Annotated in this window: 43 protein-coding genes and 2 pseudogenes; 22 read left to right on the plus strand and 23 right to left on the minus strand. The window is 59.4% G+C overall.

The genetic code is table 11. From position 1 onward, the window contains the following. Nucleotides 1-170 precede the first annotated feature (170 nt). On the minus strand, nt 171-1,370 hold the full coding sequence (gene tyrS, locus ACM6IK_RS13945; protein ID WP_414874834.1) for a tyrosine--tRNA ligase: 1,200 nt from the start codon (nt 1,368-1,370) through the stop codon (nt 171-173). A gap of 211 nt (nt 1,371-1,581) precedes the next feature. On the opposite strand from tyrS, the gene ACM6IK_RS13950 reads away from it, so the two are divergent. Together ACM6IK_RS13950 and ACM6IK_RS13955 are read left to right on the plus strand one after the other, a co-directional pair. Next, nucleotides 1,582-3,006: a peptidoglycan DD-metalloendopeptidase family protein gene (locus tag ACM6IK_RS13950; RefSeq protein WP_414874810.1), complete on the plus strand. Its 1,425-nt coding sequence runs from the start codon at nt 1,582-1,584 to the stop codon at nt 3,004-3,006. A 3-nt stretch (nt 3,007-3,009) separates the two neighbouring features. Next, nucleotides 3,010-4,101 carry an anhydro-N-acetylmuramic acid kinase gene (locus ACM6IK_RS13955; RefSeq protein WP_414874811.1) on the plus strand — a complete coding sequence of 364 codons (1,092 nt, stop codon included), beginning with the start codon at nt 3,010-3,012 and terminating at the stop codon, nt 4,099-4,101. A 68-nt stretch (nt 4,102-4,169) separates the two neighbouring features. Here the strand turns inward: ACM6IK_RS13955 and erpA are convergent, their stop codons facing one another. Together erpA and argC are read right to left on the minus strand one after the other, a co-directional pair. After that, nucleotides 4,170-4,520: an iron-sulfur cluster insertion protein ErpA gene (erpA, locus tag ACM6IK_RS13960; protein WP_007906865.1), complete on the minus strand. Its 351-nt coding sequence runs from the start codon at nt 4,518-4,520 to the stop codon at nt 4,170-4,172. 166 nt (nt 4,521-4,686) lie between these two features. Continuing rightward, entirely contained in the window at nt 4,687-5,721 is a 1,035-nt protein-coding gene (gene argC / locus ACM6IK_RS13965) for an N-acetyl-gamma-glutamyl-phosphate reductase (RefSeq protein WP_108216878.1), read from the minus strand. A gap of 134 nt (nt 5,722-5,855) precedes the next feature. Between argC and hemJ the strand changes: the two genes are divergently transcribed. From hemJ to coq7, 6 genes are all read left to right on the plus strand, one after another. Continuing rightward, on the plus strand, nt 5,856-6,287 hold the full coding sequence (hemJ, locus tag ACM6IK_RS13970; RefSeq protein WP_108216879.1) for a protoporphyrinogen oxidase HemJ: 432 nt from the start codon (nt 5,856-5,858) through the stop codon (nt 6,285-6,287). Between the two features lie 33 nt (nt 6,288-6,320). Then, nucleotides 6,321-7,289: an NAD(P)H-dependent flavin oxidoreductase gene (locus ACM6IK_RS13975; protein ID WP_414874812.1), complete on the plus strand. Its 969-nt coding sequence runs from the start codon at nt 6,321-6,323 to the stop codon at nt 7,287-7,289. Between the two features lie 93 nt (nt 7,290-7,382). Continuing rightward, nucleotides 7,383-8,348 (plus strand): DUF805 domain-containing protein, encoded by a 966-nt coding sequence (locus ACM6IK_RS13980; protein ID WP_414874813.1) that lies wholly within the window; start codon nt 7,383-7,385, stop codon nt 8,346-8,348. 61 nt (nt 8,349-8,409) lie between these two features. Then, a complete protein-coding gene (locus tag ACM6IK_RS13985) occupies nt 8,410-9,198 on the plus strand; it encodes an SDR family NAD(P)-dependent oxidoreductase (protein WP_414874814.1) in 789 nt (262 codons plus the stop codon). A gap of 80 nt (nt 9,199-9,278) precedes the next feature. Further along, complete coding sequence (locus tag ACM6IK_RS13990; RefSeq protein WP_414874815.1) at nt 9,279-9,617, plus strand: histidine triad nucleotide-binding protein; 339 nt, start codon at nt 9,279-9,281, stop codon at nt 9,615-9,617. Between the two features lie 179 nt (nt 9,618-9,796). Further along, the gene (gene coq7, locus ACM6IK_RS13995; protein ID WP_414874816.1) at nt 9,797-10,444 is read left to right on the plus strand and encodes a 2-polyprenyl-3-methyl-6-methoxy-1,4-benzoquinone monooxygenase; all 648 of its coding nucleotides are present in this window, start codon (nt 9,797-9,799) and stop codon (nt 10,442-10,444) included. 116 nt (nt 10,445-10,560) lie between these two features. On the opposite strand, the gene speD is transcribed toward coq7, so the two are convergent. Both speD and ACM6IK_RS14005 read right to left on the minus strand, forming a co-directional pair. Next, entirely contained in the window at nt 10,561-11,352 is a 792-nt protein-coding gene (gene speD, locus ACM6IK_RS14000) for an adenosylmethionine decarboxylase (protein WP_057396317.1), read from the minus strand. 239 nt (nt 11,353-11,591) lie between these two features. After that, entirely contained in the window at nt 11,592-12,014 is a 423-nt protein-coding gene (locus ACM6IK_RS14005) for an OsmC family protein (protein WP_007994936.1), read from the minus strand. Between the two features lie 229 nt (nt 12,015-12,243). Between ACM6IK_RS14005 and crp the strand changes: the two genes are divergently transcribed. Beyond that, nucleotides 12,244-12,888: a cAMP-activated global transcriptional regulator CRP gene (gene crp / locus ACM6IK_RS14010; protein WP_414874817.1), complete on the plus strand. Its 645-nt coding sequence runs from the start codon at nt 12,244-12,246 to the stop codon at nt 12,886-12,888. Between the two features lie 10 nt (nt 12,889-12,898). On the opposite strand, the gene ACM6IK_RS14015 is transcribed toward crp, so the two are convergent. The 4 genes from ACM6IK_RS14015 to ACM6IK_RS14030 all read right to left on the minus strand — a co-directional run bounded on the left by ACM6IK_RS14015 (nt 12,899) and on the right by ACM6IK_RS14030 (nt 16,228). After that, entirely contained in the window at nt 12,899-13,600 is a 702-nt protein-coding gene (locus ACM6IK_RS14015) for a biotin/lipoate A/B protein ligase family protein (RefSeq protein ID WP_414874818.1), read from the minus strand. 142 nt (nt 13,601-13,742) lie between these two features. Continuing rightward, nucleotides 13,743-14,579, minus strand: coding sequence for an indole-3-glycerol phosphate synthase TrpC (gene trpC / locus ACM6IK_RS14020; protein WP_218431063.1), 837 nt, complete (start codon nt 14,577-14,579; stop codon nt 13,743-13,745). Beyond that, complete coding sequence (gene trpD / locus ACM6IK_RS14025; protein ID WP_218431064.1) at nt 14,576-15,625, minus strand: anthranilate phosphoribosyltransferase; 1,050 nt, start codon at nt 15,623-15,625, stop codon at nt 14,576-14,578. The genes trpC and trpD overlap by 4 nt, the downstream gene beginning before the upstream one ends. Nucleotides 15,626-15,634: 9 nt before the next feature. Next, entirely contained in the window at nt 15,635-16,228 is a 594-nt protein-coding gene (locus tag ACM6IK_RS14030; protein ID WP_007980194.1) for an aminodeoxychorismate/anthranilate synthase component II, read from the minus strand. A 408-nt stretch (nt 16,229-16,636) separates the two neighbouring features. On the opposite strand from ACM6IK_RS14030, the gene estP reads away from it, so the two are divergent. Then, on the plus strand, nt 16,637-18,547 hold the full coding sequence (estP, locus tag ACM6IK_RS14035; RefSeq protein ID WP_414874819.1) for an esterase EstP: 1,911 nt from the start codon (nt 16,637-16,639) through the stop codon (nt 18,545-18,547). 83 nt (nt 18,548-18,630) lie between these two features. On the opposite strand, the gene trpE is transcribed toward estP, so the two are convergent. The 11 genes and pseudogenes from trpE to ACM6IK_RS14090 form a co-directional block, all read right to left on the minus strand. Further along, on the minus strand, nt 18,631-20,112 hold the full coding sequence (gene trpE / locus ACM6IK_RS14040; protein ID WP_414874820.1) for an anthranilate synthase component I: 1,482 nt from the start codon (nt 20,110-20,112) through the stop codon (nt 18,631-18,633). Between the two features lie 70 nt (nt 20,113-20,182). Next, nucleotides 20,183-21,001: a phosphoglycolate phosphatase gene (locus ACM6IK_RS14045; protein WP_414874821.1), complete on the minus strand. Its 819-nt coding sequence runs from the start codon at nt 20,999-21,001 to the stop codon at nt 20,183-20,185. Beyond that, complete coding sequence (gene rpe, locus ACM6IK_RS14050; protein WP_108216891.1) at nt 20,998-21,672, minus strand: ribulose-phosphate 3-epimerase; 675 nt, start codon at nt 21,670-21,672, stop codon at nt 20,998-21,000. Before rpe ends, ACM6IK_RS14045 begins: the two co-directional genes overlap by 4 nt. Before the next feature lie 195 nt (nt 21,673-21,867). Next, a pseudogene (locus ACM6IK_RS14055) lies at nt 21,868-22,041 on the minus strand (alcohol dehydrogenase); the annotation flags it as partial. Between the two features lie 91 nt (nt 22,042-22,132). Continuing rightward, nucleotides 22,133-22,231: pseudogene (locus ACM6IK_RS14060) on the minus strand (outer membrane lipoprotein carrier protein LolA); the annotation flags it as partial. Between the two features lie 40 nt (nt 22,232-22,271). Then, nucleotides 22,272-23,096: an ABC transporter permease gene (locus ACM6IK_RS14065; RefSeq protein ID WP_007986034.1), complete on the minus strand. Its 825-nt coding sequence runs from the start codon at nt 23,094-23,096 to the stop codon at nt 22,272-22,274. A gap of 12 nt (nt 23,097-23,108) precedes the next feature. Next, entirely contained in the window at nt 23,109-24,356 is a 1,248-nt protein-coding gene (locus tag ACM6IK_RS14070; RefSeq protein WP_108216892.1) for an ABC transporter permease, read from the minus strand. 182 nt (nt 24,357-24,538) lie between these two features. Continuing rightward, nucleotides 24,539-25,582 carry an ABC transporter substrate-binding protein gene (locus ACM6IK_RS14075; RefSeq protein ID WP_218431071.1) on the minus strand — a complete coding sequence of 348 codons (1,044 nt, stop codon included), beginning with the start codon at nt 25,580-25,582 and terminating at the stop codon, nt 24,539-24,541. 48 nt (nt 25,583-25,630) lie between these two features. Then, nucleotides 25,631-26,755 (minus strand): ABC transporter ATP-binding protein, encoded by a 1,125-nt coding sequence (locus ACM6IK_RS14080; protein WP_046039490.1) that lies wholly within the window; start codon nt 26,753-26,755, stop codon nt 25,631-25,633. Between the two features lie 350 nt (nt 26,756-27,105). Then, nucleotides 27,106-27,735: a response regulator transcription factor gene (locus ACM6IK_RS14085; protein WP_008051638.1), complete on the minus strand. Its 630-nt coding sequence runs from the start codon at nt 27,733-27,735 to the stop codon at nt 27,106-27,108. 125 nt (nt 27,736-27,860) lie between these two features. Beyond that, nucleotides 27,861-30,257, minus strand: coding sequence for a PAS domain S-box protein (locus ACM6IK_RS14090; RefSeq protein ID WP_414874822.1), 2,397 nt, complete (start codon nt 30,255-30,257; stop codon nt 27,861-27,863). Between the two features lie 73 nt (nt 30,258-30,330). On the opposite strand from ACM6IK_RS14090, the gene ACM6IK_RS14095 reads away from it, so the two are divergent. Further along, nucleotides 30,331-31,320: an alpha/beta hydrolase family protein gene (locus tag ACM6IK_RS14095; protein WP_414874823.1), complete on the plus strand. Its 990-nt coding sequence runs from the start codon at nt 30,331-30,333 to the stop codon at nt 31,318-31,320. 138 nt (nt 31,321-31,458) lie between these two features. Here the strand turns inward: ACM6IK_RS14095 and ACM6IK_RS14100 are convergent, their stop codons facing one another. From ACM6IK_RS14100 to ACM6IK_RS14110, 3 genes are read right to left on the minus strand one after another with little or no spacing between them, the layout of a single operon-like run. After that, entirely contained in the window at nt 31,459-32,226 is a 768-nt protein-coding gene (locus ACM6IK_RS14100) for a TerB family tellurite resistance protein (protein WP_414874824.1), read from the minus strand. Between the two features lies 1 nt (nt 32,227). After that, the gene (gene murU / locus ACM6IK_RS14105) at nt 32,228-32,899 is read right to left on the minus strand and encodes an N-acetylmuramate alpha-1-phosphate uridylyltransferase MurU (protein ID WP_414874825.1); all 672 of its coding nucleotides are present in this window, start codon (nt 32,897-32,899) and stop codon (nt 32,228-32,230) included. Further along, the gene (locus ACM6IK_RS14110; protein ID WP_414874826.1) at nt 32,896-33,915 is read right to left on the minus strand and encodes an aminoglycoside phosphotransferase family protein; all 1,020 of its coding nucleotides are present in this window, start codon (nt 33,913-33,915) and stop codon (nt 32,896-32,898) included. The genes murU and ACM6IK_RS14110 overlap by 4 nt, the downstream gene beginning before the upstream one ends. 130 nt (nt 33,916-34,045) lie before the next feature. On the opposite strand from ACM6IK_RS14110, the gene ACM6IK_RS14115 reads away from it, so the two are divergent. The 11 genes from ACM6IK_RS14115 to ACM6IK_RS14165 all read left to right on the plus strand — a co-directional run bounded on the left by ACM6IK_RS14115 (nt 34,046) and on the right by ACM6IK_RS14165 (nt 48,229). Further along, nucleotides 34,046-36,844, plus strand: a complete 2,799-nt coding sequence (locus ACM6IK_RS14115; protein ID WP_414874827.1) for an LPS-assembly protein LptD — start codon at nt 34,046-34,048, stop codon at nt 36,842-36,844. Next, the gene (gene surA, locus ACM6IK_RS14120) at nt 36,825-38,141 is read left to right on the plus strand and encodes a peptidylprolyl isomerase SurA (RefSeq protein WP_414874828.1); all 1,317 of its coding nucleotides are present in this window, start codon (nt 36,825-36,827) and stop codon (nt 38,139-38,141) included. The genes ACM6IK_RS14115 and surA overlap by 20 nt, the downstream gene beginning before the upstream one ends. Further along, complete coding sequence (gene pdxA / locus ACM6IK_RS14125; protein WP_108216901.1) at nt 38,138-39,127, plus strand: 4-hydroxythreonine-4-phosphate dehydrogenase PdxA; 990 nt, start codon at nt 38,138-38,140, stop codon at nt 39,125-39,127. Before surA ends, pdxA begins: the two co-directional genes overlap by 4 nt. Further along, nucleotides 39,124-39,942 carry a 16S rRNA (adenine(1518)-N(6)/adenine(1519)-N(6))-dimethyltransferase RsmA gene (gene rsmA / locus ACM6IK_RS14130; RefSeq protein WP_414874829.1) on the plus strand — a complete coding sequence of 273 codons (819 nt, stop codon included), beginning with the start codon at nt 39,124-39,126 and terminating at the stop codon, nt 39,940-39,942. Before pdxA ends, rsmA begins: the two co-directional genes overlap by 4 nt. Nucleotides 39,943-40,057: 115 nt before the next feature. Further along, nucleotides 40,058-40,438 (plus strand): Co2+/Mg2+ efflux protein ApaG, encoded by a 381-nt coding sequence (gene apaG, locus ACM6IK_RS14135; RefSeq protein WP_223456948.1) that lies wholly within the window; start codon nt 40,058-40,060, stop codon nt 40,436-40,438. Next, nucleotides 40,438-41,319: a symmetrical bis(5'-nucleosyl)-tetraphosphatase gene (locus ACM6IK_RS14140; protein ID WP_414874830.1), complete on the plus strand. Its 882-nt coding sequence runs from the start codon at nt 40,438-40,440 to the stop codon at nt 41,317-41,319. Before apaG ends, ACM6IK_RS14140 begins: the two co-directional genes overlap by 1 nt. Before the next feature lie 33 nt (nt 41,320-41,352). After that, entirely contained in the window at nt 41,353-41,682 is a 330-nt protein-coding gene (gene glpE / locus ACM6IK_RS14145; protein ID WP_414874831.1) for a thiosulfate sulfurtransferase GlpE, read from the plus strand. Nucleotides 41,683-41,979: 297 nt separating this feature from the next. Continuing rightward, nucleotides 41,980-43,902, plus strand: coding sequence for a PrkA family serine protein kinase (locus ACM6IK_RS14150; RefSeq protein ID WP_108216905.1), 1,923 nt, complete (start codon nt 41,980-41,982; stop codon nt 43,900-43,902). 203 nt (nt 43,903-44,105) lie between these two features. Further along, nucleotides 44,106-45,377, plus strand: a complete 1,272-nt coding sequence (locus tag ACM6IK_RS14155) for a YeaH/YhbH family protein (protein WP_277532370.1) — start codon at nt 44,106-44,108, stop codon at nt 45,375-45,377. Beyond that, nucleotides 45,374-46,936: a SpoVR family protein gene (locus ACM6IK_RS14160; RefSeq protein WP_414874832.1), complete on the plus strand. Its 1,563-nt coding sequence runs from the start codon at nt 45,374-45,376 to the stop codon at nt 46,934-46,936. Before ACM6IK_RS14155 ends, ACM6IK_RS14160 begins: the two co-directional genes overlap by 4 nt. A gap of 63 nt (nt 46,937-46,999) precedes the next feature. Further along, on the plus strand, nt 47,000-48,229 hold the full coding sequence (locus ACM6IK_RS14165) for a multifunctional CCA addition/repair protein (RefSeq protein ID WP_414874833.1): 1,230 nt from the start codon (nt 47,000-47,002) through the stop codon (nt 48,227-48,229). Nucleotides 48,230-48,286 lie beyond the last annotated feature (57 nt).

Raw genomic sequence — 48,286 nt, forward strand, 5'->3', positions numbered from 1 at the left:
TGCTGTCAACACCTCTTTTTCAACTTCCTTTTGGCTTCGATGACCTGAAGCAACCCGCTGCCGAAAACTGCGTAACTCATTGGTTACCAAGGAGTTTTCCGTTTCGACTGCGCCGGAAGTGGGGCGAATTATAGGCTTCTAAAATTCGCCGTCAACCCTTTATTTCAGCCTTATTCGGATTTGAGCGTAATACGCGCAAATGCCTTCTTCCCGGCCTGACAAACATGGGTCGCGCCCAGCGCATATATAAAGGTGCGATCGACAACCTCACCATCTATACGCACACCACCGGAACCCAGGAGATCCCGCGCCACCGCCGAGTTCTTAACCAGCCCTGCTTTATTAAGGACAGCAGCGATCGGCATATCCTCGGCAGCGGCCAACTCGATCTCCGGCAGATCATCCGGCAGCTCGCCATCCTTCATACGGTTACCGGCAGCACGATGAGCATTGGCCGCAGCTTCCTCGCCATGGAAACGCGCAACGATCTCTTCAGCCAGCTTGATCTTGATATCGCGCGGATTGGCACCCGCCTCCACATCGGCACGGAACGCATTGATCTCATCCATGGAGCGGAAGCTGAGCAACTCGAAGTAGCGCCACATCAACGCATCCGGAATGGAGACCAGCTTGCCGTACATCACACCCGGCGCTTCCTGGATACCGACGTAGTTGCCCAGAGACTTGGACATCTTCTTCACGCCATCCAGACCTTCAAGCAGCGGCATGGTCAAAATACACTGGGCCTCCTGACCATAACCACGCTGCAGCTCACGCCCCATCAGCAAGTTGAACTTCTGATCGGTGCCGCCGAGCTCGACATCTGCGCGCAGAGCTACCGAGTCGTAACCCTGAACCAGCGGATAAAGGAACTCATGGATGGCGATTGGCTGATTGGTTGTGTAGCGCTTGTCGAAATCATCGCGCTCGAGCATGCGAGCCACGGTGTACTGCGAAGTCAGGCGAATGAAGTCGGCCGGCCCCATCTGATCCATCCAGGTGGAGTTGAATGCCACTTCGGTCTTTGCCGGGTCCAGAATCTTGAAGACCTGAGTCTTGTAGGTCTCGGCATTTTCGAGGACCTGCTCGCGAGTGAGGGGCGGGCGCGTGGCGCTCTTGCCGCTCGGATCGCCGATCATCCCGGTGAAGTCACCTATGAGGAAGATCACCTGATGCCCCAGCTCCTGGAACTGGCGCAGCTTATTGATAAGCACGGTGTGACCCAAGTGCAGATCCGGAGCCGTTGGATCGAAGCCCGCCTTAATCCGTAGCGGCTGGCCACGCTTGAGCTTTTCAATCAGCTCGGACTCGACCAACAGTTCTTCGGCACCACGTTTGATCAGCGCTAGCTGCTCTTCAACCGACTTCATAACCAACCTGCAAGGCTCAGATTCAAAGGGAACCAACCATACAAGATCGCGCGTCAAATACAAGGTTTGCCCGGCGCACGGACGCCAATCCGCAGACAGAGTGCCCGCGGACTTGCTTCAGAGATGATTTGGTTATATTTTATACAGTTATTTCATCTTCATCATGTCATTCATCTTTTCCAATTCATCTTTTTCAAAGTCAAAACCACTTATGACCACAGAATCGTCTAAAGCGCCGCCGCTTTACCCGAAGACCCACTTGCTTGCCGCAAGTGGCATCGCCGCCCTTCTCAGCCTGGCGCTCCTGGTATTTCCTTCCAGCGATGTTGAAGCCAAAAAGACAACCCTGAGTCTTGAACTGGAAAGTCCTGCTGAACAACTGACACAAGATCAAGACGCTGCTGACGCCGTTCAAGCCACAAATGAACCAGCAACCTCCCCCTTCGCGCAGATCGACAACAGCGCCGAAGCCCCCCAGGAAACCGCTCAAGCCGAACCTGCACCAGTGCCGGTCGTCGAAGAAAAAAAGCCGGCAAGCCACAGGGAAGTGATCGTCACCAAGGGTGACACCCTCTCTACACTGTTCGAGAAGGTCGGCCTCCCAGCCACCTCGGTGCGTGAAATACTGGCCAGCGACAGGCAGGCCAAGCAGTTCAGCCAGCTCAAGCACGGGCAAAAACTCGAATTCGAACTGAGCCCGGACGGCCAGTTGAGCAACTTGCACAGCAAGCTCAACGACCTCGAAAGCATCAGCCTGACCAGGAACGACAAGGGCTACACCTTCAACCGCATTACCGCCAAACCGACCGTGCGCTCGGCTTACGTTCATGGCGTGATCAACAGTTCGCTGTCACAGTCCGCAGCCCGAGCAGGCCTGTCTCACAGCCTGACCATGGACATGGCCAGTGTGTTTGGCTATGACGTGGACTTCGCCCAGGATATTCGCCAGGGCGACGAGTTCGACGTGATCTACGAGCAAAAGGTGGTCAACGGCAAGGCCGTCGGCACTGGCCCGATCCTCTCGGCGCGCTTCACCAACCGCGGCAAGACCTACACCGCCGTTCGCTACACCAACAAACAGGGCAACAGCAGCTACTACACCGCTGACGGCAACAGCATGCGCAAGGCGTTCATCCGCACACCGGTGGACTTCGCCCGCATCAGCTCGAAATTTTCCATGGGCCGCAAACACCCGATCCTGAACAAGATCCGCGCCCACAAAGGCGTCGACTACGCAGCACCGCGCGGCACGCCGATCAAGGCAGCCGGTGATGGCAAGGTCTTGCTGGCCGGTCGCCGCGGCGGCTACGGCAATACCGTGGTCCTCCAGCACGGCAATACCTACACTACGCTCTATGGCCACATGCAAGGCTTCGCCAAAGGCGTGAAGACTGGCGGCACGGTGAAACAGGGCCAGGTGATTGGCTATATCGGCACCACCGGTCTCTCCACCGGGCCGCACCTGCACTACGAGTTCCAGGTCAATGGTGTGCACGTTGACCCGCTGGGCCAGAAACTGCCAATGGCCGATCCGATTGCCAAGGCGGAACGCCCACGCTTCCTCGCCCAAAGCCAGCCACTGATGGCGCGCATGGAACAGGAAAAAGCCACTCTGCTGGCTTCGAGCAAGCGCTAAGTCATGGCGATCTATATAGGTGTGATGTCCGGAACCAGCCTTGATGGCCTGGACATCGCACTGGTCGAGCAAGCCCCGGCGATCCGACTGATCGCCTCCCATTACATCCCGATGCCCGATACCCTGCGCGCCGAGCTGCTCGGCTTGTGCGCCAGCGGCCCGGACGAAATCGCCCGCTCCGCCATCGCCCAGCAGAACTGGGTGAAACTGGCAGCCCAAGGGATTCATGCCCTTCTCGCTCAGCAGCAACTGAAGCCTGACGACATTCGTGCGATTGGCAGCCATGGCCAGACCATCCGCCACGAACCGGCACGCGGTTTTACCGTGCAGATTGGCAACCCGGCCCTTCTGACAGAGCTGACCGGCATCACCGTGGTCAGCGACTTCCGCAGCCGCGACGTCGCTGCCGGCGGACAAGGCGCACCGCTGGTTCCCGCCTTTCACGAAGCCTTGTTTGAAGAGCGTCCCGGCAATCGTGCCGTGCTGAACGTCGGTGGATTCAGCAACCTGAGCCTGATCGAACCCGGTAAGCCTGTTACCGGGTTCGACTGCGGCCCGGGCAATGTCCTGTTGGACGCCTGGATTCATCAGCAACGTGGCGACAACTATGACCGCGACGGCCAATGGGCCGCCAGCGGCAAGGTTGAACCGGCCCTATTGAATGAGCTGCTCAGCGATCCGTTCTTCGTAACCAAAGGCCCGAAGAGTACCGGACGGGAAGTATTCAACCTGCCTTGGCTGACACAGCACCTGGCACAACTGCCAGCCTACGCCGCCGAAGATGTTCAGGCGACGCTGCTTGAGCTGACCGCGCTGACCATCGTCGAATCACTGCAAAGCGCCCAGGCAGACACGCAGGAACTACTGGTTTGCGGCGGCGGCGCCCACAACACCGCGCTGATGAACCGCCTGGCCAGCCTACTGCCAAACGCCAGCGTCAGCAGCACTGCCACTTACGGCGTAGACCCCGACTGGGTCGAAGCCATGGCCTTCGCGTGGCTGGCTCATTGCTGCCTCGAAGGCATCGCAGCCAACCGTCCGAGCGTTACCGGTGCCCGCGGCTTGCGCGTACTCGGCGCCATCTACCCCGCATAAATCCTCCACACAGCAAAACGCCGCAAGACCCTGGGGTCGTGCGGCGCTCTGTGAAACAGGTGTGCTGATCAGATCGAGAACGAAGAACCGCAGCCACAGGTGGTGGTCGCATTCGGGTTCTTGATGACGAAACGCGAACCTTCCAGACCTTCCTGGTAGTCCACCTCGGCACCCGCCAGGTACTGGAAGCTCATCGGATCGACCACCAGACTCACACCTTCGCGTTCGACGATGGTGTCGTCATCGGCCACTTCTTCATCGAAGGTGAAGCCGTACTGAAAACCTGAACAACCGCCGCCCGTAACGAATACGCGCAGCTTCAAGCGATCATTCCCCTCTTCATCGACCAGGCTCTTCACCTTGTGCGCGGCACCGTGGGTGAATTGCAAAGCCGTGGGGGTGAAGGATTCGACGCTCATGCTGACTATCTCCCGGCGTAACGCCGTCATATTGCGTGATGACGCGCATTATCCGCTTCTCCTAGAAAAGCGGTCAACTATTGTTATGGTATATCAACCAATCCAATTGCCGGTCCGGAATGCAAAAAGGCCCGTCAGACGGGCCTCTTGCTGTACGCGATAAAGCTTACGGCAGCATGCCGGCGTGGGACAGGCCCAGACGCTCATCCAACCCGAACAGAATGTTCATGTTCTGCACTGCCTGACCCGACGCTCCCTTGACCAGGTTGTCGATCACCGACAACACAACCACCAGATCGCCGTCTTGCGGACGATGCACCGCGATACGGCAAACATTGGCACCACGCACGCTACGCGTCTCCGGGTGGCTGCCGGCAGGCATCACATCGACGAACGGTTCGTTGGCATAACGCTTTTCAAACAGCGCCTGCAGATCCACCGAGCGATCAACAACGGTTGCGTAGAGCGTGGAATGAATGCCACGAATCATCGGTGTCAGGTGCGGAACGAAGGTCAGGCCGACGTCCTTGCCTGCTGCACGACGCAGGCCCTGGCGGATTTCCGGCAAATGACGGTGCCCTTTGACCGCATAGGCCTTCATGCTTTCCGATGTCTCGGAGTACAGCGAGCCTACGGAAGCACCACGACCGGCACCGCTGACACCGGATTTGCAGTCAGCAATCAGATGCGCAGTATCGGCCAGGCCGGCTTCGAGCAATGGCAGGAAACCCAATTGCGTTGCAGTCGGGTAGCAGCCCGGCACAGCAATCAGTCGCGCTTTCTTGATCTGCTCGCGATTGACTTCCGGCAAGCCATAGACCGCCTCATCCAGCAACTGCGGTGCACCGTGCGGCTGGCCGTACCACTTGGCCCATTCATCCGCGTCTTGCAAACGGAAGTCGGCCGACAGGTCGATGACCTTGGTCCCGGCCGCCAGCAGTTCGCCCGCCAGGGCATGGGCAACACCGTGCGGTGTGGCGAAGAACACCACATCGCAGGCACCCAGGGTCTTGATGTCCGGAACGCTGAACGCCAGGCCGTCGTAGTGCCCTCGCAGGTTCGGGTACATGTCGGCCACGGCCAGGCCAGCCTCGGATCGGGAAGTGATGACAACCACCTCAGCTTGCGGATGTTGCGCCAACAGACGCAGCAGCTCGACACCGGTGTAACCCGTGCCGCCGACGATACCGACCTTGACCATAAACCTGCCCTCAACGAACCCACTGGAAAGCCGTCGATAATAGGGGCCACGCGCCCCTGCGACAACCGTCAAGGTGACGTGCGGACGCTCAAGCCTCTATATTCCCAGTACCGTGAATTGGGGAATAACTAAAAATGCTCTATCTGTGGCTCAAAGCGCTTCACATCATCAGTGTCGTGTGCTGGTTTGCCGGCCTGTTCTACCTGCCACGCCTGTTCGTTTATCACGCACAAAGTGAAGACACGATCAGCAAGGAACGCTTCAGCGTCATGGAGCGCAAGCTGTATCGCGGCATCATGGGGCCAGCAATGATCGCTACGCTGATCTTCGGCGGCTGGTTGATCAGCCTCAACCCAAGTGCGTATTTCACTCAGGGTGGCTGGATGCACGCCAAGCTGACACTGGTGGTGATTCTGATCGGCTACCACCACATGTGTGGCGCGCAGGTAAAACGATTTGCCCGTGGCGAGAACACCCGCAGCCATGTCTTTTATCGCTGGTTCAATGAAGTGCCGGTTCTGATATTGCTGGCTATCGTCATTCTGGTCGTCGTTCGGCCGTTCTAAATCCAACAGGCACAACTTACCGGGGTACTTCCAATGTCGCTGCCCGCTCTGCTCGAACAACGTTTGCGCCTGCCTGTAGTGGCAGCGCCGATGTTCCTGATTTCCAATCCGCAATTGGTACTCGCCTGTTGTCGCCAGGGCGTGGTCGGCAGCTTTCCGGCGCTGAACCAGCGCGAAAGCAGCGGATTCAAGGCCTGGCTGGGAGAAATCGAAGCCGGGCTGGCGGCACTGGAAAACCCCGCGCCTTATGCCGTAAACCTGATCGTCCATAACAGCAATCCTCGTTTACAGGCGGATCTGCAGATCTGCGTCGAGCACAAGGTGCCGATCGTGATCACCAGCCTCGGTGCCGTGAAAGAACTGGTCGACGCGGTGCACAGCTACGGCGGCCTGGTGTTCCATGATGTGACAACTCGTCGTCACGCCGAGAAAGCGGCCGAAGCCGGCGTGGATGGTTTGATCGCCGTAGCTGCCGGCGCCGGTGGACACGCCGGGACCTGGAGCCCGTTCTCGCTGATTGCCGAAATCCGTCAGTTCTTCGACAAGACCCTGTTGTTGGCCGGCTGCTTGAATCACGGCCACGAAATTCTTGCCGCCCAACTGCTCGGCGCGGATTTAGCCTACTTTGGTACACGATTTATCGGCACGACCGAAAGTCACGCACCTGACGCCTACAAAGAAATGCTGCTGACATCCAAAGCGGCAGACATCATCCATACTCCAGCCGTGTCAGGTGTCCCCGCGAGCTTCATGCGCCAGAGTCTGGAAGCCGCCGGTTTCGACATGGCCGCCTTGCAAGGCAAGGGCGAGATCAACTTCGGCTCCAAGCTCAAACCCGTGAGCGATGAGGCCAAAGCCTGGAAAACCGTTTGGTCCGCAGGCCAGGGTGTGGGAGAAATCGAGGACTTGCCGAGCGTCGAGCAGTTGATTGCACGTCTCGACTCGGAGTACCGCAAGGCCCTGGATCAGGCGGCCCTGTTGACCAAACGCTGGCCGAGCTGACAGCAAACCTTGGCCAGTCTTGCCCGGCTGGCCTTACTCTCCCCTGGGCACAACATTCTTCTTTCAACCTCTAGCGACAAGGATGCTTCGCACATGGGCGAAAATCATTTCAAGATCGTATTCGAGGGCGCCTTGCTGCCCGGTGTCGACATCACCACGGCAAAGCTCAATCTCGCCGAGTTGTTCAAAAGCGATGTCACGGCCATCGAGCGCCTGTTCACCGGACGTCCGGTAACGCTCAAACGCAACCTGTCGCAAGCCGATGCCCAGACCTATCTCCAGGCGCTGAGCAAAACCGGCATCGACGCCCGCATCGAAGCCGAGACGCCGATCGAGCTGAACCTCGCCGACGTTCACGACCACCCCTCGGCCAGTAGCCAGGCTGCCCAGGCAGATCCGCAGTCCCCTTACGCGCCACCTCGCGCGCCCGTCGGCGAAGCCGTGGCGGAATTCGCCACGCTCAAGCCATTCAGTTTCGATGGCCGTATCGGCCGCTTGCGTTACCTCGCCTGGACGCTGGTGCTGTCAACTGTGCTCCTGGCCGTCTGCGGGCTGTTTGCCTTAGTCGCCCTGGCTCTCATCGGCGCGGATTCGACCGCCGGCCTGATATTGGGCAGCTTGCTGGCCTTGATCCTGTTCGCCGGATTTGTATTCGTCAGCATCCAGTTCACCGTTCAACGCTTGCACGATGTCGGCTGGTCCGGCTGGCTGTGGCTGCTGAACCTGGTGCCGTTCGTTGGCAGTTTCTTTCCGTTCGTGATCATGGTCGTACCGGGCAACGACACCGCCAACCGCTACGGCCCGCCGCCTGCGCCGAACAGTACCGCGGTCAAGGTATTGTCTTCGCTGTGGCTGATCGTTATCGCGCTGGTTCTGTTTGGCTCGCTGGCCGGTGGTCTCACGGCGATACGGGAAGAATACAAAAGCGCTGCCCAAAGCAGCTACGAAAGCAGCTCGGTCACCACTGATGAAATCGACGTCGAGGTCGAACCGTTGCCAAATTCCACCGACGATGCAGCCGTAGAGGCCCAGCCCCCTGTAGACTCTGCGAAAGAATGAACAGCGCTCCTGGCCCGTGACACCTGCGTCGCGGCGCGGAGCTGTTGCGATGGAGAACTGCATGACCCGTTACGCTCTGATCACTGGCGCCTCCAGCGGCATCGGCCTGGCGATGGCCGAAGCGCTGGCCCGCCGCGGCCGCAGCCTGATTCTGGTGGCCCGACAACGTGATCAGCTGGAAAGTATTGCGATTGAACTGACCCAAAGGTTCGGCGTGGAAGTGTTGTTCCGTGCCTGTGACCTGGGCGAACCGCTGCGCCTGTCCGGGTTCCTGCTGGAGCTGGAAGAAGGCGACCGGCAGATCGATCTGCTGGTCAATTGTGCCGGTATCGGTACCTGCGGCCCGTTTCTGGCCCAGGACTGGATGACCGAGCAGGACCTGATCGAAGTGAACATCCTCGCCCTCACCCGCCTGTGCCACGCCATCGGCAACAGCATGGCTCTGCAAGGCGGCGGGCAAATTCTGAATGTGGCCTCGGTGGCGGCGTTTCAACCCGGGCCGTGGATGAGTACCTATTACGCCAGCAAGGCGTATGTGCTGCACTTTTCCGAAGGATTGCGTGTCGAGATGAAAAAGTGTGCGATCAAGGTTTCGGTGCTCTGCCCCGGACCGACCCGCACGGCGTTTTTCCGTACCGCGCAACTCGACAGCGAAAAACTGACCAACAGCAAACTGCTGATGAGCCCCGAGGAAGTGGCGCTCTACACCGTGCGCGCACTGGAAAAGAATCAAGCGATCATTATTCCCGGGCGGCGCAACCGCTGGCTCGCCTTCCTGCCGCGGCTCGGCTCGCGCTGGCTGACTCGCACCATCGCCGGCATGATTAACAAGGCGTACTGCCCGCGCTGATCCAACCCAAGGTAAAAGGCTGGGCGCAGGCATACGCCATGAGTACACTCAGCCCAGCCCAAACAACGGAGAAAACAGCTGTGGATACTCTGTTCACCAAGATCATAAAACGGGAAATCCCGGCGAAGATCATTTACGAGGACGACCAGGTACTGGCCTTCCACGACATTGCCCCACAGGCGCCAGTACATTTCCTGGTGGTCCCGAAGAAACCGGTTCGCACCCTGAACGACCTGACCGAGGACGACAAGGCATTGGCCGGGCACATACTGTTCACCGCCCAGCGCCTGGCACTGGAACTGGGCTGCGAAAAAGGTTTCCGCGTCGTCATGAACTGCAATGAAGAAGGCGGGCAAACCGTCTATCACATTCATATGCACGTGCTGGGTCAGCGCCAGATGCACTGGCCACCGGGCTGATTGACCACCCCACCCTGTAGGAGCTGGCTTGCCGGCGAACAAAGCGACGCGGTTGACCTGATTCACCGCGCTATCGTTCTTCGCTGGCAAGCCAGCTCCTACAAGGATGACTGACCCAGCGCAAACCTTCCCCGGCCGATTGGGTTAAACTGGCCGCCGAAACTCCCCCGGAGGTCAGCATGACTACCCAACGTCACTACTCGCCAATCGACCGCCTTCTGCTGCAAGCCGATGCCGCGATGCGCACCCTGCTGCCCTTCAGCGGCCAGCCGTACCGTCCGTCGCCCGCCATCGTGCAGCCAGATGCGAACATGAGCGATGAAGACACGCGCCACGTTGCCGGTCTGATGCGTATCAACCATACCGGCGAAGTCTGCGCCCAGGCGCTATACCAGGGGCAGGCGCTGACCGCCAAGCTGCCGCAAGTGCGTGCCGCAATGGAGCATGCCGCCGAAGAAGAGATCGATCACCTGGTCTGGTGCGAACAGCGTATCCATCAACTGGGTAGCCATACCAGCATCCTCAATCCACTGTTTTATGGCATGTCTTTCGGGATTGGCGCGGTGGCCGGCCTGATCAGCGATAAAGTCAGCCTGGGGTTCGTGGCGGCAACGGAAGACCAGGTGTGCAAACACCTGAACGAACATCTGGAGCAATTGCCGGCCGAGGATGAAAAATCCCGCGCAATTCTTGAGCAGATGCGTATCGATGAAGAACAGCATGCCGAAAGTGCGCTGGAGGCTGGCGGGTTCCGCTTTCCGGCACCCGTGAAGTTCGGGATGAGTCTGATGGCCAAGGTGATGACCAAGAGTACTTATCGGATCTGATTTCTCGGCTGTCTGGGAGGGCCTCTTCGCTGGCAAGCCAGCTCCCACATTGAATGCATTCCGGCAATAAAAAGGCGACTGCCGTGAGGGAGTCGCCTTTTTTGTGTCCGAGAATCTTATGCCATATTGCGCGCGTAGAAGATTTCGAGCATTTCGTGTTTCACCCGCTCGGTCACCTGGGCGCGTTGCTCAGAGGACAGGTTGCTGGTGGCGTCGCCAAACAGGTAGTTATCCAGTTCGAAGTTCTTCAGCAGCATCTTGGTGTGGAACAGGTTTTCCTGATACACGTTCACGTCGGTCATCTGGTACGCGTCGTAAGTGTCTTCGGAGAGGTAGTTCTGGATCGAATTGATCTCATGGTCGATGAAGTGCTTTTTGCCTTCAACGTCACGGGTGAAGCCGCGCACACGGTAATCCACAGTCACAATGTCCGAATCGAACTGGTGAATCAGGAAGTTGAGCGCTTTAAGCGGTGAAATGACCCCGCAAGTCGATACGTCGATGTCCACACGGAAGGTTGCAATACCGCTGACCGGATGGATTTCCGGGTAGGTGTGCACCGTGATGTGGCTCTTGTCGAGGTGAGCAAGAATGATTTCAGGCAGCGGGCCCGGGGATTCTTCGATCTGACTGTCGGTCGGGGTTACCGGCTCTTCCGAGATCAGGATCGTGACGCTGGCGCCCTGCGGCTCATAGTCCTGACTGGCAATGTTCAGGATGTTGGCACCAATGATATCGACAACTTCCGTGAGGATCTGCGTCAGGCGTTTCGCGTTGTACTCTTTATTGATGTACTCAACGTAAGCCTGCTGGTCTTGCGGGGTTTCCGCGTAGCAGATGTCATAGATGTTGAAGCTCAAGGTCTTTGTCAGGTTATTGAACCCGTGGAGCTTGAGTTTGCTTTTCACCGTTAAAAACTCTCTATGTGTTTGCGGCCCGGCCGCGTGATCAAGCATGCCCGTCAAATGCGAACAACGCACCTGCGTAGGACGGTTAACACCTCTTCGCGATGGCGATTTTGGTTGTCTGCTCGGGTGCGAGGCCTGTCGGCTGACGGGCCACTACCCTGAAAAAAGTGGCGCATTATGCAGACGTCAGCTTGTGTTCGCCAGAGTCTGCACTGCTTTTATGATAGTTGAATGTCGATTCAACCGAGCTCGATGATCTCGTAGTCGTGGGTAATTGCCACGCCTGCCGCGCCGAGCATGATCGAGGCCGAGCAATACTTCTCTGCAGACAATTCGATGGCGCGCTTGACCTGGGCTTCTTTCAGCCCACGGCCCTTGACCACGAAGTGCATGTGGATCCTGGTGAAAACCTTTGGATCTTCGGTCGCACGCTCGGCTTCAAGGAAAGCTTCACAGCTTTCGACCGCCTGGCGGGACTTCTTGAGGATGCTGACCACATCGAAATTGCTGCAACCGCCGACACCCAGCAGCAGCATTTCCATCGGCCGGACACCCAGGTTACGTCCGCCGGCATCGGGCGGACCGTCCATGACCACGACATGACCGCTACCGGATTCGCCGAGGAACATGGCTTCGCCAGCCCATTGGATGCGTGCCTTCATCGCCAAGACTCCACTGTATAAAAAAGGGTCGCCAGCTTAGCACAGGCCCCGTGATTGACGGCGCCCGGCGTCTTAGGACATATCCCACTGCCTTGTAGGTAAATGCTCGAATATTGCAGGAAGTGTCTGTTAAGCTGACGCCAATTCAATGGCGCATTGCCAGCTTTCCCCCAGCGTTCGCTATTCATAAAAAACCAAACACACCGTGCAGTCTTTTCGGGATACAACCATGGTTGCTATTGCCCCCACCCCCAAGATCAAAAACCTCGACAAGCTGTTGATGCATTGCCAGCGCCGCCGTTATCAGGCCAAGAGCAACATCATTTGTGCTGGCGACCGCTCGGAAACGCTGTTCTTCATCATCAAAGGCTCAGTCACCATCCTGATCGAAGATGACGATGGCCGGGAAATGATCATTTCCTACCTGAACACCGGGGACTTTTTCGGCGAGCTGGGCCTGTTTGAGCAAGCCGGCCTGGAGCAGGAGCGCAGCGCCTGGGTGCGGGCCAAGGTTGAATGCGAAGTCGCGGAAATCAGCTACGCAAAATTCCGCGAGTTATCCCTGCTGGATCCGGAAATTCTTTACGTCCTCAGCGGACAAATCGCACAGCGCCTGCGCAACACCACGCGCAAGGTCGGTGACCTGGCATTTTTTGACGTGACCGGCCGCGTTGCCCGCTGCCTGCTGGAACTGTGCAAACAGCCAGACGCCATGACTCACCCCGATGGTATGCAAATCAAGGTGACCCGTCAGGAAATCGGGCGGATAGTCGGTTGTTCCCGGGAGATGGTCGGTCGCGTCCTCAAGGATCTGGAAGAACGCGAACTGGTGAACGTCAAAGGCAAGACCATGGTGGTTTTCGGTACGCGATAAGCTCGAAAACCTAGCCGCTGAACATCTGCGCCAGCATCAACCGGTAGAGTTCGTCGAGGCGCGTCAGTGCATCGGGTGCGGCGAACTTCTCATGCAGCGCGATGTGGCTTTCGGCGCGGACTCGTTGTTCCAGACCGCAGGCCTCGTTGAAACGATTGACCGCGGCGACCATTGACGCTCGCTCGTTATCGATCAGCATCGCTCCGTGCACCAGTCCTACCGGACGCTGCCCGCCCTGACTCTGACGCCAGCGCTGGGCGGTGCCAACCATTTTGCGTCCATCAAGATTGACGTTGAAGCGACCGTCACAGAAAGCGCCTTCGATTTCACCCAGGGACGAAGTACCGCCCAAATCATCCAGCAACTGACAGATTGGATCGCATAGACGCCGGTAGCCGGATTCGATGCGGTTAAGGTCACCTTCGCTGCGCGGCGGTGCGTAGACCAGAGCGATATTGATCGTGGTGTCGGATTGCGGAACGGGCTCTCCGCCGGTATCGCGCAACAACACTGGCCAGCCTGTTGCTGCCGAGACTTCACATGCGGATTCAAAGCCTGGCAAGCGATTCAAGCGACGCGGCATCACTAATGCCTGGTCACTCGGTTGCCAGAACAACAGGCCGAAGTCCGCGTTGCCGGCACAGACCGAGGCCAACAGATCCTGTTCGGCTTGCAGGCCCGCTTCGATGGTCAGGGAACTAGGTGAGGTCATAAGGTATTCCGTAGGACATAAAGTCTGTGGTGCTTCTTATGCCGCTATCGCGAGCAAGCTCGCTCCCACATTTGATCCCGGCAGCCCATAGATCTCGTGGCCACCATCAAACCCTGTGGGAGCGAGCTTGCTCGCGATGCTTTTAGTCGAGGGTCGAGCCGCTGACGGGAATGCCGCGCTCGGGGAAGAACAGACGCTGCAATTCGGTACCCGGGCTTTCGGCGCGCATGAACGCTTCGCCGACCAGGAATGCATAGACGTCGCTGATTTCCATCAGCTCGACATCGGCGCGGTTGAGAATGCCGCTCTCGGTGATGACCAGTCGATCGCGCGGAATACGCGGCAACAGGTCAAGGGTGGTTTCCAGGCTGACGTCGAAGGTGTGCAGGTTGCGGTTATTGACGCCAACCAGTGGAGTGTCGAGAGTTTTCAAGGCCCGCTCCAGCTCATCGCCATCGTGGACTTCCACCAGCACATCGAGATTAACGCTTTTGGCCACGGCCGCCAGTTCGGCCATTTTCACATCGTCCAGAGCGGAGACGATCAACAGCACGCAGTCGGCACCCAGGGCCCGGGCTTCGACGATCTGGTACGGATCGATCATGAAGTCCTTGCGGATCACCGGCAGCTGGCACGCCGCGCGGGCCTGCTGCAGGTACGCATCGGCACCCTGGAAGTAGTCGATGTCGGTGAGTACCGACAGGCAGGTCGCCCCGCCCTTCTCGTAGCTTCTGGCGATATCGGCGGGAACGAAGTTCTCGCGGATCACGCCTTTGCTCGGCGAGGCTTTCTTGATTTCGGCAATGACTGCCGGTTGCTTCAGCTTGGCCTGAGCCAGCAAGGCCTTGGCAAAACCACGGGGTGCATCGGCCGTCTTGGCCAGGCTTTCCAGCTCGGCGAGGCTGACGCGAGCGCTGCGCTCGGCGACTTCCTCGACCTTGCGCGCCAGAATCTTTTCCAGAACCGTCGGTACACTCATCCCTCATTCTCCACTTTGAATACCGCGGTGAACGCACCCAGTTCCTCGAGCTTCTCTCGAGCGAGACCGGTGTGCAGCGCATCGTGCGCAAGTGCAACGCCCTCTTTCAAACTGCTGGCATGGTCGGCTGCGTACAGCGCGGCACCGGCATTGAGCATGATCATCTCGGCCGCTTTCTGACCGTTCTCGGTCTTGCGCTTGCCCAGGGCATCGCGAATCAGCTCCAGGGATGCCGCCGGGCTATCCACCGCCAGGCCATGCAGGCTCTGGCTCTTCATGCCAAGGTCTTCCGGCTCGACCCAATACTCGGTGATCTGGCCATCCTTCAGTTCTGCGACAAACGTCGGCGCAGCCAGGCTGAATTCGTCGAGGCCATCCTTCGAATGCACCACCAGCACGTGCTTGCTGCCCAGACGCTGCAGCACTTCCGCCAGCGGCCGGCACAGGGCCTGGGTGAATACGCCGACCACCTGATGTTTCACACCGGCCGGATTCGTAAGCGGACCAAGCATGTTGAACAAAGTCCGCAGACCCAGTTCACGGCGCGGGCTGGCGGCGTATTTCATCGCAGAGTGATGAGTCTGGGCAAACATGAAACCAATACCAACGTTGTCAATGCAACGCGCCACTTGCACTGGGGTCAGGTTCAGGTAGATACCGGCCGCCTCCAGCAGATCGGCACTGCCGCTCTTGCCCGAGACTGCACGGTTGCCATGCTTGGCCACGGTGCAGCCAGCAGCGGAAACGACGAACGCAGCAGCGGTCGACACGTTGAAGATATTTGCACCGTCACCGCCGGTGCCCACCACATCGACCACACCGTCGAGGGTCTTGAGCTCGACCTTGTCCGCCAGCTCACGCATCACCGACACCGCGCCGACGATTTCGTCGATGCTTTCGCTCTTCATGCGCATGGCCATCATGAACGCGCCAATCTGCGCGTCCGAGCATTGCCCGGTCATGATTTCACGCATGACATCGCGCATTTCATCGGTGCTGAGGTCGAGGTGATCGACGATACGGCCCAGGGCTGTCTTGATGTTCATGATAAGTCCTTAGCGCGTGCCGCCGGTTTGTTTGAGGAAGTTGGCGAACAGTTCGTGGCCCTGCTCGGTGAGGATCGACTCCGGGTGAAACTGCACGCCTTCGATGTTCAGAGTCTTGTGACGCAGGCCCATGATCTCGTCGACCGAGCCATCCTCGAGCTGGGTCCAGGCGGTCAGCTCCAGACAATCGGGCAGGGTTTCGCGCTTGACGATCAATGAATGATAGCGGGTCACCGTCAGCGGACGATTCAGGCCTGCGAACACTCCCTTGTCCTCGTGAAATACAGGGCTAGTCTTACCGTGCATCACTTGACGGGCGCGCACCACATCACCGCCAAAGGCCTGGCCGATGGATTGGTGGCCGAGGCAGACACCAAGAATCGGCAGTTTGCCGGCGAAATGCTTGATCGCTTCAATCGAGATGCCGGCTTCGGTCGGGGTGCAAGGACCGGGGGACACAACAATGCGCTCTGGGTTGAGCGCTTCGATTTCAGCGATGGTCAGTTCATCGTTGCGCACGACTTTGACCTGGGAGCCGAGCTCGCCGAGGTACTGCACAACGTTGTAGGTAAAGGAGTCGTAGTTATCGATCATCAGCAACATGGCGTTTAGAACCTCTTGAATTCACTGACTTTGAGGATGGCCTTCGAATGATTTACCCGCAGAGCGCTGCGCTTTGTCAGGTGCCGGTGTAGCGCCAGCAAAGCGGCATTTCAAACAGGTAAAGAAGGCAAAGCGATACAGGACCGGCAGGGCCGGCAAAAGAATTCAGGCGCGCCAACGCCAGCGGGCATGTGCCTTGATGACTTGATCCAGGAGTTTACTGATGATCAACACGGGGAAGGTCTCGTTCGTACGTCCCGGCACAGTAACTTAGCTGGGCAGAGCGCGCAATATCACCGGGGGCACTGCCCGCGAAACTATCAAAAGCTTCGCGACAGATGGCAAAAGGCCGGAAGTTTTTGGTACTGTCGTTTCGTTCACTACAACAATAAATAAACGGACTTGCACATGATCAAACAGTCGTTGTTTGTACCGCTGGCAGGATGCTTGCTCGCGATGGCATGCGCCCAGGCGAACGCCGCACCTAATCCTTATACCAATTTCGTTGTCTTCGGGGACAGCCTCAACGATGCAGGGACCTTTGCCGACACGGGCGGGCCTGCCGGGGCGACGCAGCGCTTCACCAACCGGACGGGGCCGGTGTACCTGGATGGCAGCGGCGAAGTCCGCTCGCTCAACGCCACGCAGATTCTGGGTGGAAAACTGGGGTATTCGCCGGACCAGACGGCATCCTCTGCTTCAGCAGTTCGCGCCAACGAAGGTCTGCCTGATGGTAACAACTGGGCGGTAGGCGGCTATCGTACCGACCAGATTCTTGATTCGATTACCAGCATCTCTGCCACTGGCGAACGCACCCGGGCCGGCTATCTTCCATCCAATAACTTCCGTGCCGACCCGAACGCACTGTATTACCTGTCGGGTGGCGGTAACGACTTCCTGCAAGGACGCGTCACCAGCCTGCCTCAGGCCAGTGCCGCCGCCGACCGCTTGGCTGACAGCGTGCAGACGCTGCAAACCGCCGGCGCCAAATACGTCATGGTCTGGTTGCTGCCGGATATCGGCTTTACCCCGGCGTTCAACGGCACCTCGCTGCAAGCGTTCACGTCCCAACTCAGCGCCCAGTTCAACACTGAACTGGTAAGTCGACTGCAAAACATCAATGCCGAAGTCATCCCGCTCAACGTTCCGGTACTGCTCAAAGAGACGTTCGCCAACCCGGCACAGTTTGGCCTGGCCACCGACCAGAACCTCATCGCCACCTGTTTCAGCGGCAACGGCTGCACCGAAAACGCCCGTTACGGCATCAACAGCGCCACACCGGACCCGACCAAGCTGATCTACAACGACTCCGTGCATCCCACCGAAGCCGGGCAACGACTGATTGCCGATTACGCGTACTCCCTGCTGGCAGCGCCGTGGGAGCTGACATTACTGCCGGAAATGGCCCAAGGCACCGTGCGCGCGCATCAGGATGAATTGCGCAACCAGTGGCTGGCCGATTGGGAAAACTGGCAAGGCGTCGGCCAATGGCGAGCCATTGTTGCCGGTGGCGGACAACATCAGGACTTTGACGGTGATGACAGTTCGGCAAACGCCGACGGCAACGGCGCCAACCTGAACATCGGCGGCAGCTACCGTCTCGACGATGCCTGGCGCGTCGGCCTGGTGGCCGGTTTCTATAACCAGAAACTCGAAGCCGGCAGCAATGATTCCGACTACAAACTCAACACTTACCTGGGCACGGCATTCGCCCAGTACCAGCAAAACCGTGTGTGGGCCGACGCGGCGTTGACGGCCGGGCATCTGGATTACGACAGCCTCAAGCGTAAATTCCAGTTGGGGGCCAACGAGCGCAGCGAAAAAGGCGATACCAGCGGCTACGTCGAGGCCTTCAGCGCTCGCCTGGGTTACGACATTGCGCAACAAGCCAGCAGCCCCTGGCACCTGTCGCCGTTTGTCAGCGCCGATTTCGCCAAGGTGCAAGTCGACGGTTACTCGGAGGACGGCAACAACTCCACGGCGCTGACCTTCGCCGATCAGGAGCGTATTTCCCGGCGTCTGGGCGCTGGCCTGCAGGGCAAATACCAGATCACCCCGCAAACCCAGGTTTTTGGCGAAGCGGCAGTCGAACGTGAGTACAACGACGATACCCAGGACGTGAGCATCAACCTCAACAGCCTGCCAAACAACCAGTTCACGCTGGAGGGCTACACCCCGCAAAGTCACTTGCAACGTGTGAACCTGGGTGTGAGCCACAACCTTACCCGGGACCTGGCATTGCGCGCCAGCTACAACATCCGCAAGGACGACGATTTCACCCAACAGGGCATCAATGTAGGTGTTGCGCTGGACTTCTGATGGGCAGCCAATAAAAAACGCGGCGCCCTCTCAGGCGCCGCGTTTTTTTGGTATCTGCAAATCCCCTGTAGGTTTTGCGTGGATCAGGTATTCGGGGTTTGCTCTGCCAGGGCAACGGCGCGGAACATCGCGCGGCGCTTGTTCAGGGTTTCTTCCCATTCCAGCGCCGGTACCGAGTCGGCGACGATGCCGCCACCGGCCTGCACATGCAGTTCGCCGTTCTTGATCACCGCCGTGCGGATCGCAATGGCAGTGTCCATATTGCCGTTCCAGGCGAAGTAACCGACCGCACCGCCGTACACGCCACGCTTGACCGGCTCCAGTTCGTCGATGATCTCCATCGCGCGAATCTTCGGTGCGCCGGACAAGGTGCCCGCCGGCAGAATCGCCCGCAGCGCGTCCATGGCCGTCAGTCCGGCTTTCAGTTGCCCGGTGACGTTGGACACGATGTGCATCACGTTGGAGTAACGCTCGATGACCATTTTCTCGGTGAGCTTCACCGAGCCGATTTCCGATACGCGACCGGTGTCGTTGCGACCGAGGTCGATCAGCATCAAGTGTTCGGCGATTTCCTTGTCGTCCGACAGCAGGTCTTTTTCCAGCGCCAGGTCAGCCTCTTCGTTGGCGCCCCGCGGACGGGTGCCGGCAATCGGGCGCACGGTGATCAGGTTGTCTTCGACCCGCACCAGCACTTCCGGCGAACTGCCGACGACGTGGAAGTCGCCGAAATTGAAGAAGTACATGTAAGGCGTAGGGTTGAAGCAGCGTAGCGCGCGATACAGATCGATCGGCGCCGCCTTGAAGTCGATCGACATGCGCTGGGACGGCACGACCTGCATGCAGTCACCGGCCAGGATGTATTCCTTGATCGTGCCAACGGCTTTTTCGTAATCGTCCTGGGTGAAGCTGGAGCGGAACACCGGGTCAGCCGATTGTTGCTTGCTGAAGTCCAGGCCACGGCGTGGGGTGATCGGCTGACGCAGTTTTTCCAGCAGCTCTTCCAGGCGCGCACGACCTTGTTCGAAGGCGTCTTCCTGCGCCGGGTCGGCCAGGACGATTGCGTGCATTTTGCCGGCCAGGTTATCGAACACCACCACGGCGTCGGAGACCATCAGCAGAATGTCCGGCACGCCCAGCGGATCCGGGTTCGGGCACTTGCCCAGACGCTTCTCCACATACCGCACGCAGTCATAACCAAAGTAACCCACCAGGCCGCCATTGAAACGCGGCAGGCCGGCTATGGTCGGCACGTTGTAGCGGGCCTTGAAGGTTTCGACGAAGGCCAGCGGGTCTTCCACGTCGTGGCTTTCGGTCTCGACACCATCGACGGTCACGCTGACGTGATGATCGTGAACCCGCAGCACGGTGCGGCACGGCAGGCCGATGATCGAGTAACGGCCCCACTTCTCGCCGCCCTGTACGGACTCCAGCAAGTAGGAATTGGGCTCGTCGGCCAGTTTCAGGTAGATCGACAGCGGCGTGTCGAAGTCGGCCAGGGTTTCACAGGCAAGCGGGATGCGGTTGTAGCCGGCAGCGGCCAAATGCAGGAATTCTTCGCGGATCATGAGGTGCCTCGTGGCTTGAGGGTCGAACAGTCAGGTATGCAAACGCGCCGGATAACCGGCCAGAATCAAGTCAGGCGCGCCAACGCCAGCGGGCCAGGGCCTTGATGACTTTCATCCAGAGTTTGCGAGTGACCACCACGATGGCGTTTCCAGAAAGGGATTGAGAAGCGTCGGGCAACGTTATCTCAGCGGCCGTAGCGAGGCAACCGGGAATTAGCTTGCGCAGATCGTCGATCACCAGCGCCGGGGATTCCTCGGCAATCGGTCGGCCATGGTTGTAGCCGTAACTCAGGGCCACGCATTTGACCCCCGCCGCTTTCGCCGCCAGCACATCGCTGCGCGAATCGCCGACGAACAACGACTGCGAAGCCGGAATGTTGGCCATTTTCATCACGAAAAACAGCGCGGCCGGATCGGGCTTTTTCTGTGGCAGGGTGTCGCCGCCGATGATCCAGCGGAAATAGCGGCCGATTTTCATCTGATCCAGCAGCGGTGCGACGAAGCGCTCCGGCTTGTTAGTGATCAGCGCCATCTCGACGCCCTGCTTTTTCAACCATTTGAGGGTGTCGCGCACACCGGGATACACCACGGTCAACTCATGGCTCTCGCCATAAGCCTGCATGAAATACTCCAGCGCCCGTTCGGCCTCGGCGTTATCGACCGTCGAATGATCGATAGCCCCAGCCAGCGCTCGACGCACCAGCACTGGCGCGCCGTTTCCGACCCATTCACGTACCGCGTCCAGGCCGGCGGGCTTACGACCGAGTTTGAGCAGCATCTTGTCCACAGCCACTGCCAGATCCGGGACCGAGTCGATCAACGTACCGTCCAGATCGAACATCACCAACCGCGGCAGTTTCCCCGGGAACAACTGCTCAAAGCCACTCATGGGCGAGCCAGCGCCAGTTCGGTACGCATCTTGTCGATGACTTCCTGATAGTTCGGCGCATTGAAGATGGCCGAGCCGGCAACGAAGGTGTCGGCACCGGCCGCCGCGATTTCGCGGATGTTGTTCACGTTTACGCCGCCGTCGATTTCCAGGCGAATGTCACGGCCGGAGGCATCGATCAACGCCCGCGCTTCACGCAGTTTGTCGAGGGTGCCGGGGATGAACTTCTGCCCGCCGAAGCCCGGGTTGACGCTCATCAGCAGGATCATGTCGACCTTGTCCATCACGTACTTGAGCACGTCCAGCGGGGTCGCCGGGTTGAACACCAGGCCCGACTTGCAGCCGCCTTCGCGGATCAATTGCAGAGAGCGGTCGACGTGCTGGGTGGCTTCCGGGTGGAAGGTGATGTAAGTCGCCCCGGCTTCGATGAAGTCGCCCACGATGCGGTCCACCGGGCTGACCATCAGGTGCGCGTCGATCGGCGCGGTCACGCCGTACTTGCGCAGCGCCGAGCAGACCATCGGGCCGATGGTCAGGTTCGGCACATAGTGATTGTCCATGACATCGAAGTGAACGAAGTCGGCGCCGGCGGCCAGGACGTTGTCCACTTCTTCACCCAGGCGGGCGAAGTCGGCGGAGAGAATCGACGGAGCAATTACGAAGGGCTGCATGACGCACCTTTTCTGAGCAGAATCACGATGGCGCGCATTGTATACCTCATGCTTTGACGCGCGCACCGTGAGCACGATGATTGGACCTTGCCATCATCCATCAACGGCAGAAGCCCTGGTACGCCGCGCGATAGATCTTTTCGATATCGACGGCACTCAACTTGCGCGGATTGTTGCGCATCAAACGCTCGATCTGCGTTCGCCAATCTGCACCAGTGCCAGTTCTACTGTGCCGGATTTCACCAAAGCGGCATCAGTGACGATCAGTGGGTTGTCGGTGTCCAGACGCGCCAGCTCGGCAGACAATTGCTCGATGGAATCTGCGCCGGTGATCAGTTTGTGAGCGATTTTGAAAGAGAAAAGACTCATGTGCGCAGCCTCTTATAGATCGGGGAGCTGGGCACAATAGTAGCTGGGGATTGCGGGTTGTCTTCCATTCAGGTCATGAGTAACCGAGTTTTCCGGGAACACCAAAATACACTGTAGGAGCGAGCTTGCTCGCGATGAACCTGAGTGCGACGCGGGCATTCAGAAGGCCCGCGTTATCGTTGACGACCATCGCGAGCAAGCTCGCTCCTACAGTTGATTGGTGTGAAGGCTCAAACCTGCGCAGTACGCAGTTTCTCGCTTCGCCCGCGCAGCCATTCCAGGGTCAGCAACAGGATCACCGAGAAGGCAATCAGCAGCGTCGCGGCGGCAGCGATGGTCGGGCTGAGGTTTTCGCGGATGCCACTGAACATCTGCCGTGGCAGGGTCGCTTGTTCGGGACCTGCAAGGAACAGCGTCACCACCACTTCATCGAACGAAGTCGCGAAGGCGAACAACGCCCCCGAGATCACCCCCGGCGCGATCAGCGGCAAAGTCACCCGGCGGAACGTGGTCAACGGTGAAGCGCCCAGGCTCGCAGCGGCCCGCACCAGGTTGTGATTGAACCCCTGCAACGTCGCCGACACGGTAATGATCACAAACGGGACACCGAGCACGGCATGCACGACGATCAACGAGGTATAGCTGTTGCCAAATCCCAGTGGAGCGAAGGTCAGGTAACTGGCCACACCAATGATCACCACCGGCACCACCATCGGCGAAATCACCAGCGCCATCACCAGCGGCTTGCCCGGAAAATCGCCTCGGGTCAGGCCGATCGCCGCCAGCGTGCCGAAGATCATCGCCAGTACCGTCGCCGCTGGGGCCACGATGATGCTGTTCTTCAACGAACGCATCCATTCCGCCGAGGCAAAGAAGTCCTGGTACCAGTGCAGCGAAAAGCCTTGCAACGGATAGACCAGAAAACTCCCCGAGTTGAACGACAGTGGAATGATCACCAGTACCGGCAGGATCAGGAACAACAGAATCAAGCCGCAGAGAATCCGCAAGCTGTAGAACCACACCCGTTCGATGGGCGACATATAAGGACTCAGCATTTCGTTCTCCCCTTAGCTCAGGCGCAGGCGGCTGGCGCCCACCAGCCAGCTGTAAATCAGATAAAGCACCACAGTCGCCAGCAGCAACAATCCACCGAGTGCGGTCGCCATGCCCCAGTTGATGCTGGTGTTGGTGTAGAAGGCGACGAAGTAGCTGACCATTTGATCGTTCGGGCTGCCCAGCAATGCCGGGGTGATGTAGTAGCCGATGGCGAGGATGAACACCAACAGGCAACCGGCGCCGACACCGGCATAGGTCTGCGGGAAGTACACCCGCCAGAAACTGGCGAACGGATGGCAGCCGAGGGAAATCGCGGCACGCATGTAGGTCGGCGAGATGCCTTTCATCACGCTGTAGATCGGCAGAATCATGAACGGCAGCAGGATGTGCACCATCGAGATGTAGACACCGACACGGTTGAACACCAGCTCGATTGGCTTATCGATGATGCCCATAGCCATCAGGCCGCTGTTGATCAAGCCACCTGATTGCAGCAACACGATCCACGCCGCGACCCGTACCAGAATCGACGTCCAGAACGGCAACAACACCAGAATCATCAGCAGGTTGCTCTGCCGCGACGGTAGGTTCGCCAACAGGTAAGCCAGGGGATACGCCAGCACCAGGCAGATCACGGTGATGATCAGGCCCATCCAGAAGGTGCGGGCGAAGATGTCGAGGTAGATCGCCTGGTCCGGGGTGGCCGGGGCGATTTCGCCGAGGTCGTCGATGCGATGATCGACGGCCGCCAGCAGGTAATACGGGGTGATGCTGCTGGTGTTGCGGCGCACCGCTTGCCAGTAGGCCGGGTCGCCCCAGCGCTCATCGAGACCTTCCAGCGCTTCTTTATAAGAAGCAGGCTCAGTGGCGAGCGGCAAGGCACGGGCAGTTTTGGTCAGCAGACTGCGGTAGCCGGCCAGCTCCATGTTCAAGCGCTTGGACAGATCGCCCAGGGTCTGGTTCTTGCGAGCGTCGGCGAGGTCTTCGGCCGCCGCTTTGTAAACCGGTTCAGCGGGCAGGCCGCGGCCGTCCCAACTGGCGATGGCGGTCACGGTGCGCGGCATGCCGCCGACCACTTCCGGGTTGCCAACGCTTTTGTAGAGCAGCGCCACGATCGGCACCAGGAACACCAGCAACAGAAACAGCACCAGCGGCGCGATCAACGCCTGGGCCTTCCAGCGGTTGACCCGCTCGGCGTGCTTGAGCCGCTGCTTCAAGGTGGGGCTGGTGCCCTCGTTCAGGGGAACGGCGATAGCCATGACGTACTCCGGGAATCTTTGATCGTTACAGAGGCGGCGAACTGCCTCTGTTGTGTTGAAACACCGCAACCTGTGGGAGCGAGCTTGCTCGCGATGAGGCCATCACATTCAATATCCATGTTGACTGACCCACCGCTTTCGCGAGCAAGCTCGCTCCTACAGCGTAAGCCCGCGGTGCGGTCTTACTTGGCAGCCCAGGAATTGAAGCGCTGCTCCAGTTGCTCGCCGTTGTCAGCCCAGAAGCTGACGTCGATCTGCACCTGGTTGGCGATATTTTCCGGGGTGGTCGGCATGTCTTTCAGGACATCCTTGGACAGCAACGGTACGGCTTGGGTGTTGGCCGGGCCGTAGGCGATGTTTTCCGAGTAGGTCTTCTGCTGCTGTGGCATCACCGAGTAAGCGATGAACTTCTTCGCCGCTTCGGCCCGTGCCTTGTCCAGACCTTTCGGAATGGCCCATGCGTCGAAGTCGTAGATACCGCCGTTCCACACGACTTTCAGGTTGCTTTCTTTCTGCACGGCAGCGATACGACCGTTGTAGGCCGAGCTCATGACCACGTCTCCGGAAGCGAGATATTGCGGCGGTTGTGCGCCGGCTTCCCACCACTGGATGTTCGGCTTGAGTTCATCGAGCTTCTTGAATGCGCGGTCCTGACCGTCTTTACCGGCCAGCACTTTGTAGACGTCTTTCGGCGCAACGCCGTCGGCCATCAGTGCGAATTCCAGTGTGTACTTGGCGCCTTTACGCAAGCCACGCTTGCCCGGGAACTGCTTGGTGTCCCAGAAATCCACCCAACTGGTCGGTGCGGTTTTCAGTTTATCGGCGTTGTAGGCCAGCACGGTCGACCACACGAAGAAACCCACGCCGCACGGCTGGATGGCGCCCTTGACGTAGTCTTCGGTCTTGCCGAACAACTTCGGATCGAGCTGCTCGAACATGTCTTCGTCGCAACCACGGGACAGCTCCGGCGACTCAACCTCTACCAGATCCCAGGACACGCTTTTGGTGTCGACCATGGCCTTGACCTTGGCCATTTCGCCGTTGTACTCGCCGGCCACGATCTTGCCGTTTCCTGCCGCTTCCCACGGTGCGTAGAAGGCTTTGACCTGAGCCGCCTTGTTCGCCCCGCCAAAGGACACCACGGTCAGGTCCGGGCCGGCCGCCATTGCGTGTGCCGCGCCCATCATGCCCAGTGCCAAAGCGGTGAATTTCAGGGATCTCAACATTTATTGTTCTCTCCACGTGCAGGGTTGGTGTTGGTGTTGCCGGGGCGATCAATGCGCCTCTAAAAGAGGGTCGAGCGCGCGAACGTGCTCGACCTGCCAGCCAAGCGGTACCACGTCGCCGACGGCGAGCGAGGGATCAAGCTCGGCAATCGGTTGTTTCACGAAGAAGTCGGTCTTGCCGCAGACTTCCATGCGAACCCGGACGTGGTCGCCCAGATAGATGAATTCCTCGACTCGCCCGGAGAAGCGATTGACGCATTGGTCGCTGGAGCCATTGAGACTCACGCGCTCCGGACGAATGGACAGGGTCACAGGCTCGCCGGTCTGGCCGACGTTGACCGCCAGGGCCTCCACCTTTTCGCCGCGTCCGAGTTCGACAATGCAACGGTCGCCGGTTTGACTGTGCAGGCGACCATTGAGGCGGTTGTTCTCGCCGATGAAGTTGGCGACGAAGGTATTCTTCGGCTCTTCGTAGAGGGTGCGCGGCGGCGCGATCTGCTGGATTTCGCCCTGGTGGAACACCGCCACACGGTCGGACATGGTCAGGGCTTCGCCCTGATCGTGGGTCACGTAGACCACGGTGACGCCCAGGCGCTGGTGCAGGTGCTTGATCTCCATCTGCATGTGTTCACGCAGCTGCTTGTCGAGTGCGCCGAGGGGCTCGTCCATCAGCACCAGTTGCGGCTCGAACACCAGCGCCCGGGCCAATGCCACACGCTGTTGCTGACCGCCGGAAAGCTGCGCCGGGTAGCGCTGGGCGAAGGCGTCGAGCTGGACCATGCTCAGGACCCGCTTGACCCGGGCGCTGACGTCACTCTTGTTCATGCCGCGCACGGTCAGCGGGAACGCCAGGTTCTCGGCCACCGTCATGTGCGGGAACAACGCGTAGTTCTGGAACACCATGCCGATGTCGCGCTTGTGCGGCGGCACGTTGTTGATGGCGCGCCCGGCCAACAGGATTTCGCCCGCGGTCGGCGTTTCGAAGCCGGCGAGCATCATCAGGCTGGTGGTCTTGCCGGAGCCGGACGGCCCGAGCAAGGTGAGGAATTCGCCTTTGCGAATGTCCAGGTTGAGGTCTTTGACGATCAGGTTCTCGCCGTCGTAGCTCTTCTGCACTCCACGAAAGCTGACCAGAACATCATTGGCCCCTGCACTTGAATCGACCTGGCTCATACCCACACCTTTGTTATTGATGACTGCTGTGGGACTAAGCCTAGTGGACGCTGGGGGCCGCGCAAATCGGGGGGCAAGAGAGATTGGGCTCAGCCGGATGGAAGGTTCGGGGTAGGGATTGCCCTACAAGGATGGCGGGAATGGATAGGGCAGCAGCACGCTTCCAGCTGCAAGCCGCAAGAACTGGCAAAGTCACTGCAAAAACATGTCGCTTTTGGATATGCCGATAATCGATGGAGAGCCCTGTGGGAGCGAGCTTGCTCGCGATGGCAGCGCTACATTCAATATCAATGCTGACTGACCCGCCGCTATCGCGAGCAAGCTCGCTCCCACAGGTACAGCTGTGTGCTTTAGAGGAGCTTGTGTTCCATCGCGTACTTCACCAGTTCCGCCAGCGAGGTGATGTTGAGCTTTTGCATCAGCCGCGCCTTGTGGGTGCTGATGGTCTTGCTGCTCAGCGCCAGTTGCTGGGCGATGTCGTTGACGTTGGCACCCTGGGCCAGGCGTTCGAACACGGAAAATTCGCGCTCGGAGAGCAACGAGTGCAACGGACGCGAGTCGGTCAGGCCGACCTCGAAGACCATGCGGTCGGCCAGTTCCGGGTCGATATAACGCCCGCCTGACGCCACTTTGCGAATCGCCGTCAGTAACAGTGCCGGGTCGCTGTCCTTGGTTGCATAACCGGCGGCCCCGACCTTCAGCGCCCGGGCGGCCATCTGCGCTTCGTCGTGCATCGACAACACCAGGATCGCTGGCGGATTATTCAGGGCGCGAATCCGCGGAATCGCTTCCAGACCGTTGACGCCTGGCATGGAGATGTCCAGCAACACCACTTCGCAGGGCACATGACGCAAGGTGTCGAGCAACTGCTCGCCATTGCTCGCCTCCCCCACCACCAGCAAATCCTTGGCCAGGCCAATCAGCTGCTTGATGCCTTCACGGACGATGGTGTGGTCTTCGGCTACCAGTACACGGATCACGTTCTTCTCCAGATTCAAGATCTATCGCGAGCAGGCTCGCTCCCACAGGGGCTTTATGAACACCTCAGACCCAATGTGGGAGCGAGCCTGCTCGCGAAAGCGTCAGCACAGACACCACAAATTCTTCAGGCATCGTCCAGAGGCACGCGCACTTCTAATGTCGTACCCTCACCCGGTTCACTCTCCAGCGACAACTCGCCGCCCAGAATCAACACCCGCTCGCGCATGCCGACGATCCCAAAGGATGTTGGCCTGCCTGGCGCGGCGACAAATCCCACGCCATCATCGCTGACCGTCAGACACAACTCGTCACCTTCCAGCGCCAGCGTCAGTTCAACAGTATGCGCCTGGGCGTGGCGCATGACATTGGTCAGCGCTTCCTGAAGGATCCGGAACAGGCCGATAGCCTTGGCGTCGCTGAGCACTGGCAAATTGTCTGGCACCTGCACCAGACACGGGATCTGCGTGCGCGCCTCGAATCGGCGGGCCTGCCACTCAATGGCCGAGGCGATGCCAGCGTCGAGGATCGGCGGTCGCAATGCCGTGGCCACATCGCGGACCAACTGAAACAACTGAGCGATCAAGCGCTTCATGCTGTTCAAGCGCTCGTTCAGACCCGGATCAAGCTGCGCGTAAGCCAGTTCGCACATGGAGGTTTCCAGCTTGAGCACGGTCAGCATCTGACCCAGCTCATCGTGAACTTCCCGGGCGATACGCGCCTTTTCTTCTTCGCGCACGCTTTCCAGGTGCGCAGACAACTCACGCAGTTGTTCCCGGGAGCTGGCCAGTTCAAGTTCGATGCGCTTGCTCTCGCTGATGTCCCAGACGATGCCGTCCCAGACATACGTGCCGTCTTCCAGCCGGCGGGTGATGGCCTTGATTTCCGCCCAGCGCTGTTCGCCCTGGCGCGTAAGAATTCGGCCTTGCCACGACCAGTCGCTGTCGGTATCCAGCGCATGATCCTGGGTCTGGTGATAGCTGGCCCTGTCATCCGGATGCACGAGGCTGCGCAGGCCTTTGTCGCGATGCGCCAGCGTGGCCGGCGAGTAACCCACCAGGCTTTCGCTGCCTTCGCTGATGTAGGCAAAGTCGATCTGACCGGTCACCGGCGCCCGCTCCAGGCGGAATACCAGCCCCGGAACATTGGCGGCGATGCCTTGCAGCCGCGCCTCACTTTCCTGCAAAGCGGCCAGGGCGCGGCGCCGCTCGGTAACGTCGTTGAGGTAAACCACCAGGTATTCGCCATCGCGAAAGCGCAGAAAACTCAACGAGACATCGGTCGGCAGAATGCTCCCGTCGGCGCGCACGCAGTTGGTTTCGAAGCTTTGCGGGCCGTCTTCACTGGCCCTGGCGCGCTTCCACAGGTTCAGCCAGCGGTCCATGTGCAGGCCGGGTTCGAAATCGATCAAGGGCCGATCAATGATCCCGCCAGCCGGATAGCCAAGCATGCTTTCCGCCGCGCGGTTGGCGTAGCGCACGTGGCTGTCCCAGTTGACCCAGAGGATACCGACAGTGCTTTGATCGATGGAAAACTGGGTGAGCCGCAACGCCTCTTCGCTGGCGGCGCGCAAGGCAATGTCTTCCTGCGCGGCCATCAAGCGTTGTTCCAGGCTGTGCTGCTGGCGACGCTGCCAGAACACGATAGCCATGCAACTCAACGCCAGCACAGCCAGCAACAGGCAGAGGTTTTGCCAGAACCCCGGAGACTCGGTGAGCCGCGGATATTTGGGTTGCAGCCATTGATTGTGCAATTGCTCCAGATCCTTGGCCGGGATCGCCCGCAATGCACTTTCGACGATGCCCGCCAGTTCCGGCTTGTCGCGGCGCGTGGCCACTCGCAGCAGCTGCGGCAGGCCGACATCCCCGACCACCACCAACCCGGCGAACTCCGGCTCGACGGACAGTCGGCCCAATTGCGCCTCATCAACCACCGCATAACCCGCCTGCTGGCCAGTCAGTAATTGCAATGCCTGACGCTCCATCGGGACGCCTTGCAGATTCAGGTGCGGATAGTTGCTACGCAGGTAGTCGGCGATGGCGCTGGGCATGCGCACGGCGACGCGGGTCTGGCTGTCGAGCTTTTCCAGTTCGACAGCGCCGGCGCTTTTCTGGTCGCTGACCACCAGTTGCGGCACTCGCATGTAAGGGTCGGAAAACTGCCAGAGGCGCAATCCGCCAGGGGTTTGGGTCAGCCCTGGGGCGATGTCGATTTCGCCCTCGCGTGCAGCCGCCTCCAGTTGTTCAAGGTCGGGAAAGTTGCGCCAGCTCAGTTCGACGTTGAGGGTCTTTGCCAGCCACTTCATCAAGTCGACATTCACCCCGGACAGGCGCTGCAAGCGGCGATCATATTGCGCATAGGGCGCCTGCAACACCACGCCGACCCGCAACTCGACCTGCTGCGCCAGCCAGTGCTGTTGTTTCGGGGTCAGTTGGGCAACGTGCTCCGAGGGCATGGCCGCCGCCCAACCCATCAAGGGAAACCACAAACAGCCGATAACCCACAGGCAGCGTAAACGCATCATTGAACTCTCACACACTGACAAATACTGACCAACCCATTAGGCTGCCGGAACAACTTCTGGCCTGGAATATCCAATGCCCCCTGTCTACCGCCTGGCACTGCCAGCATTGTGCCTGTCGCTGATCCTGCCATGCGCTTTTTCCGTCGAGGCGGCCGACCCGGCGCCTGCAGCAGCAGAAAAAACCGCCGAAGAAAAACCACTCGAACGTCAGCCGATGCCTGAGCGTAGTCAGGAAGAAACGACTGCACTTGAGCGAAAAATCCCGGCTCAGGAACAGCAACAACTGCAAGCGGGCACCGACACGTTTCTGGCCTTGTGGAAACCGGCCAATACCCCCGACCCCAAAGGCGTGGTGATTATTATCCCCGGTGCCGGCGAAACCGTTGACTGGCCGCAAGCGGTTGGCCCTTTGCGGCGCAAACTACCGGACGCCGAGTGGAGCAGCCTGAGTATCACCTTGCCGGACCTGCAAAGCGATGCCATTGCGCCACGAATCGTGGAAGCAGCGCCGGCTCCCAAGCCCCCCGAAACCGGCAGCAAAGACTCGACCACCGCGGCCCCCATTGAACAGGTGGCCGGTGGCGAGGCCGATGTGGCCGACAAGGTCATCGCCGAAACCACTGAGGAGCAGTCCAAGGCCGATGCCGAGCGCATCTTCGCCCGGATCGACGCCGCACTCGCCTTCGCCGAACAGCAAAGCGTCCGCAGTATCGTGGTGTTGGGGCATGGTTCCGGCGCCTATTGGGCCGCGCGCTACCTGAGCGAGAAGCAGCCATCGCAGGTCGAAAAGCTGGTGATGGTTGCTGCCCGGACACCGGTAGTGGCAACGCCCGGGTTGGCGGAGCTGACCCCGACCCTGAAACTGCCGATCGCAGATATTTACTACAACGACAAAGCGCCAGATCGCAACGCAGCACTGGAACGCCTGCAGGCCAGCAAGCGTTTGAAGTCATCGGCATTCAGCCAGGTCGCGCTCAAGGCGTTGCCGGATACCAGGGCCGAACAGGAGCAACTGTTCCGGCGAGTGCGGGGTTGGTTGAATCCGCAGCCTGCGACAGACTGAAAGACTGTGTCGCCTTCATCGCGAGCAAGCTCGCTCCCACAGGATTAACGTCGAACACAATTTTTGTTATCGACACAAAACCTGTGGGAGCGAGCTTGCTCGCGATAGCGGTATCACTGGCGAGGCAAACCTTCCGGACTAACGAAAATCCCGCCGCTCCCGAATCAGCGTGTAGGCGTTATGCAGCTCACGCGTTCTCTCGGTAGCCTCACGAACCTGCATCGCCGTTGCGCCACTGCCGGCAATCTTGTCCGGATGATGGCGGCTGAGCAGGCGTCGATAGGCACGCTTGATCTGCGCCGGCTCAGTGGTGGACGACACCCCCAAAAGCCTCAAGGCGTCCTCATAACTTGGCACGCTGTTGGTCAGGGGTCGCTTCTGCGGCTCATAGTCGTGGGCCAGCGCTTGCACCTGGCGTGGCGTCCAGCCCAGCCACTGGCCCCATTGGCCGATCAACTCACGTTCACGGCGGCCGGCACGACCATCGGCCCACACCATTCGCCAGCAGGCGCGCAACACGCCTTCCGCCGCATAGGGCTGGGCACTCAGGCGACGCAGATAACCGCGTAGCCGATCGCGGCCCGATTTGCCGCGATTGAACGCGGCAATCGCACGACGCCGGGCCGGCTCGGACATGTCCAGCGCGCGCATTTCCGCTCGGGCCTGATCGATGTGCCCAGCCACCACCTGGCCATCGCACTTGGCCAGGCGCCCCAACAGGACAAACAGCAATTCATCGTTACGCAGCACCGGGCGACCGCCCAGCTTTTCCCGCAAATGTCCCCAGCTCTGCAGGTGCAAGCGCCGGTCCAGCGCCTGCCCCAACAACGCGCCGAGCAAGGCCCCCGGAATACTGGCTATGGCAAAGCCTGCTCCGGCTCCAATCAGAGTCCCTGGCCACAACATGTCAGCGGCTCGCTTCGATTAATGTTTCAACTTCGGCCAGACGCTCATGAGTGCCGACATCGACCCAGTGCCCTCTCAATTGCTCGCCGGTCACCTGCCCCTCAGCCATGGCCTTGCGCAACAACGGCGCGAGCTTGAAGGCCCCCGCGGTGCAACCGTCGAACAACTGCGGATGCAACACGGCGATGCCGCTGTAAGTCAGGGTGGCTGATTCCGGCTGACCGTCGCGCACCTGGGTTCCGACCAGGCTGAAGTCCCCGGCCGGATGATGGGGCGGGTTGCTGGCCAGTACCAGGTGCGCCAGGCCGTTGATGGGCTGATGCAGCACACTGAAGTCGTAATCGGTCCAGATGTCGCCATTGACCACCACAAACGCTTCATCCCCCAGCAACGGCAATGCGCGGAAAATCCCGCCGCCGGTTTCCAGGGGCTCACCTTCCGCGGAGTACTGAATGCTCACGCCATAGCGCGATCCATCGCCCAGGTAGTCTTCGATCTGCCGACCAAGCCAGGCGTGATTGATCACGATGTCGGTGAACCCGGCCGCGGCCAGTGCTCGCAGGTGATATTCGATCAGCGGCACGCCGCCTGCACGAACCAGCGGTTTTGGCGTGGTCAGGGTCAGCGGGCGCATGCGCTCGCCTTTGCCCGCTGCCAGAATCATTGCCTTCATGCTTTCACTCCGGCGCGCAGGCTGGCCAGCAACACATCCAGCTCGGCCAGTTCAGGGCGGCGAGCGATCACCGCTTCTATGTACGCAAAGAAACGTGGCACATCGCCCAGATATCGCGGTTTGCCGTCGCGATGGCAGATGCGCGCAAAAATACCGATGACTTTCAGGTGACGTTGCACCCCCATCAAGTCGCTGGCACGCAGAAAATCCTCGAACTCGGGCTGAACCGGAATACCGAGGGCGCCCGCTTGCTGCCAGTAGCTTTCGAGCCAGCCGTGAACCCGTTCTTGCGGCCAGCTGAGAAATGCATCCTTGAACAGGCAGGTCACGTCGTAGGTCACCGGGCCATACACCGCATCCTGGAAATCCAGCACACCGGGATTGGGCTCGCTGAGCATCAGATTGCGCGGCATGTAGTCGCGATGCACCAGGACTTTTGGCTGTGCCAGGGCGCTGTCGATCAACAGTTCGCTGACCTGCTGCCAGAGCACTTGCTGCGCCGCGTCGAATTCGATGCCCAATTCACGCTTCACGTACCACTCGGGGAACAGTTCCAGCTCACGACGCAGCAAGGCCACGTCATAGCTCGGCAATGGTGCAATCATCGGCAACTGCTGGAAGGCCAGCAATGCTTGCAGGGCATCGTTGAACAAATTGTCGGCGTTTTCGCTGTCGATGACGTCCAGATAGGTCTTGTTGCCCAAGTCATTGAGCAAAAGAAAACCGCGCTCGAGATCTTCGGCATAAATTTTCGGCACATTTATTCCGGATTTCGCCAGCAAAAAGGCGATATCCACGAAGGGTTTACAGTTTTCCTGAGGTGGCGGCGCGTCCATCACGATGAAACTTTTGTCACCTCCTTCCCAGCGAAAATACCGCCGGAAACTTGCGTCGCTGCTGGCCGCAGTCAACGTGGACGGGGGGACGGCGCCCCAACGTTGCTCGGCAAAAAAGGTCGCCAATTGTTCATCGAGCCAAACTTTCAGGTGTTGCAAGCGTACATCTTGATCAGGCATTGCAAGGGTCTCCGACGGCGCTAGCCGTCAAGCGGGTCATGCTTTATTATCCAGCATCTTTTTCAGACCATCGAGAGGCGTGCGGCCCACACCGCGGGCAGATGGCACGCAGGAAGCCCGGACTAATAAGATGGCATTGAAATCCCCCGCGTTTCGTAAAAAATTTCCGTTGTTGGTTACCGGCAGTTTGCTGGCGCTGCAACCCCTTGCCACTTCCTATGTGGTCGCCGCGGAACAGTTTGACTGTTCAGTCTCTGCTTCGGGTTCCTGGGACTGTGCGCCAAAGGCGCCGGCGGCGGCTTTGCCACCGCGTCCCGTTCATGACGGCAGCGCAGTTTCCGCCACCGGCGAAGCCCCGGCCGAGAGCGGTTCCAGCGAAGACGCTGGCGCCAAGCCGGTGCTGGTCACCGAATCCAAAGGCCGTGGCCTGAAGTCGCGTAGCGCAGACTACAGTCACCTCGACTGGGTTCCCCGCGAGCAGCTCACCGCCGCACAATTGGCCGAAACCGGCCCTTATTGCTCTGGTTCCTATATCGAACCGATTCGTCCTGGCATGGATGACAAGACGAATAAAAGTGACGCTCCAACCTTTATCGGCGCAAAAGCCTCCCGCTATAAGCAGGATGAGCAGGTCGCGACCCTGGCCGGCGACGTTGTCATGCGCCAGGGCAGCATGCAGGTCGAAGCCGACGAAGCCAACCTGTACCAGGCCGAGAGCCGTGGCGACCTGAACGGCAACGTGCGCATTCGCGACAACGGCGCGCTGATCGTCGGCGACCACGCCGACGTGCAGCTCGACACCGGTGAAGCCAAGGTCGACAACGCCGAATACGTGATGCACAAATCCCGCATCCGCGGTAATGCGCTGTACGCCAAACGTGCCGAGAACGCGATCATCCGCCTCAAGGATGGTACGTACACCACGTGCGAACCGAACAGCAACGCCTGGCAGCTCAAGGGCAACAACATCACCCTGAACCCGGCCACCGGCTTCGGTACGGCGACCAACGTGACGCTGCGGGTCAAGGACATTCCGGTTCTGTACACGCCGTACATCTATTTCCCGATCGACGACCGTCGCCAGTCCGGTTTCCTGCCGCCGACCATTGGCACCGGCAGCGATACCGGCTTCATGCTGGTCACCCCGTACTACTTCAACCTGGCGCCGAACTACGATGCCACGTTGTACCCGCGCTACATGGAAAAGCACGGCTTGTTGATGGAAGGCGAATTCCGCTACCTGACCAAGTCCAGCGAAGGCCAGTTCGGTGCGGCGTACCTCAACGACGAAAGCGACGAGCGCGACAAGCAGTCAGACGCCGAAAAAACCCGCTACATGTACAACTGGCAGCACAAGGGCGGTCTCGACTCGCGAGTGCTGACGCAAGTCGACTACACCAAGATCAGCGATCCGTATTACTTCCAGGATCTGCAGACCGACCAGATTGGCGTGAAAAGCAGTGACTACGTGAACCAACAGGGTTCCGTGACCTATCGTGGCGACAGCTATTCCGCTCGCTTGAACGCCCAGGCATACGAACTGGCGAGCGTGTCGAACATTACGCCGTACGACCGCCTGCCGCAGCTCACGCTCGACGGCATGCTGCCTTATCATCCAGAAGGCCTGGACTTCACGTACAACACTGAACTCGTGCGGTTTGACCGGGATCTGCAGAACGGAACATACTTCGATGAAGACGGTGTTGGCTCTCCCCGTCTCGATACCAACGTTCAAGGTCTGGCTCGCGCCAATGGCGACCGCCTGAATCTCGCGCCTGCCATGAGCCTGCCGATGAACACGACGTACGGTTTCCTGACACCGAAGCTCAAGTACCAGTACACCCAGTACCAACTGGATCTGGACAGCACTGGCAAAGGTCAGATTGCCAGTCAGACCGCAGAACAGGACAAGCTCCTGGGAACGTTTGACAGCAACCAGAATCGCGGCGTGCCGATCGCCAGCATCGACAGCGGCCTGTACTTCGATCGCAATACCCAGTATTTCGGCAAGAACTATCGCCAGACCCTCGAACCGCGCCTGTTCTACCTGTACGTACCTGAGGTCGACCAGGAAGACATCCCGGTATTCGATACCACCGAATACACCTTCAATTATGCGTCGCTGTTCCGTGACAACCGTTTCTCCGGCTCCGACCGTGTCGGCGACGAGAACAAACTGTCCCTGGGCGTGACCAGCCGCTGGATCGAAGACAACGGTTTCGAGCGTCAACGCATCAGTGTTGGCCAGGCCTTATACTTCAAGGACCGCGAAGTTCAGTTGCCGGGGATCGATGCAAAAACCCGCGCCGATGCCCATTCCAGCGTTTCGCCGTACGCACTGGAATACGAATATCGCTGGAACCGCGACTGGCGCACCACAGCCGACTACAACTGGGACCCGGACAGCCGCAGCCCTCGCTCGGGCAGCGCGATGTTCCACTACCAGCCTGAAGACAATCCGAACAAGATCGTCAACTTCGGCTACCGCTATCGCAATGACCAGGTCCGTTACGACCAGAACACCGGTAAATGGACTGTGGGCGGTGGCGACTACGGCACCCCTGGCCAGCCTGGCTACGTGAAGGATTACTACAAGATCGAACAACACGACTTCTCGGTGATCTGGCCGATCGTGCCGCAATGGAGCGCTATCAGCCGCTGGCAGTATGACTACAACCGTAACCGTACCCTGGATGCATTCGGTGGTTTCGAGTACGACAACTGCTGCTGGAAACTGCGCCTGATCAACCGTTACTTCGTTGATTATGACGAGTTCAGCCAGCAAGCACCGCAAAACGAAAAAGGCGACCATGGCGTCTTCCTCCAAATTGTTCTGAAGGGACTCGGCGGCCTTACCGGCGCCAAGGCAGAGAGTTTCCTCGACAAAGGCATTCAAGGTTATCGTGAACGTGAAGACCAAGCTTTCTGATTGTCTGCGCCCGCTGATGCTGGGCGCGCTGCTCCTGAGTACGGCGGCCAGCGCCGCCGTACAGTCCATCGACAAGGTGGTGGCCATCGTCGACAACGACGTGGTCATGCAGAGCCAACTGGACCAGCGCGTTCATGACGTTCAGCAAACCATTGCCAAGCGTGGTTCTGCCGTGCCGCCGGCCAGCGTGCTGGAGCAGCAGGTACTTGAGCGCCTGATCGTCGAAAACCTGCAATTGCAGATCGGCGATCGTTCCGGCATCCGCATTACCGATGAAGAGTTGAACCAGGCAGTCGGCACCATCGCCCAGCGCAACAACATGTCGGTCGAGCAGTTCCGCGCCGCCCTGACTCGCGACGGTCTGTCCTACGACGACGCACGTGAGCAGATCCGCCGCGAAATGGTCATCAGCCGCGTGCGCCAGCGTCGGGTTGCCGAGCGCATTCAGGTCTCCGAGCAGGAAGTGAAGAACTTCCTGGCGTCCGACCTGGGCAAAATGCAGCTGTCCGAAGAGTTCCACCTGGCCAATATCCTGATTCCTACGCCGGAAAGCGCCAACTCCGATGCGATTCAGAATGCAGCCAAACAGGCCGATGCGATTTACCAGCAGCTCAAGCAGGGCGCTGACTTCGGTCAGTTGGCCATCGCCAAATCTGCCAGCGAAACCGCACTGGAAGGTGGCGACATGGGCTGGCGTAAAGCCGCTCAATTGCCTCCGCCGTTCGATCGCCTGCTGAGCACCATGCCGGTAGGTGATGTCACCCAGCCAATGCGCACGCCAGGCGGCTTCATCATCCTGAAGATTCTCGGCAAGCGTGGCGGCGAGACCCAGATGCGCGATGAAGTGCATGTGCGCCACATCCTGGTTAAACCGAGCCCGATCCGCGACGAAGCGAAGACCAAGGCCCTGGCCGAGTCGCTCTACAGCCGTATCGAGGCTGGCGAAGATTTCGGCGAGCTGGCGAAAAGCTACTCGGAAGACCCGGGTTCCGCCCTCAACGGTGGCGACCTGAACTGGGTCGACCCGAACGCGCTGGTACCCGAGTTCCGTGCGGTGATGGCCAAGACCCCGCAAGGTCAACTGTCCAGGCCGTTCCAGACTCAATACGGCTGGCACGTCCTGGAAGTCCTTGGGCGCCGCGCCACCGACAGCACCACACAGGCTCGCGAGCAGCAAGCAATGACCGTTTTGCGTAACCGCAAATACGACGAAGAGCTGCAAACCTGGCTGCGTCAGATCCGTGACGAAGCGTACGTGGAAATCAAACTCCCTGGCGCCGACCAGGCAGCCCAGTGAAACCCCAACGTTTCGCGCTGACACCCGGTGAACCAGCCGGCATAGGTCCCGACCTGTGCCTGCTGCTCGCCTCGCAAGCCCAGCCCTACCCCCTGATTGCCATTACCAGCCGCGACCTGCTCACTGAGCGGGCCGCGCAACTGGGCGTGGCTGTCGACTTGCTGCCGGTAAAACCGGACAACTGGCCGGATGCACCCGCGCCCGCCAACAGCCTGTATGTCTGGGATACACCGCTCAATGCCAAGGTCGTCACCGGGCAACTGGACAAGGCCAACGCTGCCTTCGTTCTGGAAACCCTGACCCGGGCCGGCCAGGGCTGCCTGAGCGGGGATTTTGCCGGCATGATCACCGCTCCGGTGCACAAAGGCGTGATCAACGAATCCGGCATCGCCTTTTCCGGGCACACGGAATTCCTCGCCGACCTGACCCACACCGCACAAGTGGTGATGATGCTGGCCACACGTGGCTTGCGCGTGGCCCTGGTGACCACTCACCTGCCCCTTCGCGAGATTGCCGATGCAATCACACCGGAGCGCCTGGAACGCGTCACGCGAATCCTGCACGCCGACCTGCAAAACAAATTCGGCATCGCCCAGCCACGTATCCTGGTCTGCGGGCTCAATCCCCATGCCGGCGAAGGCGGACACCTGGGCCATGAAGAAATCGATATCATCGAACCCACATTAGAGCGCTTGCGCGGCGAGGGCATGGACCTTCGCGGCCCCCTGCCCGCCGACACTCTGTTTACCCCCAAATATCTGGAGCACTGCGATGCGGTGCTGGCGATGTACCACGACCAGGGCCTGCCGGTGCTGAAGTACAAAGGCTTCGGCGCAGCAGTCAACGTGACCCTCGGCTTGCCGATCATCCGCACCTCGGTCGACCACGGCACTGCCCTGGACTTGGCCGGTAGCGGCAAGATCGACACCGGCAGCCTGCAAGTCGCCCTGGAAACCGCCTACCAGATGGCCGAGACCCGCTTATGACCGAGCAATACCAACACAAGGCGCGCAAACGCTTTGGCCAGAACTTCCTGCACGATGCCGGCGTTATCGACCGTATCCTGCGTTCCATTCATGCCAAGGCAGAAGACCGCCTGCTGGAAATCGGCCCGGGCCAGGGCGCACTGACCCAAGGCCTGCTCAGCAGCGGCGCGCAACTCGACGTGGTGGAACTGGACAAGGACCTGATCCCGATACTCAACCAGCAGTTTGCCGGCAAGAGCAATTTCAATCTGCATCAGGGCGATGCACTGAAGTTCGACTTCAACAGCCTTAATGCTGCGCCAGGGAGCCTGCGAGTGGTCGGCAACCTGCCGTACAACATCTCCACGCCGCTGATTTTTCACCTGCTGCACAACTCGCACCTGATCCGCGACATGCACTTCATGCTGCAAAAGGAAGTGGTCGAGCGTCTGGCTGCCGGCCCTGGTGGAGGTGACTGGGGCCGCCTGTCGATCATGGTTCAGTACCACTGCCGGGTCGAGCACCTGTTCAACGTTGGCCCCGGGGCATTCAACCCGCCACCGAAAGTCGACTCAGCCATCGTGCGCCTCGTACCCCACGCGGTGCTGCCGCACCCGGCCAAGGATCACCGCTTGCTGGAGCGCGTCGTGCGCGAAGCTTTCAACCAGCGCCGTAAAACCCTGCGTAACACCCTCAAGCTGCTGCTGAGCAATGCTGAAATCGAAGCCGCCGGCGTCGATGGCAGCCTGCGTCCCGAGCAACTCGACCTGGCCGCCTTCGTGCGCCTGGCCGACAAGCTCGGCGAGCAAGCGCCACAAAAGCCTGTCACTGACTGACCGGCGATGAGCGCTATCGGGTAGGACGCCACTCTGGTCTACTACCCGATACTTGGCCTAGACTGAACTCCATCAGCTACGCCCCGCGTCCTGCTTCGTTTTTAAGGCCCCTTGCATGTCCGATCCTCGTTATCAGGTCGACGTCAGCGTCGTCACCCGCTATCTGGCAGAACAATCGCAACCCGAGCACGACCGCTTTGCCTTCGCCTACACCATCACCGTGCAAAACAATGGCCAGTTGCCTGCCAAACTGCTTTCACGGCACTGGGTCATCACCGATGGTAACGGGCATGTCGAAGAAGTGCGCGGCGCAGGCGTGGTAGGTCAGCAGCCGTTGATCGACCCTGGCAAGAGCCACACCTACAGCAGCGGCACGGTCATGACCACCAAGGTCGGCACCATGCAAGGCACCTATCAGATGCTTTCCGATGACGGCAAACATTTCGATGCCATCATCGCGCCCTTCCGCCTGGCGGTGCCCGGAGCCCTGCACTGATGGCGACGTACGCTGTCGGTGACCTGCAGGGCTGCCTTCAAGCCCTGCAATGCCTGCTCAAACAAGTGGCGTTCGACCCACAACGGGATCGTCTGTGGCTGGTGGGCGACCTGGTCAACCGCGGCCCGCAGTCTCTGGAAACCTTGCGCTTTCTCTACAGCATTCGCGAATCGCTGGTGTGCGTGCTCGGCAACCACGACCTGCACCTGCTGGCGGCCGGACGCAACATCGAACGCCTGAAGAAAGCCGATACCCTGCGCGAGATCGTTGAAGCACCGGATTGCGCCGAACTGCTCGAGTGGCTGCGCCAGCAAAAGCTCATGCACTACGACGAACAGCGCAACGTTGCACTGGTCCATGCCGGCATTCCCCCCCAGTGGTCGCTGCGCAAAGCCTTGAAGTTGGCTGCCGAAGTCGAGACCGCATTGCGTGACGACAACCTGTTGCCGCCTTACCTCGATGGCATGTACGGCAACGATCCGGCGAAATGGGACAACGACCTCAAAGGCGTGACGCGCCTGCGGGTGATCACCAACTATTTCACCCGTATGCGTTTTTGCACCGCCGACGGCAAACTCGACCTCAAGAGCAAGGAAGGCCTCGATACCGCACCAGCTGGCTACAAGCCCTGGTTCCAGCACAAGGAACGCAAGACCAGGGATGTGAAAATCATCTTCGGTCACTGGGCCGCACTGGAAGGCAAGTGCAACGAACCGGGTATTTCGGCCCTCGACACCGGTTGCGTCTGGGGCGGCGCCCTGACCCTGATGAACGTCGACAGCGGTGAGCGCCTGTCCTGCAAATGCGACGAACACGGTCATGCCGTGCCGCCAGTCGCCTCGTTCATTCCCCAAATATCGCCAGCCAGCGCCCCGCGCTAGACTGCCCATTCAGCCGAGCCACAGGAGCCCGCCATGAGCGAATTCAAACGTATCCCCCCGGAACAGGCCCAGGCCCTGCGCGAACAAGGCGCAGTGGTGGTCGACGTCCGCGACCCGGCCACTTTTGCCGCCCTGCACATCGCAGGCTCGAAGCATCTGGACAACCATTCCCTGCACGCTTTCATCCAGGGTGCCGACCTCGACGCACCGACCGTGGTGGTCTGTTATCACGGCAATTCCAGCCAGGGCGCGGCCGCCTACCTGATCAGCCAGGGCTTCTCCGACGTCTACAGCATGGATGGCGGATTTGAATTGTGGCGTACGACCTATCCTGCGGAAACGACGCAAGGCACCCCCGAATAATTTTTTTGTAACGTTGCAGGCCCCGGCTCCCGCGGGCTGGCGCGGTGGCAGACGAACGGTCTGCCACAAACAATTACGCATCTTGCCTTTCCCTGCCGAATTCCCAACTATCCTTAAGCGCAGGCCATCCAAAACAGGGGAGAGCCGGTACACCGGCGCACGGATCATCGGGAGTAGCTTTCGGGGCGGTAAGCCTTGAGGGAGTTCTGGGGGGTAAACAGCAACCGCCTGTTCGGTTGCTGCCAGCATCGACTGAGTGATCCGGCGTCGGCTCCACGTATCGAGCGAGGTGACGTCATGAGTATCTTTAGCCACTTCCAACAACGCTTCGAGTCCACGCGCCAGGAAGAACTCTCTCTGCAAGAGTACCTGGAGCTGTGCAAAAAAGACCGCAGCGCCTATGTTTCCGCCGCCGAGCGTCTACTGCTGGCCATCGGAGAACCGGAGCTGCTCGACACCTCGACCAACTCGAGACTGTCGCGAATTTTTTCCAACAAGGTGATCCGCCGCTATCCGGCCTTTGAAGACTTCCACGGGATGGAAGAATGCATCGACCAGATCGTGTCGTATTTCCGCCACGCTGCTCAGGGCCTGGAAGAGAAGAAACAGATCCTCTACCTGCTCGGCCCCGTCGGTGGCGGTAAATCGTCGCTGGCCGAAAAGCTCAAGCAACTGATGGAAAAAATACCCTTCTATGCGATCAAGGGCTCGCCGGTTTTCGAGTCGCCCCTGGGTCTGTTCAACGCCACCGAAGATGGCGCGATCCTCGAGGAAGACTTCGGCATTCCACGGCGCTATCTCAATACCATCATGTCGCCATGGGCCACCAAACGCCTGGCCGAATTCGGTGGCGACATCAGCCAGTTCCGCGTGGTCAAACTCTATCCGTCGATCCTCAACCAGATCGCCGTGGCCAAGACCGAACCGGGCGATGAAAACAACCAGGACATCTCGGCACTGGTGGGCAAGGTCGATATCCGCAAACTGGAGGAATTCCCACAGAACGACGCCGATGCCTACAGCTACTCGGGCGCACTGTGCCGGTCCAACCAGGGCCTGATGGAGTTCGTCGAAATGTTCAAGGCACCGATCAAGGTGCTGCACCCATTGCTGACGGCTACCCAGGAAGGCAACTACAACAGCACCGAAGGTCTTGGTGCGATTCCGTTCACCGGGATCCTGCTGGCCCACTCCAACGAATCGGAATGGCACACCTTCCGCAACAACAAGAACAACGAAGCCTTCATCGACCGGATCTACATCGTCAAAGTGCCGTACTGCCTGCGGGTCAGCGACGAAGTGAAGATCTACGACAAGCTGCTGTTCAACAGCTCGCTGGCCAAGGCCCATTGCGCGCCGGATACCCTGAAGATGCTGGCCCAGTTCACCGTGCTCTCGCGCCTCAAGGAGCCGGAAAACTCCAACATCTACTCGAAGATGCGCGTGTACGACGGCGAGAACCTAAAGGATACCGATCCGAAAGCCAAGTCGATCCAGGAATACCGTGACAACGCCGGTGTCGACGAGGGCATGAACGGTCTTTCCACCCGTTTCGCGTTCAAGATCCTGTCGAAGGTGTTCAACTTCGATCCGCACGAAATTGCCGCCAACCCGGTGCATTTGCTCTACGTGCTGGAACAACAGATCGAACAGGAACAGTTCCAGGCGGAGACCCGCGAACGCTATCTGCGCTTCCTCAAGGAGTACCTGGCACCGCGCTATATCGAATTCATCGGCAAGGAGATCCAGACCGCCTACCTCGAGTCCTACAGCGAGTACGGCCAGAACATCTTCGATCGCTATGTGCTGTACGCCGACTTCTGGATCCAGGACCAGGAATACCGGGACCCGGAAACCGGCGAGATCCTCAACCGCGTAGCGTTGAACGAAGAACTGGAGAAAATCGAGAAGCCGGCCGGCATCAGCAATCCAAAGGATTTCCGCAACGAAATCGTCAACTTCGTCCTGCGTGCCCGGGCCAACAACAACGGCAAGAACCCGACCTGGCTCAGCTACGAAAAACTGCGGGTGGTCATCGAGAAGAAAATGTTCTCCAACACCGAGGACCTGTTGCCAGTCATCAGCTTCAACGCCAAGGCCAGCAAAGAGGACCAGCAAAAACACAACGACTTCGTCACACGGATGGTCGAGCGGGGCTACACCGACAAACAGGTGCGACTGCTGTCCGAGTGGTACCTGCGGGTCAGAAAATCACAATAACCCGCTGCCGGTCAGACCGGTTGTCGTCAGCCAGAGACCTGTGTGGGCTTTTCTGTTACACAGGCCTCTGGGAGGTGTTCGAAAGTCGGTAGCGAGTTCAGGCAGCATCCAAAGCGCTTGGGGGAGCGTTCAATATCCCTCGGCTCTCGGTTCGATGCTGTATCACCGCTCGCCCCTTTCAGGACAGCTTCTAAGGAGCAGTCATGAGCTATGTGATCGACCGACGTCTCAATGGCAAGAACAAGAGCACGGTGAACCGTCAGCGGTTTCTGCGGCGCTACCGTGACCACATCAAAAAGGCTGTCGAAGAGGCGGTCAGCCGGCGCTCCATTACCGATATGGAACACGGCGAACAAATCAGCATTCCCGGCCGCGACATCGACGAGCCGGTGCTCCACCACGGTCGCGGCGGCAAGCAAACGATCGTGCACCCGGGCAACAAGGAATTCACCAGCGGTGAACATATCGCCCGCCCACCGGGAGGCGGCGGTGGTCGAGGCCCCGGCAAGGCCGGCAATTCCGGCGAAGGGATGGACGAATTCGTCTTCCAGATCACCCAGGAAGAGTTCCTCGAATTCATGTTCGAGGATCTCGAACTGCCCAATCTGGTCAAGCGCAATCTGACCGGCACCGATACCTTCAAGACCGTGCGGGCCGGGATCAGCAACGAGGGCAACCCGTCGCGGATCAACATCATTCGCACCCTGCGTTCAGCCCACGCCCGGCGAATCGCCCTGTCCGGCAGCAGCCGGGCAAAACTGCGCGAAGCCAAGGAAGAGCTTCTGCGAATCAAACAGGAAGAACCAGACAACTTCGGCGATATTCAGAAAATAGAAGCTGAAATCGAAAAGCTCAGCGCGCGCATTCACCGCATACCGTTTCTCGACACATTCGACCTCAAGTACAACCTGCTCATCAAGCAACCCAACCCCAGCTCCAAGGCCGTGATGTTTTGCCTGATGGACGTGTCCGGCTCGATGACCCAGGCAACCAAGGACATCGCCAAGCGCTTCTTTATCCTGCTGTACCTGTTTCTCAAGCGTAACTACGAAAAGATCGACGTCGTGTTCATCCGCCATCACACCAGCGCCCGCGAAGTGGATGAGGAGGAGTTTTTCTACTCCCGGGAAACCGGCGGCACCATCGTCTCCAGCGCACTGAAACTGATGCAGGAGATCATGGCCGAGCGTTATCCGAGCAACGAGTGGAACATCTACGCCGCCCAAGCCTCCGACGGCGACAACTGGAACGATGACTCTCCGATCTGCCGTGACATCCTGATCAACCAGATCATGCCATTCGTGCAGTACTACACTTACGTTGAGATCACCCCGCGCGAACACCAGGCCCTGTGGTTTGAATACGAGCGCATCGCCGAAGCCTTTTCCGACACATTTGCCCAGCAACAACTGGTCTCGGCCGGGGATATCTATCCGGTCTTCCGTGAACTCTTCCAGCGCAGGTTAGTGACATGACCGCCAAAGAGCAGAAACGCCAACCCATTTCCACCGGCTCCGAATGGACGTTCGAGCTGATCCAGGCCTACGACCGCGAAATCAGTCGTATTGCGGCGGGTTACGCACTCGATACGTACCCGAACCAGATCGAAGTGATCACCGCCGAGCAGATGATGGACGCCTACGCTTCCGTCGGTATGCCGCTGGGTTATCACCACTGGTCCTACGGCAAACACTTCCTCAGTACTGAAAAATCCTACACCCGCGGCCAGATGGGGCTAGCGTACGAGATCGTGATCAACTCCGACCCATGCATCGCCTACCTGATGGAAGAGAACACCATCTGTATGCAAGCGCTGGTGGTGGCCCATGCCTGCTACGGGCACAACAGCTTTTTCAAAGGCAACTACCTGTTCCGCACCTGGACCGACGCCAGTTCGATTATCGATTACCTGGTGTTTGCCAAGCAGTACATCATGCAATGCGAAGAACGCCACGGTATCGACGCGGTCGAAGACCTGCTCGACTCCTGCCATGCGCTGATGAACTACGGGGTCGACCGCTACAAACGCCCCTATCCGATTTCCGCCGAGGAAGAACGCCGCCGGCAAAAGGATCGGGAAGAGCATTTGCAGAAGCAGATCAATGACTTGTGGCGCACCATTCCAAAAGGCGCTGACAAGTACAGCGACAAGGACAATGCACGCTTCCCCGCCGAACCGCAGGAAAACATCCTGTACTTCATCGAAAAACACGCTCCGCTACTGGAGCCGTGGCAACGGGAAATCGTGCGGATCGTGCGCAAGATCGCTCAATATTTTTACCCTCAACGCCAGACCCAAGTGATGAACGAAGGCTGGGCCACGTTCTGGCATTACACGCTGATGAATGACCTGTACAACGAAGGCCTGGTCACTGACGGCTTCATGATGGAATTCCTGACATCCCACACCAGCGTGGTCTTTCAGCCGGGCTTCGACAGCCCTTACTACAACGGAATCAACCCCTACACTCTCGGGTTTGCCATGTACCGGGACATCCGGCGCATGTGCGAAGAACCCACCGAGGAAGATCGCCGCTGGTTCCCGGAAATTGCCGGTACCGACTGGCTGTCCAGCATCAAGTTCGCCATGAGCAGCTTCAAGGATGAGAGTTTCATCCTGCAGTACCTGTCGCCGAAGGTGATCCGGGACCTGAAGTTGTTCAGCATTCTCGATGACGACCAAAAGGACGATCTGCTGGTGCCAGCGATCCACGATGAAGAAGGCTACCGCATCATCCGTGAAACACTGGCGGCGCAATACAACCTGGGCAATCGCGAGCCCAACGTGCAGATTTACAGCATCGACCGGCGTGGTGACCGCTCCCTGACCCTGCGCCACCAGCAACACGACCGCAAACCGCTGGGTGATTCCACAGAAGAAGTACTCAAGCACCTGCACCGCCTCTGGGGCTTCGATATTCACCTGGAAACCCTGCAAGGGGATCAGGTGATGAAAACCCACCACGTGCCACCCAGAAGCGAGCACAGCGAAGGCGATTACGGCCGCCTGGACCTGGCCGTCATCCATCTTTGATCCGGTTTGTGCCTCCGAAAGCTCGACGCAACGGTTATCCTGTCGAGCTAACGGAGGTTTTTTATGCGTATTTATAAGGTCGGCGGTGCAGTTCGTGATCGCCTGCTGGGCAAACCGGTCACCGATATCGACTGGGTTGTGGTCGGCGCCACCACCGAAGAAATGCTCGCCAAGGGCTTTCGCCCGGTGGGCGCGGACTTCCCGGTGTTCCTTCATCCAAAAAGCGGTGAGGAATATGCCCTCGCCCGCACCGAACGCAAAAGCGGGCGCGGTTACGGTGGGTTCACTTTTCACGCCAGCCCTGAAGTCACCCTCGAAGAAGACTTGATCCGTCGCGACCTGACCATCAATGCCATGGCCGAAGACGATCAGCAAAACCTGACCGATCCGTACCACGGGCAGCGCGATCTCGAAGCACGCCTGCTTCGCCATGTTTCCCCGGCATTTGCCGAAGATCCACTCCGAGTCCTGCGTGTTGCCCGCTTCGCGGCGCGCTACGCGACGCTGGGTTTTACCGTTGCCCCGGAAACCCTGGAGTTGATGCGTCAACTCAGCGAATCAGGCGAACTTGAGGCGCTGACCCCGGAGCGCAGCTGGAAGGAAATTTCCCGCGCGCTGATGGAAGATCAGCCGCAGGTGTTTGTTGAGGTTTTGCGCGCATGCGGCGCACTCAAGGTACTGATGCCCGAGGTCGAGGCGCTGTTCGGCGTACCACAACCCCCGACCCATCACCCGGAAATCGATACCGGCGCGCACACCCTGAGCGTTTTGCAGCAAGCCGCCATACACAAACAGCCACTGACCGTACGCTGGGCCTGCCTGCTGCACGACTTGGGCAAAGGCCTGACGCCAGAGCAGGAATGGCCGCGACATATTGCCCACGAATTCAAAGGCCTGAAGCTGATCAAAGCGGTCAATGAGCGCTTCAAAGTACCGAGAGACTGCCAGGAACTGGCGCTGCTGGTGGGCGAGTATCACACCCACGGGCATCGCGCCCATGAGCTGAAGCCATCGACATTGCTGGAACTGCTGCAAAGCTTCGACGTTTTCCGTCGACCACAGCGGTTCGAGGAGTTCATCGCGGCATGTGAGATGGATGCGCGCGGGCGCAAAGGGCTGGAAGAAAGAAGTTATCCACAGGCGGATTATTTGCGCGGCGCAGCAACCGCTGCTCGCAGCGTGGCGGTTCAGCCGCTGCTGGAGCAAGGCTTCAAGGGGCCGGAGTTGGGGGAGGCTATCAAGCGCGAGCGACTAAAAGCCTTGAAAGCCTACAAAGAGACCGCGTCGATCTGAAAAGCTTCGCGAGCAGGCTCGCTCCCACAGGTTTACGCAAACCCTGTGGGAGCGAGA

Origin of the sequence: Pseudomonas sp. IT-196MI5 (assembly GCF_949767415.1) — a bacterium.
Classification (GTDB): domain Bacteria; phylum Pseudomonadota; class Gammaproteobacteria; order Pseudomonadales; family Pseudomonadaceae; genus Aquipseudomonas.

Excerpts from the sequence above, each read along its gene's own strand:
- tyrS (WP_414874834.1), bottom strand. The coding sequence starts at position 1,370 with ATGAAGTCGGTTGAAGAGCAGCTAGCGCTGATCAAACGTGGTGCCGAA.
- ACM6IK_RS13950 (WP_414874810.1), top strand. The coding sequence starts at position 1,582 with ATGACCACAGAATCGTCTAAAGCGCCGCCGCTTTACCCGAAGACCCAC.
- ACM6IK_RS13955 (WP_414874811.1), top strand. The coding sequence starts at position 3,010 with ATGGCGATCTATATAGGTGTGATGTCCGGAACCAGCCTTGATGGCCTG.
- erpA (WP_007906865.1), bottom strand. The coding sequence starts at position 4,520 with ATGAGCGTCGAATCCTTCACCCCCACGGCTTTGCAATTCACCCACGGT.
- argC (WP_108216878.1), bottom strand. The coding sequence starts at position 5,721 with ATGGTCAAGGTCGGTATCGTCGGCGGCACGGGTTACACCGGTGTCGAG.
- hemJ (WP_108216879.1), top strand. The coding sequence starts at position 5,856 with ATGCTCTATCTGTGGCTCAAAGCGCTTCACATCATCAGTGTCGTGTGC.
- ACM6IK_RS13975 (WP_414874812.1), top strand. The coding sequence starts at position 6,321 with ATGTCGCTGCCCGCTCTGCTCGAACAACGTTTGCGCCTGCCTGTAGTG.
- ACM6IK_RS13980 (WP_414874813.1), top strand. The coding sequence starts at position 7,383 with ATGGGCGAAAATCATTTCAAGATCGTATTCGAGGGCGCCTTGCTGCCC.
- ACM6IK_RS13985 (WP_414874814.1), top strand. The coding sequence starts at position 8,410 with ATGACCCGTTACGCTCTGATCACTGGCGCCTCCAGCGGCATCGGCCTG.
- coq7 (WP_414874816.1), top strand. The coding sequence starts at position 9,797 with ATGACTACCCAACGTCACTACTCGCCAATCGACCGCCTTCTGCTGCAA.
- ACM6IK_RS14005 (WP_007994936.1), bottom strand. The coding sequence starts at position 12,014 with ATGAAGGCACGCATCCAATGGGCTGGCGAAGCCATGTTCCTCGGCGAA.
- crp (WP_414874817.1), top strand. The coding sequence starts at position 12,244 with ATGGTTGCTATTGCCCCCACCCCCAAGATCAAAAACCTCGACAAGCTG.
- ACM6IK_RS14015 (WP_414874818.1), bottom strand. The coding sequence starts at position 13,600 with ATGACCTCACCTAGTTCCCTGACCATCGAAGCGGGCCTGCAAGCCGAA.
- trpC (WP_218431063.1), bottom strand. The coding sequence starts at position 14,579 with ATGAGTGTACCGACGGTTCTGGAAAAGATTCTGGCGCGCAAGGTCGAG.
- trpD (WP_218431064.1), bottom strand. The coding sequence starts at position 15,625 with ATGAACATCAAGACAGCCCTGGGCCGTATCGTCGATCACCTCGACCTC.
- ACM6IK_RS14030 (WP_007980194.1), bottom strand. The coding sequence starts at position 16,228 with ATGTTGCTGATGATCGATAACTACGACTCCTTTACCTACAACGTTGTG.
- estP (WP_414874819.1), top strand. The coding sequence starts at position 16,637 with ATGATCAAACAGTCGTTGTTTGTACCGCTGGCAGGATGCTTGCTCGCG.
- trpE (WP_414874820.1), bottom strand. The coding sequence starts at position 20,112 with ATGATCCGCGAAGAATTCCTGCATTTGGCCGCTGCCGGCTACAACCGC.
- ACM6IK_RS14045 (WP_414874821.1), bottom strand. The coding sequence starts at position 21,001 with ATGAGTGGCTTTGAGCAGTTGTTCCCGGGGAAACTGCCGCGGTTGGTG.
- rpe (WP_108216891.1), bottom strand. The coding sequence starts at position 21,672 with ATGCAGCCCTTCGTAATTGCTCCGTCGATTCTCTCCGCCGACTTCGCC.
- ACM6IK_RS14065 (WP_007986034.1), bottom strand. The coding sequence starts at position 23,096 with ATGCTGAGTCCTTATATGTCGCCCATCGAACGGGTGTGGTTCTACAGC.
- ACM6IK_RS14070 (WP_108216892.1), bottom strand. The coding sequence starts at position 24,356 with ATGGCTATCGCCGTTCCCCTGAACGAGGGCACCAGCCCCACCTTGAAG.
- ACM6IK_RS14075 (WP_218431071.1), bottom strand. The coding sequence starts at position 25,582 with ATGTTGAGATCCCTGAAATTCACCGCTTTGGCACTGGGCATGATGGGC.
- ACM6IK_RS14080 (WP_046039490.1), bottom strand. The coding sequence starts at position 26,755 with ATGAGCCAGGTCGATTCAAGTGCAGGGGCCAATGATGTTCTGGTCAGC.
- ACM6IK_RS14090 (WP_414874822.1), bottom strand. The coding sequence starts at position 30,257 with ATGATGCGTTTACGCTGCCTGTGGGTTATCGGCTGTTTGTGGTTTCCC.
- ACM6IK_RS14095 (WP_414874823.1), top strand. The coding sequence starts at position 30,331 with ATGCCCCCTGTCTACCGCCTGGCACTGCCAGCATTGTGCCTGTCGCTG.
- ACM6IK_RS14100 (WP_414874824.1), bottom strand. The coding sequence starts at position 32,226 with ATGTTGTGGCCAGGGACTCTGATTGGAGCCGGAGCAGGCTTTGCCATA.
- murU (WP_414874825.1), bottom strand. The coding sequence starts at position 32,899 with ATGAAGGCAATGATTCTGGCAGCGGGCAAAGGCGAGCGCATGCGCCCG.
- ACM6IK_RS14110 (WP_414874826.1), bottom strand. The coding sequence starts at position 33,915 with ATGCCTGATCAAGATGTACGCTTGCAACACCTGAAAGTTTGGCTCGAT.
- ACM6IK_RS14115 (WP_414874827.1), top strand. The coding sequence starts at position 34,046 with ATGGCATTGAAATCCCCCGCGTTTCGTAAAAAATTTCCGTTGTTGGTT.
- rsmA (WP_414874829.1), top strand. The coding sequence starts at position 39,124 with ATGACCGAGCAATACCAACACAAGGCGCGCAAACGCTTTGGCCAGAAC.
- apaG (WP_223456948.1), top strand. The coding sequence starts at position 40,058 with ATGTCCGATCCTCGTTATCAGGTCGACGTCAGCGTCGTCACCCGCTAT.
- ACM6IK_RS14140 (WP_414874830.1), top strand. The coding sequence starts at position 40,438 with ATGGCGACGTACGCTGTCGGTGACCTGCAGGGCTGCCTTCAAGCCCTG.
- glpE (WP_414874831.1), top strand. The coding sequence starts at position 41,353 with ATGAGCGAATTCAAACGTATCCCCCCGGAACAGGCCCAGGCCCTGCGC.
- ACM6IK_RS14150 (WP_108216905.1), top strand. The coding sequence starts at position 41,980 with ATGAGTATCTTTAGCCACTTCCAACAACGCTTCGAGTCCACGCGCCAG.
- ACM6IK_RS14155 (WP_277532370.1), top strand. The coding sequence starts at position 44,106 with ATGAGCTATGTGATCGACCGACGTCTCAATGGCAAGAACAAGAGCACG.
- ACM6IK_RS14160 (WP_414874832.1), top strand. The coding sequence starts at position 45,374 with ATGACCGCCAAAGAGCAGAAACGCCAACCCATTTCCACCGGCTCCGAA.
- ACM6IK_RS14165 (WP_414874833.1), top strand. The coding sequence starts at position 47,000 with ATGCGTATTTATAAGGTCGGCGGTGCAGTTCGTGATCGCCTGCTGGGC.